Raw genomic sequence first — 56,803 nt, 5'->3', positions numbered from 1 at the left:
AGGAAGAAGTTCTCGCCGGAGCCTTCCGACACGTAGCCGTCGACGTCGAGCAGCAGCGCTTCGTCGTAGCCGTCGGCCGTCGCTTCCTGGTTCGCCAGGATCGAGTTCACGTACCAGCCCGACGCCTTCGCGCGCACCATCGACACGTTCACATGGTGGCGCGTGAACGACGACGTCTTCACGCGGATACCCTTCGCGAGGCCTTCCTCGCCGAGGTACGCGCCCCACGGCCATGCGGCGATCGCGACGTGGATCGTGTTGCCCTTCGCCGACACGCCGAGCTTTTCCGAGCCGACCCAGATGATCGGGCGCAGGTAGCACGATTCGAGCTTGTTCTCGCGCACGACTTCGAGTTGCGCGGCTTCGAGCGTTTCCCGGTCGAACGGCACGTCCATCTGGAAGATCTTCGCCGAATTCAGCAGACGTTTCGTGTGCTCGCGCAGGCGGAAGATCGCGGTGCTGCCGTCGGCCGTCTGGTACGCGCGCACGCCCTCGAAGACGCCCATGCCGTAGTGCAGCGTATGGGTCAGGACGTGGATCTTGGCGTCGCGCCAGTCGATCAGCTTGCCGTCCATCCAGATCTTGCCGTCGCGGTCGGCCATTGACATAGGATTCTCCTGGGATGCGGTTGTATGCAGCGTTGAGCCGGAAAGACGCTTATTTTAGCGTCATTTGGCGACGATCCGGTCGGCCGGCGCCGGGCCGGCGCTATAATCGTCCGGCACCGATTCCAATAACGACGGGTCGTGCCGGCAGGAGGCGCCGGCGTCCCGACGAACCGCCCGCTGCGGCCCGCTTTCCCATGCTCGCTCGATTGTCCGCCACCGACCGCTTCGCGCTGATCCAGGGCGCGCGCGACTATTCCCCGACACTGATGGCGATCCTGTCCTGGGGGCTCGTCACCGGCATCGCGATGAGCAAGTCGGTGATGACGCTCGGGCAGGCGAGCGCGATGTCGCTGCTCGTCTACGCGGGCTCGTCGCAGCTCGCGGTACTGCCGCTCCTCGCCGCGAAGCTGCCGATCTGGACCGTGCTGCTCACGGCCGCGATGGTCAACACGCGCTTCGTGATCTTCAGCGCCGGGCTTGCTCCCCATTTTTCCTACCTGCCGCTGTGGCGGCGCCTCGCGATCGGCTATTTCAACGGCGACGTGATCTACCTGCTGTTCCAGAAACAGGGTTTCGCGAACGGCCACGTGCCGGGCAAGGAAGCGTATTTCTGGGGGATGGCGCTCGCGAGCTGGGCATCGTGGCAGGTGTCGTCGCTGGCGGGCATCCTGCTGGCGAGCTTCTTTCCCGCGAGCTGGGGGCTGGAACTGGCCGGCACGCTCGCGCTGATCCCGATCATGGTGTCGGCGGTCGCGAACCGCTCGACGCTCGCGGCCGTCGCGGTCGCGGGCATCGTGTCGCTCGTCGCGTTCGACCTGCCGTACCGGCTCGCGCTGCCGCTCGCGGTGCTCGCCGCGCTCGCGGCCGGCAGCACGGCCGATTTCTTCGTCGAGCGGGCCGACTGGCGGCGCATCCGCACCGAAACCGTGCGCGAGAAGGAGGTCGAATGAGCGCGACCGAGATCTGGATCGTCATCGTCGGGATGACGATCGTCACGGCCGTCACGCGTGCGCTGTTCCTGATCGGCGGCGAGCGCACCGTGTTGCCCGAACGCGTGCAGCGCGCGCTGCGCTACGCGCCGGCCGCCGCGCTCGTCGCCGTCGTGCTGCCCGACGTGCTCGAAACGCCGGCCGGGCTGTCGTTCGCGCTGTCCAACCATCCGTTCTACGCGGCGCTCGCCGGCCTCGGCTGGTTCTTGTGGCGGCGCAGCATGCTCGGCACGATCGTCGTCGGGATGCTCGTATTCACCGCGCTGCGCGTGATTTTCTGATGGCCCGCCGTTCCGGCCCGCCGGGCGTCGGCCACTCGCGCGCGTGAATTGCTGCGCTGCGGCAATGGAGCCGTTGCCGCGCGCGATCCCAAATAGGCGGAATTCGCCGCCGCACGGGTCAGTCTGCCGGGTGGATCGGCTAGAATGCCCGTTCGAGATTTCTTACCCGTGCGCGTCATGCGAACCGCCAGCCACGGCCGCATCCGGCGCCCTTTCGCGGCAGCCCGCGCACGTCCAGCGTGAACCCCCTTTCCCCATCCACTACTTCAATCTGTTCAACATGAGCCAAGTCAAGCGTCTTACCGACCTGATCGCCGCCGGCCAGCTCGCCGGCAAGCGGGTGTTCATCCGCGCCGACCTGAACGTCCCGCAGGACGATCACGGCAACATCACCGAGGACACGCGCGTGCGCGCGTCCGTGCCGGCCATCCAGGCCGCGCTCGACGCCGGCGCGGCCGTGATGGTCACGTCGCACCTCGGCCGTCCGACCGAAGGCGAATTCAAGCCGGAAGACTCGCTCGCGCCGGTCGCGAAGCGCCTCGCCGAGCTGCTCGGCCGCGACGTGCCGCTCGTGTCGAACTGGGTCGAGAACGGCGTGAACGTCGCGCCGGGCCAGGTCGTGCTGCTCGAGAACTGCCGCGTGAACAAGGGCGAGAAGAAGAATTCGGACGAGCTCGCGCAAAAGATGGCGAAGCTCTGCGACGTGTACGTGAACGACGCGTTCGGCACCGCGCACCGCGCGGAAGCGACCACGCACGGGATCGCGAAGTACGCGCCGGTCGCGTGCGCGGGCCCGCTGCTGGCCGCCGAACTCGACGCGCTCGGCAAGGCGCTCGGCAACCCGGCCCGCCCGCTGGTGGCGATCGTCGCCGGCTCGAAGGTATCGACCAAGCTGACGATCCTGAAGTCGCTGGCCGGCAAGGTCGATCAGCTGATCGTCGGCGGCGGCATCGCGAACACGTTCATGCTCGCGGCCGGTCTGCCGATCGGCAAGTCGCTCGCGGAAGCCGACCTCGTCAACGAGGCGAAGGCGATCATCGATGAAGCGCGCGAGCGCGGCGCATCGGTGCCGATCCCGACCGACGTCGTGACGGCCAAGGAATTCTCGCCGACGGCCGCGGCCACGGTGAAGCAGGTCGCCGACATCGAAGCGGACGACATGATCCTCGACATCGGCCCCGATACGGCCAAGGCGCTCGCGAGCCAGCTCGAGAAGGCCGGCACGATCGTGTGGAACGGCCCGGTCGGCGTGTTCGAGTTCGACCAGTTCGGCAACGGCACCAAGACGCTCGCCGAAGCGATCGCCAAATCGTCCGCGTTCTCGATCGCGGGCGGCGGCGACACGCTCGCGGCCATCGCGAAGTACGGCATCCACGACCAGGTCAGCTACATCTCGACGGGCGGCGGCGCCTTCCTCGAGTTCCTCGAGGGGAAGAAGCTGCCGGCGGTGGAAGTGCTCGAAACGCGGGCGGCCTGAGCGTGGCGGCGCGCGCAGGGGTGACGAAGGCCGCGCGCTCCGCGAAAGCGGAGCAGCCGGCCGGCGCGGGCAAGCGCAAACGCGCGCCCGCGCGGGCGAACACCGCCCCGCGCGCACCGGCGGCCGCTGGCGACGCGGCCATGCAGCACCACGAGATTCAGAACAAAGCGATGCCGGGCGCAAGCACCGGCACGCCCTCCGGAACGGTCGCCGCTGGGCCCGCCGTGTCCGGCTCTCGCAGCGTTTCACCCAGCGCATCCACCTTGATCCAGATGAGGAGTTTCATGCAGCGCGCCACCAAGATAGTCGCCACGATCGGCCCGGCTTCCAGTTCGCCGGAGATTCTGCTGCAGATGATGCAGGCGGGCCTCGACGTCGTGCGGCTCAATTTTTCGCACGGCACGGCCGACGATCACCGCCAGCGCGCCGAGATGGTGCGCGAGGCCGCCCGCAAGGTTGGCCGCGAGATTGCGATCATGGCCGACCTCCAGGGCCCGAAGATCCGCGTCGGCAAGTTCGAGAACGGCAAGACGACGCTCTCGCCCGGCCAGCCGTTCATCCTCGACGCGGCCTGCGAGCTCGGCAACGACGAGCGGGTCGGCCTCGACTACAAGGAACTGCCGCGCGACCTGAAGCCGGGCGACCTGCTGCTGCTGAACGACGGCCTGATCGTGCTGACCGTCGAGCGCGTGCTCGGCGACGAGATCCACACGATCGTCAAGGTGGGCGGCGAGCTGTCGAACAACAAGGGGATCAACCGCCAGGGCGGCGGGCTGTCGGCACCCGCGCTGACCGCGAAGGACATGGAAGACATCCGCACCGCGATGTCGCTCGGCGCGGACCTGGTGGCGGTGTCGTTCCCGAAGAACGCGACCGACATGGAAATGGCGCGCCAGCTCGCGAACATCGCGGGCGCGCCGTACGGCATCAAGCCGAAGATGATCGCGAAGATCGAGCGCGCGGAGGCGATTCCGGCGCTGCAGAGCATCCTCGACGCGTCCGACGGCATCATGGTCGCGCGCGGCGACCTCGCGGTGGAAGTGGGCAACGCGGCCGTTCCGGCGCTGCAGAAGCGGATGATCCGGATGGCGCGCGAGTCGAACAAGCTCGTGATCACCGCGACGCAGATGATGGAATCGATGATCTACGCGCCGGTGCCGACCCGCGCGGAAGTGTCGGACGTCGCGAACGCGGTGCTCGACGGCACCGACGCGGTGATGCTGTCGGCCGAGACGGCCGCCGGCAAGTACCCGGTCGTCACGATCGAGACGATGGCGGCCGTGTGCGTCGAGGCGGAAAAGTCGGAACACGTCGAGCTGGACAAGGATTTCCTCGACCGCACGTTCACGCGGATCGACCAGTCGATCGCGATGGGCGCGCTGTTCACCGCATACCACCTGGGCGCGAAGGCGATCATCGCGCTGACCGAATCGGGCGCGACCGCGCTGTGGATGTCGCGTCACTACACGCACGTGCCGATCTTCGCGCTGACGCCGCGCGTCGGCAGCGAGCGCACGATGGCGCTGTACCGCAACGTCACGCCGCTGCACGTCGACTTCAACAGCGACCGCGACTCGGCGCTGCAGGCGGCGCTCGAGCTCGTCGTCAAGCAGGGCTACATACAGCATGGCGACATGGTCGTGCTGACCGTCGGCGAACCGATGGGGCAGGCGGGCGGCACCAACACGCTGAAGATCGTGCGCGTCGGCGAGCACTATTGAGTCGGGCGTTCGCCGGGCACCTTGCCGGCGACCCGGGTCGATCGAATTCGATCCGGCACCGTTTTTCGCGCGAAAGCCGCGCGGGGTCCGAAGCCCCGCGCGGCTTTTTTTCTCTTTTTTGCCCGCATTGTGCCGTGCGAACGTAACAAATTGCGAGCGGGTGCCACCGGGCGGTCGGAATCGGAGGCGCTTCGCGATAAAATGCGGCTATTCGACGCTCAGCCGCGCCGCGCCGCCCCGGTTTGAACGAGGGCGGGTGCCGCGCCGGCGTCAGGGCGCACCGGTTTTCATTCAAGGAGTTCCACAATGCCTCTCGTATCAATGCGTCAATTGCTGGATCACGCGGCAGAGCACGGTTACGGCCTGCCGGCCTTCAACGTGAACAACCTGGAGCAGGTCCAGGCGATCATGGCGGCAGCGGATCAGGTCGGCGCGCCCGTGATCATGCAGGCATCGGCCGGCGCGCGTAAGTACGCGGGCGAGCCGTTCCTGCGCCACCTGATCGAAGCGGCGGTCGAGTCGTATCCGCACATCCCGGTCGTGATGCACCAGGATCACGGCCAGTCGCCGGCGGTTTGCATGGGCGCGATCCGCAGCGGCTTCACGAGCGTGATGATGGACGGTTCGCTCGAAGCCGACGGCAAGACGGTCGCGTCGTACGAGTACAACGTCGACGTGTCGCGCAAGGTCGTCGAGATGGCGCACTCGATCGGCGTGACGGTCGAAGCCGAACTCGGCGTGCTCGGCTCGCTCGAGACGATGAAGGGCGACAAGGAAGACGGCCACGGCGCGGAAGGCACGATGACCCGCGAGCAGCTGCTGACCGATCCGGAGCAGGCGGCCGATTTCGTGAAGCTCACGCAGTGCGATGCGCTCGCGATCGCGATCGGCACGTCGCACGGCGCGTACAAGTTCTCGAAGAAGCCGACGGGCGACATCCTGTCGATCCAGCGCATCAAGGAAATCCACGCGCGCATCCCGAACACGCACCTCGTGATGCACGGTTCGTCGTCGGTGCCGCAGGAGCTGCTGGAAGAAATCCGCCAGTTCGGCGGCGACATGAAGGAAACCTACGGCGTGCCGGTCGAGGAAATCCAGGAAGGCATCAAGCACGGCGTGCGCAAGATCAACATCGACACCGACCTGCGTCTCGCGATCACCGGCGCGATCCGTCGCTACCTGTTCGAGAACCCGGGCAAGTTCGATCCGCGCGACTACCTGAAGCCCGCGCGCGAAGCGGCGAAGCAGGTTTGTGTCGACCGCTACCTCGCGTTCGGCTGCGAAGGCCAGGCCGCGAAGATCAAGCCGGTGTCGCTCGACAAGATCGCCGAGCAGTACAAGTCCGGCGCGCTCGCGCAGGTCGTGCGCTGAGACTGTAGTACGATTGCCCCGCCCGATTCTTCTGCAAGGCAGGGGCGGGCAGCCAGGCCGGATGTGATCCGGCCCCAGGCAGCCGTTCCGTCCGGCCGAACGAGGGCCGGCCGGCAACCGCCCGGGCACCGCCCGGCCGGTTCGCCGACGTATTGCAAGACCGCCGTTCCCGCCTGCCGCGGGGAACGGCGTTTCCCTTTTTGTTTGGCTCCTTATCTGCGAAAAGACGATGTCTACCCTTTACGAATCCACGCTCCGCTCGCTGCCGCTCCTCGGTCGCGGCAAGGTCCGCGATAACTACGCGGTCGGCAACGACAAGCTCCTGATCGTCACGACCGACCGCCTGTCGGCATTCGACGTGGTGATGGGCGAGCCGATTCCGAACAAGGGCCGCGTGCTGAATCAGATGGCGAACTTCTGGTTCGACAAGCTCGCGCACATCGTGCCGAACCACCTGACGGGCGACGCGCCGGAAGCGGTCGTCGCGGCCGACGAGGTCGAGCAGGTGACGGGCCGCGGCGTGGTCGTCAAGCGCCTCGAGCCGATCATGATCGAAGCGGTCGTGCGCGGCTACCTGGCCGGCAGCGGCTGGAAGGAATACCAGGCGTCGGGCGCCGTGTGCGGCGTGCAGCTGCCGGAAGGCCTGCAGAACGCGCAGAAGCTGCCCGAGCCGATCTTCACGCCGGCCGCGAAGGCCGAGATGGGCGAGCACGACGAGAACATCACGTTCGAGGAAACCGAGCGCCGCATCGGCACCGAGCTGGCCGCGACGATCCGCGACATCTCGATCCGCCTGTACAAGGAAGCGGCCGACTACGCGGCGACGCGCGGCATCATCATCGCCGATACGAAGTTCGAATTCGGCCTCGACAACCACGGCAAGCTGTACCTGATGGACGAAGTGCTGACGGCCGATTCGTCGCGCTTCTGGCCGGCCGACCAGTACCAGGTCGGCACGAACCCGCCGTCGTTCGACAAGCAGTTCGTGCGCGACTGGCTCGAGGCGCAGCCGTGGGGCAAGACGGCGCCGGCGCCGGCGCTGCCGGCCGACGTCGTCGAAAAGACGGCCGCGAAGTACCAGGAAGCGCTCGAGCGCATCACCGGACAGTCGCTCGCCTGAGCAAGGAAACGACAAATGAGCGAAGTCCAAACCGCCCACACGCACAGCGCGCCGCTCGTCGGCGTGCTGATGGGTTCGAGTTCCGACTGGGACGTGATGAAGCACGCGGTAGCGATCCTGCAGGAATTCGGCGTACCGTACGAAGCGAAGGTCGTATCCGCGCACCGGATGCCCGACGAGATGTTCGACTATGCGGAGAAGGCGCGCGAGCGCGGGCTGCGCGCGATCATCGCGGGCGCCGGCGGCGCCGCGCACCTGCCCGGCATGCTGGCCGCGAAAACCACGGTGCCGGTGCTCGGCGTGCCGGTCGCGAGCAAGTACCTGAAGGGTGTCGATTCGCTGCACTCGATCGTGCAGATGCCGAAGGGCGTGCCCGTCGCGACGTTCGCGATCGGCGAGGCCGGTGCCGCGAATGCCGCGCTGTTCGCGGTGTCGATCCTGTCCGGCACGTCGGCCGATTACGCGAACCGGCTCGCCGCGTTCCGTGTGCGCCAGAACGAAGCCGCGCACGCGATGGTGCTGCCGCCGCTGGAATGACGGCGCACCGGCGGCCGCGCGTCGCGGCTGCCTGACTCTTCCCACTGCGGCGGGCAGCGCCCGCCGCGACCGACCACTGACATGACCGCAACTCCTGATTCCGTTTCCCCGATCCTGCCCGGCGCGTGGCTGGGCATGGTCGGCGGTGGCCAGCTCGGCCGCATGTTCTGCTTTGCCGCCCAGTCGATGGGCTATCGCGTCGCCGTGCTCGATCCCGATCCGACGAGCCCTGCCGGCGCGGTCGCCGACCGCCACCTGCGCGCGGCCTACGACGACGAAGCCGCGCTCGCCGAATTGGCCGAACTGTGCGACGCGGTGTCGACGGAGTTCGAGAACGTGCCGGCCGCGAGCCTCGACTTCCTCGCGCGCACGACGTTCGTCGCGCCGGCCGGCCGCTGCGTCGCGGTCGCGCAGGACCGGATCGCGGAGAAGCGCTTCATCGAGGCGTCGGGCGTACCCGTTGCGCCGCACGTCGTGATCGAATCGTCGGCGGCGCTCGTCGCGCTCGACGATGCCGCGCTCGACGCGGTGCTGCCGGGCATCCTGAAGACGGCACGCCTCGGCTACGACGGCAAGGGCCAGGTGCGCGTGCGCACCGCGCAGGAAGCGCGCGACGCGCATGCGGCGCTCGGCGGCGTGCCGTGCGTGCTAGAGAAGCGCCTGCCGCTGAAATACGAAGTGTCGGCGCTGATCGCGCGCGGCGCGGACGGCCGCTCGGCCGCGTTCCCGCTCGCGCAGAACACGCACCACAACGGCATCCTCGCGCTGACGGTGGTGCCCGCGCCGGCCGCCGATGCCGCGCGTGTCGAAGAGGCGCAGCAGGCGGCCGTGCGGATCGCCGATACGCTCGGCTACGTCGGCGTGCTGTGCGTCGAATTCTTCGTGCTGGAAGACGGCTCGTTCGTCGCGAACGAGATGGCGCCGCGCCCGCACAACTCCGGTCACTACACGGTCGATGCGTGCGCAACGAGCCAGTTCGAGCAGCAGGTGCGCGCGATGACGCGCATGCCGCTCGGCAACCCGCGCCAGCATTCGCCGGCCGCGATGCTGAACATCCTCGGCGACGTGTGGTTCCCGAACGGTGCGGCGGCCGATGCCGTCACGCCGCCGTGGGACACGGTCGCGGCGATGCCGGCTGCGCACCTGCACCTGTACGGCAAGGAAGACGCGCGCGTCGGTCGCAAGATGGGGCACGTGAACTTCACGGCCCCGACGCGCGACGAAGCCGTCGCCGCGGCCACTGCGTGCGCACAGTTGCTGCGCGTGCCGCTCGACTGAGGCGCCAGCCGATGTCCATCGATCTCCCGAACTCCGTGACGCCCGCGCAGATCGACGCGGCCGCTGCGCTGCTCGACGCGGGGCAACTCGTCGCGTTCCCGACCGAAACCGTCTACGGGCTCGGCGGCGACGCGGCGAATCCCGAGGCCGTCGCGCGCATCTACGCGGCGAAAGGGCGGCCGGCGAACCATCCGGTGATCGTGCACCTGCCGCCGGGCGGCGATCCGGGCTACTGGGTCGAAGACCTGCCCGACGATGCGCGGAAGCTGATCGATGCGTTCTGGCCCGGCCCGCTGACGCTGATCCTGAAGCGCCATGCGCGCATTCCGGACGCCGTGAGCGGCGGCCAGGATTCGGTCGGGCTGCGCTGCCCGTCGCATCCGGTCGCGCAGGCGCTGCTGGCCGCGTTCAGCACGCGGCGCGGCGGGCACGGCGGCGTTGCCGCGCCGTCCGCGAACCGGTTCGGCCATGTGAGCCCGACGACCGCGCAGCACGTGCGCGATGAATTCGGCGACACCGTGCACGTGCTCGATGGCGGCCCGTCCGAAGTCGGCATCGAATCGACGATCCTCGATCTGTCGCGCGGCTTCCCGGCGCTGCTGCGCCCGGGCCACGTGACGCCGCAGCAGATCGCCGACGTGCTCGGCCGCGCGCCGCGGCTGCCGGACGGCAGCGACGCGACCGCGCCGCGTGCGTCCGGCACGCTGAAGGCGCATTACGCGCCGCGCACGCCGCTCGCGCTGCTGCCGTTCGATGCGCTCGAGCCGCTGCTCGCGGCCGCGCAAACCGACGGCGAGCGGGTCGCGCTCGTCGCTCGCGCGTCGCGCGCGGGACGCTGGGCGCAGGCCGACGGCGTGCATTTCATCGCCGCTCCGGAAGATCCGCAGGCCTACGCGCGCGACCTGTACGGGATGCTGCGTGCGCTCGACCGGGCGCAGGTCGCGCGCATTCTCGTCGAGAAGCTGCCCGAGACCGTCGAATGGATTGCCGTCAACGATCGTCTTGGTCGTGCGGCGGCTGCGTTCGAAGCGCGCGACTGACGACTCGGGCAAGCCACGGCCCGCGAATGAAAAACGCCCGACCGGCGAACCGGTCGGGCGTTTTTTTTCGGGGAGAGCGCGCCGGCCGCGCGACGCGCGTGCCGGCCGGCGTCGGTCCGTTTGTGTGCCGCTTACTTGCCGACGCCCGAAGCCGCGATCTGCTTCTCCACGAACTGTGCGAACAGCGCGTGCAGGCGCGTCGTCGGGTGGACCATATCGGCGAACATGTAGGTCTGGTCCGCGTTCGGGACCGTGTAGGTTTGCGGCGAGCAGAACAGCGACGAGCCGAATGCGGTTGCGTTCGCGACGCCATATTGCGTTGCGGCCTGGACCATCGCCTTCAGGTTGCAGCCGGTGTCGGTGTTCGACACGCTGAAGCCGTTCGCCTGGTAGTTGGCCGCGATGCCGTCCTGCCATGTGAACGTGTCGAGCAGCGCGACCTTCGTCGTGTCGACCTTCAGCGCGGCCAGCGTGCCGGCGAGCGTCTTGTTGAACAGCCCCGACAGTTGCGTGAACGCGGCCTGCGTGCCGCCCTGCAGCGCGAGCGGCGTGCTGCCGATGTCCGGCACGTTCGACACGAACACGTGCGTCGCGCCTGCCGCGACGATCTGCTGGACGATCCCGCCGAGCTGCTGCGCGGCCAGGCCGATCGCCTGCGCCGCCGCGAGTTGCGCGGCCGGCGTGTTGCCTTGCGCCTGCGCGACCTGCGCCTGGTAGAAGATGTCGTTCGCGCCGCCGTTGACCAGCACGATCTGGCCTGCGTTGAAGCTGCCGTGCTGCGTCAGGTACTGCTTGACCTGGTCGGCGATCGGCGTCGTGGTCGCTTGCGCGAAGTCGGCGTTCGGCACGCTCGCGTCGGCATGGCCGATGCCCGGCTGCAGCGTCACGCGCGAGCCGCCCTGCGCGTAGCCGAGGCCGCCGGTGGCCTGCAGCGGAATGCCGAAGCCGCCCTGGTTCGCGGGCTGCAGCGTGTCGCCGTAGTACTGCGCGACGTCCTGCGCCCACACCTGGCCCGGGTTGGTCGTGAAGCGGCCGCCGCCGAAGCCGAGCTTGATCTGCGAATAGGTGCCGGCGTCGGACAGGCTGTCGCCGAACGACACGATCTGCATCTTCACGCCGGAAGGCGGCGTATTCGACGCGCTGCTGTTGTTGTCGTCACCGCCGCCGCACGCGGCGAGCAGCGCGAGCGCGGCGCCCGCGATCGCGACCTGGGCGGTGCGCAGCAGGCGTTGCCGGATATGCGACGGGAATTGTTGTTGTGACTGCATCGTTCGATCTCCTCGTAGATATGGCCTGATGTGTTTCTCATCTGCCGCGTGCCTGCTCGGAACCGGGCTGCGCGGCGGCCGTTGGCTGAAACGGTTATTGGTCACGCGCGGCCGCAAGCGGCACGGTGCGCGGATCCTGGTTGGCGGCCTCGACGATCTGCGCATGATAAGCGCTCGCCCACTCGGGCGGGCCGAAAATCGCGCGCAGCTTGTTGCGCCATCCATCGACGCGCAACGCGTCGGCCGCCATCGACACCCACTCGTGGAACGTCGCGACGAGCGGGTTGTTCGAGCCGAGCCGCTCGACAATCCCGTACTGCGGCGGGTCGTCCGGTGTTTCCTCGACATAGCTGCCGAACAGGCGATCCCAGATCACCAGGACGCCTGCGTAATTGCGGTCGATGTAGCGCGGGTTGCGCGCGTGGTGCGCGCGGTGGATCGACGGCGTGTTGAGCACGTACTCGAGCCAGCCGAGCTTGCCGATCGCCTGCGTGTGCACGAAGAACTGGAACGCGAGGTTGATCAGCACGATGCCGACGACCTGTTGCGGCGGAAAGCCGGCGAACGCGAGCGGCAGCCAGAACACCCACATGCCCGCGACGGGGTACATCAGGCTCTGGCGGAACGCGGTCGAGAAATTCATCCGCTCGGACGAGTGGTGCACGACGTGCGCGGCCCACAGCCAGCGCACGCGATGGCTCGCGCGATGGAACACGTAGTAGAGGAAGTCCTGCGCGACGAACAGCACCGCGAACGACAGCCAGCCGTCGTGCCACGTGAACAGGCGATAGTGCCGGTAGCAGTACGCATAGACGGGGATCACGAAGAGCCACGCGATCTTGTCCGCGCCCTGGTGCATCAGCGCGAGCGCAGCATTGCACAGCGTGTCGCGCCACGCATAGACATGGTCCTGCGCACGTGTGCGGGCGAGGTGCCAGGCTTCCCATGCGATGCAGAGCAGGAAGACGGGCGCCAGCGCGAGCAGAAGCAATTCGACGTCGAATCGCATGGGCGTGTCTCCTCCTTTCCCCTGCAAGCCGTGAGGCCGGGCGCGTGGCCCGTTGTAGATATCGGTCAGGCCAACAGCCTACGCAATCGCCACGCGCTAGGCGAGGGGGCAGCGTAGAGGGTTCCCTCTGAGGACAGGGTTTCTACGGAAACCGTGCGGCGCGAGGCCGGGCGGTGCGGCCCCGTTTTACGCGCACGGCTGGCGTGCGATGCGTCGCGCGCCGGTGGCGGTGCCCGTTTCAAACCGCGAACGGCGGGACTCCGTATGCGAGGCGGCGGCGGGCCGCACGGGCTGCCCGCCAGGGCTGCCCGATGCGCGGTGCCGCCTCGGGGCCGTCGTACGACCGAGGGGCGGGGATGCGCCGCGTCGCGGCGCGCGAGCCGTCAGTGCGCGCCCGCGTAGATCCATTCGAGCAGCGTGTCGTGCGCGGCGCGCGCGCCTTCCGCCTGGTCGTTGTTGATGAAGCTGACGACGACGTAGCTCTGGCCGTCGGCGCCGGCGACGTAGCCGGCGATCGCGCGCACGTCGCGCAGCGTGCCGGTCTTGATGTGCGCGTTGCCGAGCACGCCGGCGTTGGTGAGGCGGTTCTTCATCGTGCCGTCGATGCCGGCGATCGGCAGCGAATCGACGAACGCCTGTGCGACCGGGCTCGCGTTCGCTGCCTGCAGCAGCGCGGCGAGCGACAGCGCGCTCACGTGCTCTTCGCGCGACAGCCCCGAGCCGTTTTCGAGCGCGAGGTCCGGCATCGCAATGCCGTTCTTCTGCAGGAACGCCTGGATCGCGCGGCTCGACTGCTCGGGCGTCGCGGGCGGCCTGCCGCTGACCGCGCCGATCGTCAGGAACAGGTTGCGCGCCATCACGTTGTTGCTGAACTTGTTGATGTCGTAGACGATGCTGCCGAGCACCGGGCTGTGATGCACGGCGACGGGCCGCGCGGTGGTCGGCACCTTGCCTTCGCTCACGGGCCCCGCGATCGTGCCGCCGTCCTGCCGCCACAGCGCGAGGAAGCCGCGCGCGAAGAACGTCGTGTGATCGAGGATCGCGAGGTTGGTGGTGCGCGCGCCGCAGCGCAGCGGATAGTCGCCGGCGAACGACGCCGTCATCATCCCGGCGCCGGCCGTCAGCGTCGGGCGCGCGGCCGCGGCGGCCGCGCTGCACGAGCCCGTGCCTTCGACCAGCTGGTTGTCGATCGACAGGTCCGCGAGCGGCGGCAGCACGTCGACGGCCACCTTGCCGTCGTCGCCCGGCGTGACCGTGAACGACACGGCCTTGAACGCATACAGCAGCGGATCGGGGCCGACGTTGTACGGCGCGCTCACGTCGTCGTCGAACGACGGCAGGTCGCGCGTCGATGCCGCGAAATAGCTCTTGTCGAGCACGAGGCCGCCGGCCACGCGCTTGATGCCGGCCTTGCGGATCTTGTCGACGAGGTCGATCAGCTCTTCGGGCACGAGCTTCGGATCGCCGGTGCCCTTGATGTACAGGTTGCCCTGCAGCGTGCCGTCGGGGTCGACCGTGCCGTCCGTGTAGGCGGTCGTGCGCCAGCGGAAGTCGGGGCCGAGGATCGACAGGCCCGAGAAGGTCGTGACGAGCTTCATCGTCGACGCCGGCAGCATCGGCCGGCTCGCGTTCCACGCGATCAGCGGTTCCGGGTCGCCGACGCGCTCGACGACGACGCTCATCGCCGACGCCGGCACCTTCGCGCGCTGCAGCGCGACGAGCACGGATGCCGGCAGGCCGGCCGCACGCGCGGCGGGCGACACGACGGCGGTCTTGCGCGCTTCCTTGTGGAATTTCTTGCGGGCTTGCGCGGGCGGCGCGAAGGCCAGCGCGGCGCAGGTGGCGATGACGGCGGCTGCGCGCAGGCAGACTTGAGCGCGGGGGGCGAACCGGGCGGAAAGGGCGGAAATCGGCATGGACGAATACGGGTAAGCAGGGGCTCGGGCGGCGCGTGCGTCGCGCGCAAGCGCACATTGTAGAGACAAGTGGGCAAATGCCCGCCGAAATCGCGTGTGGTGCCGCATTGAGGCATCACTTTGCGGCGGGCATGCCGCGCACGCGATTCGCGGCGCTACAATGATCGGCGTGTTTCACCCGACCCATGGATGCCTGTCCCGATGCGGATTCTGCTTGTCGAAGACGACCGAATGATTGCCGAGGGCGTGCGCAAGGCGCTGCGCTCGGACGGCTTTGCGGTCGACTGGGTGCAGGACGGCGACGCGGCGCTCACGGCGCTCGGCGGCGAGACGTACGACCTGCTGCTGCTCGACCTCGGCCTGCCCAAGCGCGACGGCATCAACGTGCTGCGCACGCTGCGCGCGCGCGGGCTGTCGCTGCCGGTGCTGATCGTCACCGCGCGCGACGCCATCGCCGATCGCGTGAAGGGGCTCGACGCGGGCGCCGACGATTACCTCGTCAAGCCGTTCGACCTCGACGAACTCGGCGCGCGGATGCGCGCGCTGATCCGCCGCCAGGCCGGGCGCAGCGAGTCGCTGATCCGCCACGGCGCGCTGACGCTCGATCCCGCTTCGCACCAGGTGACGCTCGACGGCGCGCCCGTCGCGCTGTCCGCGCGCGAGTTCGCGCTGCTCGAGGCGCTGCTCGCGCGGCCCGGCGCGGTGCTGTCGAAGAGCCAGCTCGAGGAAAAGATGTACGGCTGGGGCGAGGAGATCGGCAGCAACACGGTCGAGGTCTACATCCACGCACTGCGCAAGAAGCTCGGCTCGGACCTGATCCGCAACGTGCGCGGGCTCGGCTACATGGTCGTCAAGGAAAGCTGACGCGTGAGGTCGATTCGTCATCAATTGCTGATCTGGCTGCTCGCGATCGTCGTCGCGGGCGTCGGCCTCGCCGGCTGGCTGATCTACCGGCAGGCGCTCGCCGAGGCGAACGAGCTGTTCGACTACCAGCTGCAGGAAATCGCTGCGGCGCTGCCGTCCGAGCCGTTCTCGCAGGTGTTCGGCTCGCGGACCAACGGCGACGAAGGCATCGTGATCCAGATCTGGAACCGCAACGGCGTGCTGATGTACTTCTCGCATCCGCGCGCGCCGATCGCGCCGCGCGCGGAGCTCGGCTTCTCGACCGAGCGCACCGATCGCGGCGAATGGCGCGTGTACGGCGCGATCGTCGGCGACAACGTCGTGCAGCTCGCGCAGCCGCTGTCGGTGCGCAACCGGCTCGCGGCGAACGTCGCACTGCGCACGCTGTGGCCGCTGATCGTGCTGCTGCCGTTCCTCGGCGCGGCCGTGTGGGTGATCGTCGGGCGCGGGCTTGCGCCGCTCGGCCGCGTGACGCGCGCGGTCGAGGCGCGCCGGCCGGAAGCGCTCGATCCGCTGCCCGACGAGCGCCTGCCGCTCGAGGTGCAGCCGCTCGTGCGCGCGCTGAACGGGCTGCTCGCGCGGCTGTCGGCCGCGCTCGACACGCAGAAGGCGTTCGTGGCCGACGCCGCGCACGAACTGCGCACGCCGCTCGCGGCCGTGCAGATCCAGGCGCAGCTCGTCGCACGCGCGAAGGACGACGCGTCGCGCCGCGAGGCGGTCGCGGATCTCCAGGACGGCGTCACGCGCGCGACGCGCCTCGCGGAGCAGTTGCTCGCGCTCGCCCGCGCCGAGCCGGACGGCGCGACGATGCGCGAGCCGGTCGACTTGCAGGCGCTGCTGGCTGAATGCGTGGCCGCGCATGCGCCGCTCGCGCAGCGGCGCGACATCGATCTCGGCTTCGAGGAGACGCGCGCGGCGAGCGTCGTCGCGGATGTCGGCGCGTTGCGCGTGATGTTCGGCAATCTGCTCGACAATGCAGTGAAGTACACGCCGGACGGCGGCCGCATCGACGTGTCGCTGACCTCCGACGCGGCCGGCCGCGCGTGCGTCCAGATCGGCGACAGCGGGCCCGGCATCCCTGCCGACGAGCGCGAGCGCGTGTTCGACCGCTTCTACCGCGACAGCTCCGCGCGGGCGCGTGCCGACTTGTCGGGCAGCGGGCTCGGGCTCGCGATCGTCAAGCGCGTGGCGGCGCAGCAGGGCGCGACGGTGTCGCTCGGCGACGCGGCCGCGGGCGGCCTGCTCGTCAGCGTCGTGTTCCGCGACGCCGAGATGCCGGCCGAGGCGCCGCGGCAGTCCGAATCCGTGTGAAGAACGCTGTCGGACGGGCCTTGCCGGCCCGCTTAAGCTCCGCTTAAGGCTGATTAAGCCTCCTTTAAGTCAGGGTCGTTACGCTGCGTCCTAACAAAGAGGAGGTCCTACGATGAACACCCGATTCCTTGCGCGCGGCGCCGTCGCGGTCGCCGTGGCGGCTGCCCTGTCGGCCGGCTATGTCGCCGGCACCCGCCGCGCCGATCCGCAGATCATCACGCCCGCGCAGGCGGCCGCGCTGATGCCGGCCGAAGCGGCCGCGAAGACCGGCATCCCCGATTTCTCCGGGCTCGTCGAGACCTACGGTCCGGCGGTCGTGAACATCAGCGCGAAGCACGTCGTGAAGCAGGTGGCGCGGCGCGTGCCGCAGCCGCAGCTGCCGGTCGATCCGAGCGACCCGTTCTACCAGTTCTTCAAGCACTTCTACGGCCAGGTGCCGGGCATGGGCGGTGACGCGCAGCCGGACGACCAGCCGAGCGCGAGCCTCGGTTCCGGGTTCGTGATCAGCTCCGACGGGTACATCCTCACCAATGCGCACGTGATCGATGGCGCGAACGTCGTCACGGTCAGGCTGACCGACAAGCGCGAATACAAGGCGAAGGTCGTCGGCTCGGACAAGCAGTCCGACGTCGCGGTGCTGAAGATCGACGCGAGCGGGCTGCCGACCGTGAAGATCGGCGATCCGGCGCAGAGCAAGGTCGGCCAGTGGGTCGTCGCGATCGGTTCGCCGTACGGCTTCGACAACACGGTCACGTCGGGCATCATCAGCGCGAAGTCGCGCGCGCTGCCGGACGAGAACTACACGCCGTTCATCCAGACCGACGTGCCGGTGAACCCCGGCAACTCGGGCGGCCCGCTGTTCAACCTGCAGGGCGAGGTGATCGGCATCAACTCGATGATCTACTCGCAGACGGGCGGCTTCCAGGGCTTGTCGTTCGCGATCCCGATCAATGAGGCGATCAAGGTGAAGGACGAGCTCGTGAAGACGGGCCACGTGAGCCGCGGCCGCCTCGGCGTCGCCGTGCAGGGGTTGAACCAGACGCTCGCGAGCTCGTTCGGGCTGCAGAAGCCGGACGGCGCGCTCGTCAGCTCCGTCGATTCGAACGGCCCGGCCGCGAAGGCGGGCCTGCAGCCGGGCGACGTGATCCTGTCGGTCAACGGCTCGCCGGTCGCCGATTCGACGTCGCTGCCCGCGCAGATCGCGAACCTGAAGCCGGGTTCGAAGGCCGACCTGCAGATCTGGCGCGACAAGTCGAAGAAGTCGATCAGCGTGACGCTCGGCGCGATGGCCGATGCGAAACTCGCGTCGAACGACGGCGGGCCGGTCGAGCAGGGCCGCCTGGGCGTCGCGGTGCGTCCGCTGTCGCCGCAGGAGCGCAGCGCCAGCAACCTGTCGCACGGGCTGATCGTGCAGCAGGCCGGCGGGCCGGCCGCCAACGCGGGCATCCAGCCCGGCGACGTGATCCTCGCGGTCAACGGCCGCCCGGTCACGAGCCCCGAGCAGTTGCGCGACGCGGTGAAGGGCGCGGGCAACAGTCTTGCTCTGCTGATCCAGCGCGATAATGCACAGATCTTCGTGCCGGTCGACCTGAGCTGACCGGCGACGGCCGACGGCCGGCCTGGCCGGCCGCGGCGGGCGCCGCCGCCGTCCGACCCCGTGGCGTGGCGCCCCGTATGTGTTCCGACCCAAAGGAGAGAGCCATGCAATATCTACGCAACGTGTCCCGATTTGCCGTCGCCGCGGCGTTGGTCGCCGGCCTCGCAGCCGGCGCGACCGGCGCGTACGCGCAGTCGGACGGCTTGCCCGCCGCGCGCCAGCAGGGCGACGTCACCTTCGTGTCCGGCGGCATCGGGCTGGACGAATCGACGGCGTTCCAGCGCAACGAGGCGAAGTGGCCGCTGGCGCTGCGCTTCACCGGCAAGGGTGGCGAATTCCTGGCCGACGTCCATGTGCGGATCGTCGACGGCAAGGGTGCAGAAGTGCTGAAAACCGACACGCGCGGGCCGTACATGCTCGTGCAGGTGCCGCCGGGGCGCTATACGGTGCAGGCGTCGTACCAGGGTAGCGACGAATCCCGTACCGTCACGGTCGGCGCGAAGGGCGGCGCGAAAGCCGCGTTCCAGTGGAGCGCGCAGTAGCCGGCCGCACGCGGCCCCCGCCCGGGTTGCGCAATCGGACGAAGTTTCGCCCATAATGAAAGCCACGGCATTCGTGCCGTGGCTTTTTTCGTTTCCTGTCACCGGCCTGCCTGCCGGGCCGCCCGAAGGAGAAACGATGTCAGACGCCGCCGCCCCTCACCTTGAAATCGTGCCGAACCGCCATCGCGTGCGCGTGATCCATCGCGGCATCACGTATGCCGATTCGCACGGCGTGCTGACCGTGCGGGAAGCGGGGCTGCCGGACGTCCACTACCTGCCGCGCGGCGACGTCAACATGCGCAGGCTCGTGAAGTCGGGCGTGACGAGCGCCTGCCCGTTCAGGGGCGAAGCCGTGCATTTCGACTTGCAGACGGAAGACGGCGTGATCGAGAACGCCGCATGGAGTTACGAGGAACCGAAGGCGGCCGCTGCCGCGCTTGCGCACTACGTCGCCTTCGATGTCGCACGGATCGACAGTCTCGTCGAGACGTCCTGATGCGGCGCGCGTTCATCGGGGAGACATCATGGAACTGAACGACACGTTACGCGTCCCGCTCGCGCCGCCTGTCGTGCGGGAGGCCTTCGAGGATCCCGCATTGCTGCGGGCGAGCTTCGACCATTGCGAATCGTTCGTGAAGCTCGCGCACGGCGAGTTCGCGCTGACGATCACGGTGCCGCTCGGCCCGCTGCGCGCACGCTACGACGTGCGTGCGCATGCGGCCGGCGAGCAGGGCGACGCGGAAGGGCGGCCGCGCCGCGTGATCAATTTCAAGGCGCGGGCCGACGGCCTCGGCGCGCTGCGCGGCCAGGTCGAACTGGTGCTGCTGCCCGATGACGATGCGAACGCCACAAGCATCGAGTACGTGGTCTGGGCGACGGCGAGCGGGCCGCTCGCCGAGTTGCCGGCGCGGCAGATCGAGAATGCGCTGCGAGAGTGGACCGACGATTTCTTCCGCGAGTTCTGCGCGGTCGTGCAGGCGAAGCACGGCCTCGCGCCGAATCGCGCGAACCCGGCCGCACAGCGGCGCCAGCACGTGTTCCTGCGGCCGGCGTCGCTGATGGCCGCGACGAAGCGTCCGCTGCCGCCGCACGTTGGCGGCGCGCCGACCGGGCGTGCCGCCAGCGTGCTTCATCATCGCGGTGCCGGCACGGTGCCCGTGTGGGCGTGGGCGGCGATGATCGTGTTCGTCGCGCTGCTGCTTTATGCGGCGCGCTGGATCAACGGCGGCTGAGCGGCAGAGCGGCCGAGCACCGCCGGATTCGCTTCACGGCCCGCCCACCCCCGGGCGCGCGGCGGGCATTAGTGCGTCGCATCGGCACCGGCTCCGGCGCCGCGGAATTCCCTTCGATACGCAGACGGCGACGTGCCGAGCGCGCCCGCGAAATGCTGGCGCAGCGACACGCTCGACCCGTAGCCGGCCGCCTGCGCGATCGCGTCGATCGATTGTCCGGTGGTTTCCAGCAGATGCTGCGCGCGCGCGAGCCGTTCGGCCTGCAGCCACGCGGTGACGGTCGTGCCGGTCGCCTGGCGGAAGTGGCGCGTGAACGTGCGCCGGCTCATCAGCACGCGTTCGGCGAGCGAATCGACGCTGTGCGCGGCGTCGAGGTGCGCGCGCACCCAGTCGAGCAGGCCCGCGAGCCGCGCATCGCGCGGGTGCGCGGCGACGGGCTGCGGCACGTATTGGGCCTGCCCGCCCTGGCGGTGCGGCGGGATCACGAGGCGGCGCGCGATCCGGTTCGCGGCATCCGAGCCGAAGCGCCGCCGCACGACGTGCAGGCAGCAGTCGAGCCCCGCGGCCGTGCCGGCCGACGTCATCAGGTTGCCGTCGTCCACGTACAGCACGTCGGGATCGAGCTTCACGCGCGGAAAGCGTTGCGCGAAGTCGTCGGCCCACGCCCAGTGCGTGGTGGCCGGGCGGCCGTCGAGCAGGCCGGCCGCCGCGAGCACGTACGCGCCGAGGCACAGCCCGACGAGTTGCGCGCCGCGTGCGGCGACCGCGCGCACCGCGTCGAGCAGTTCGTCGGGCGGCGCTTCGTCCGGGTCGCGCCACGCCGGCACGATGACGATGTCCGCGTCGTCGAGTGCGTCGAGCCCGTACGGCGCGGTGATCGTGAAGCCGCCCGTCGTCGCGAGCGGGCCGCGCTCGGCCGAGCAGACGCGAAACTCGAACGCCGGCGACGCGGCCGCGTCGCGCTCCTTGCCGAAGACGACGGACGGCACCGACAGGTGGAACGGGCTGATGCCGTCGTATGCGATCACGGCGACGACGGTCGGGGCGGGCGAGGCAGGTGACGCGACGGCGGTCATGACGGGCTCCGGAATGGTGGTGGCCCGATTTTATCGAAGAATGGCTATCGGGCCACTATCCGCGCGGGCGACGCGGCCCGACAATGCATCGCATCGCATCGCTGGCCGTCCCGTTCCGGGGCGGGGCCGCGCGTCAGGACCAGGAGCCATCCGTGTCGAACACCGCCTCGCATACCACTTCCCGCCGCGCGCTGATCGTGATCGACGTCCAGAACGAATACGTGACGGGCAACCTGCCGATCGAGTATCCGCCGCTCGACGTGTCGCTCGCGAACATTGGCCGCGCGATCGACGCCGCGCATGCGGCCGGCGTGCCCGTGATCGTCGTCCAGCACGTCGCGCCGGCCGGCGCGCCGATCTTCGCGCCCGGCACCGACGGCGTCGCGCTGCACGCGGTCGTCGCCGGCCGCCCGTACGCGCACCTGATCGAGAAGGCGAAGGCGAGCTCGTTCGCCGGGACCGATCTTGCCGCATGGCTCGACGCACACGGGATCGACACGCTCGCGGTGGCCGGCTACATGACGCACAACTGCAATGCGTCGACGGTCTATCACGCGGCGCACGCGGGACTGAACGTCGAGTATCTCGAGGATGCGACGGGCGCGTTGCCGTACGAGAACGAAGCGGGCGCGGCGAGCGCCGAAGAGATTCACCGCGCGTACACGGTGGTGTTCCAGTCGAATTTCGCGGCCGTGATGTCGACCGACGCGTGGATCGCGGGACTGGCCGGCGCGCCGATGCCGAAGCGCGATTCGGTGGCCGCGTCGAACCGGCGGGCTCGCGCGCATCGCGCGAAGGCGGCCTGAGCCGGCCGGGGAGACGGAGGCGGGCAGCGCATTGCCGCGACTGTTGCGCGGCCCGGCCCGCCGATCGATGACAATGAAACGGCGCGCGGGCAGCCGCCGTGCCGTCAGTCGCTTTCCTTCAGCATCGCCGGGCTGTAGCGCAGCATGTCGAAGCAGCCGTCGACGAGCTTTTCCGCATGCTGCTCGGCGTCGATCTCGTCGGGCAGCATCAGCATGTCGCGCACGAAGCCGCTGACGAGCGTGTGCAGCATCAGCGTCGCGCGCCACGTATCGAGCCGCTCGGGCAGCAGCTTGAGCCGCACGGCGACCGCGAGATCGGCGTCGATCATGTGCAGCGCCTCGCTCATCCCCGCGCGGTTGCGCTGCAGCAGCGGCTCCATGTCCGCGACGTATTCGCACTTCATGAACAGGATGCTGAACACGCGCCGCAACTGCGAGTCGCGCTGCACGCCGAGCAGGCACCAGATCAGGATCTTGCGGATCTTCTCGAGCGGATTGCCGCCCGGTGCGTCGAGCGGCATCCGCTTCAGCTCGTCGATCGGCAGGAACACGCGGTCGAACATCGCGTCGAACAGCTCGCTCTTGTTCGCGAAATGCCAGTAGATCGCGCCGCGCGTGACGCCGGCGTGCTGGGCGATGTCCGCGAGCGACGTGTGCGACACGCCCTTCTCGAAGAACACGTGTTCGGCGGCATCGAGAATGCGATTGCGCGTCTCGAGCGCCTCCTCCTTGGTACGTCTGACCATGTGCAGGCCTGATTGGATCGATCGTAGGTGAATATAGGGTCCGCAACCCTCTTTGCCGTCATGCGGATTGGCTATGCTTGCGACTGGTAATAATTCGTAAGACTGGACGGTCTGCGCGACACAAACGGGCTTTTTACATACATTCGTGAATGTATATACAATACCACCCTACGATCGAATGACCCAAGTGGCAATCAGTTAATATCCCACTCTGCTGATTCCCGCCCTAGTACCAGTCCGCAGTTCGCTGCATCCCGTCGGCATGGAGGTTTCGTGCCGACGTGCCGTATCCAGCAGTCCAGTAATTCAGGTGTTCGATCTGCGCCGCGAGGCGCATCCGTGTTGCGCTCCCGTCGGGTGCTGCACTTATTCCATTGGTTACACACAGAGGTCGCTCCATGCGCGTCGAACGGGTTCCATACCGCTTGATCACTGTCGCGGCAGCCGCGGTTTTCCTGGCTGCATGCGGAAAAAAAGAATCGGCACCGCCGCCGCAAACGCCGGAAGTCGGCGTCGTCACCGTCCAGCCGCAAGCCGTACCGGTCTTCAGCGAGCTGCCGGGCCGCACCAGCGCGTTCCTCGTCGCGCAGGTCCGCGCGCGGGTCGACGGCATCGTGCTGCGCCGTGAATTCACCGAAGGCACCGACGTCAAGGCCGGCCAGCGTCTCTACAAGATCGATCCGGCGCCGTATATCGCCGCGCTGAACAGCGCGAAGGCGACGCTCGCGAAGGCGCAGGCGAACCTCGCCACGCAGAACGCGCTGGTCGCGCGCTACAAGGTGCTGGTGGCCGCGAACGCGGTCAGCAAGCAGGACTACGACAACGCGGTGGCCACGCAAGGGCAGGCCGCGGCGGACGTCGCGTCCGGCAAGGCAGCGGTCGACACCGCGCAGATCAACCTCGGCTACACCGACGTCGTGTCGCCGATCACGGGCCGCGTCGGCATTTCGCAAGTGACGCCGGGCGCGTACGTGCAGGCGAGCCAGGCGACGCTGATGTCGACGGTGCAGCAGCTCGACCCGGTGTATGTCGACCTCACGCAGTCGAGCCTCGAAGGCCTGAAGCTGCGCCAGGACGTGCAGAGCGGCCGCCTGAAGACGAGCGGCCCGGGCGCGGCGAAGGTGTCGCTGATCCTCGAGGACGGCAAGACCTATGCGGAGCCGGGCAAGCTGCAGTTCTCGGACGTGACGGTCGACCAGGCCACCGGCTCGGTGACGATCCGTGCGGTCTTCCCGAACCCGGGCAAGGTGCTGCTGCCGGGGATGTTCGTGCGCGCTCGGATCGAGCAAGGCGTGAACGAGAACGCGTTCCTGGTGCCGCAGATCGGCGTCACGCATGACCAGAAGGGCCAGGCGATCGCGATGGTGGTGAACGCCGGCAACAAGGTCGAGCCGCGTCCGCTGAAGACGACGGGCATGCAGGGCCAGAACTGGATCGTCGAAGGCGGTCTGCAAGCGGGCGATCACGTGATCGTGCAGGGCGGCGAGAAGGTACGCCCGGGTGCGACCGTGAAGTCGGTGCCGGCGCAGCTCGCACCGGCGGCCAGTGCCGCATCGGACGCCGCCGCCGCAACCGCCGCACCGGCTGCCGCCGGTTCCGGCGCCGCCGCCGCTTCCGGTGCCGCTGCATCGGGCGCCGCGCCGGCGAGTGCCGCCGCTGCTTCGAGCGCGCAATAACAGGGAGCCTGTTTCATGGCAAAGTTTTTTATCGATCGCCCGATCTTCGCGTGGGTGATCGCCATCATCCTGATGCTGGCCGGGGTTGCGGCGATCTTCACGCTGCCGATCTCGCAGTATCCGACGATCGCGCCGCCATCGATCCAGATCACCGCGAACTACCCGGGCGCTTCCGCGAAGACGGTGGAAGACACGGTGACGCAGGTGATCGAGCAGCAGATGAGCGGTCTCGACAACTTCCTGTACATGTCGTCGACGAGTGACGACTCGGGCAACGCGACGATCACGCTGACCTTCGCGCCGGGCACCAACGCCGACATCGCGCAGGTCCAGGTGCAGAACAAGCTGTCGCTCGCGACGCCGGTCCTGCCGCAGGTCGTGCAGCAGCTCGGCCTGTCGGTGACGAAGTCGAGCAGCAGCTTCCTGCTGGTGCTCGCCTTCAACTCCGAAGACGGCAGCATGAACAAGTACGACCTCGCGAACTTCGTGGCGTCGCACGTGAAGGATCCGATCAGCCGGCTGAACGGCGTCGGTACCGTCACGCTGTTCGGCTCGCAGTACGCGATGCGGATCTGGCTCGACCCGACCCGCCTGACGAACTACGGCCTCACGCCGGTCGACGTGAGCTCGGCGATCACCGCGCAGAACGTGCAGATCGCGGGCGGCCAGATCGGCGGCACGCCGGCGAAGCCGGGCACCGTGCTGCAGGCGACGATCACCGAATCGACGCTGCTGCAGACGCCCGAGCAGTTCGGCAACATCCTGCTGAAGGTCAACCAGGACGGCTCGCAGGTGCGCCTGAAGGACGTCGCGCAGATCGGCCTCGGCGGTGAAAACTACAACTTCGACACGAAGTACAACGGTCAGCCGACCGCGGCACTCGGTATCCAGCTCGCGACCAACGCGAACGCGCTCGCGACCGCGAAGGCCGTGCGCGCGAAGATCGACGAGCTGGCACCGTTCTTCCCGCACGGCCTCGTCGTGAAGTATCCGTACGACACGACCCCGTTCGTGAAGCTGTCGATCGAGGAAGTGGTCAAGACGCTGCTCGAAGGTATCGTGCTGGTGTTCCTCGTGATGTATCTGTTCCTGCAGAACCTGCGGGCGACGATCATCCCGACGATCGCGGTGCCGGTCGTGCTGCTCGGCACGTTCGCGATCATGTCGCTGGTGGGCTTCTCGATCAACACGCTGTCGATGTTCGGCCTCGTGCTCGCGATCGGCCTGCTGGTCGACGATGCGATCGTGGTGGTCGAGAACGTCGAACGCGTGATGGCGGAAGAGGGCCTGTCACCGAAGGAGGCGACCCGCAAGGCGATGGGCCAGATCACCGGCGCACTCGTCGGCGTGGCGCTCGTGCTGTCGGCGGTGTTCGTGCCGGTCGCGTTCTCCGGCGGGTCGGTCGGCGCGATCTATCGCCAGTTCTCGCTGACGATCGTGTCGGCGATGGTGCTGTCGGTGCTCGTCGCGTTGATTCTGACGCCGGCGCTGTGCGCGACGATCCTGAAGCCGATCCCGCAAGGGCATCACGAAGAGAAGAAGGGCTTCTTCGGCTGGTTCAACCGCACGTTCAACAATAGCCGCGACAAGTACCACGTCGGCGTGCACCACGTGATCAAGCGTTCGGGCCGCTGGCTCATCATCTATCTGGTCGTGATCGTCGCGGTCGGCCTGCTGTTCGTGCGCCTGCCGAAGTCGTTCCTGCCCGATGAAGACCAGGGCCTGATGTTCGTGATCGTGCAGACGCCGTCGGGTTCGACGCAGGAAACGACCGCGAAGACGCTCGCGAACATTTCCGACTACCTGCTGAAGGACGAGAAGGAAATCGTCGAATCGGCGTTCACGGTGAACGGCTTCAGCTTCGCGGGCCGCGGCCAGAACTCGGGTCTCGTGTTCGTGCGCCTGAAGGACTACTCGCAGCGTCAGCATGCGAACCAGAAGGTGCAGGCGCTGATCGGCCGGATGTTCGGGCGCTACGCGGGCTACAAGGACGCGATCGTGATCCCGTTCAACCCGCCGTCGATTCCTGAACTCGGTACGGCCGCCGGCTTCGACTTCGAGCTGACGGACAACGCCGGTCTCGGTCACGACGCGCTGATGGCCGCGCGCAACCAGCTGCTCGGGATGGCTTCGAAGGATCCGACGCTGCAGGGCGTGCGCCCGAACGGCCTGAACGACACGCCGCAGTACAAGGTCGACATCGATCGCGAGAAGGCGAATGCGCTCGGCGTGACGGCGGATGCGATCGACCAGACGTTCTCGATCGCGTGGGCGTCGAAGTACGTGAACAACTTCCTCGACACCGACGGCCGGATCAAGAAGGTCTACGTGCAGGCCGACGCACCGTTCCGGATGACGCCGGAGGACATGAACATCTGGTACGTGCGCAACGGGTCGGGCGGGATGGTGCCGTTCAGCGCGTTCGCGACCGGTCACTGGACGTACGGTTCGCCGAAGCTCGAGCGCTACAACGGTGTTTCGGCGATGGAAATCCAGGGTCAGGCCGCACCGGGCAAGTCGACCGGTCAGGCGATGACCGCGATGGAAGGGCTCGCGAAGAAGCTGCCGGTCGGTATCGGCTATTCGTGGACCGGCCTGTCGTTCCAGGAAATCCAGTCCGGTTCGCAGGCGCCGATCCTGTACGCGATCTCGATCCTCGTCGTGTTCCTGTGTCTCGCGGCACTGTATGAAAGCTGGTCGATCCCGTTCTCGGTGATCATGGTCGTGCCGCTCGGCGTGATCGGGGCACTGCTCGCGGCGACGATGCGCGGCCTCGAGAACGACGTGTTCTTCCAGGTCGGCCTGCTGACTACCGTGGGCTTGTCCGCGAAGAACGCGATCCTGATCGTGGAGTTCGCGCGCGAACTGCAGCAGTCGGAGAAGATGGGGCCGATCGAGGCCGCGCTGGAAGCGGCGCGCCTGCGGCTGCGTCCGATCCTGATGACGTCGCTCGCGTTCATTCTCGGCGTGATGCCGCTCGCGATCAGCAACGGCGCGGGTTCGGCGAGCCAGCACGCGATCGGTACGGGCGTGATCGGCGGGATGATCACGGCGACGTTCCTCGCGATCTTCATGATCCCGATGTTCTTCGTGAAGATCCGCGCGATCTTCAGCGGCGAGAAGGAAGACGTCGACGAGGCGCTGCGCCTGGCTCAGGAGCACTCGCACCACGAAGAGAAGCCGGGCAACGGCGACGAAGGCAACAAGGGACAGTGATGATGCAAAAACACGCTTTGACTGCAATCGCGGTCGCGCTCTTTGCCACGGGCTGCACGATGGCGCCGCATTACAAGCGGCCCGACGCGCCCGTCGCACAGGCGTACCCGGCCGGCGGCGTCTACGCGACGCAGCCGGGCGCTGCCGGCGCGCGCAGCGCGAACGGCCAGGCGGCGACCGCCATCGGCTGGCGCGAATTCTTCGTCGATCCGCGCCTGCAGCGGCTGATCGAGATCGCGCTGAAGAACAACCGCGACCTGCGCGTATCGGTGCTGAACATCGAGGCGGCGCGCGCGCAGTACCAGATCACGCGCGCGGGCCTGTTCCCGACGCTCGACGGCACCGGTACGGGCAGCATCCAGCGCGTACCGCAGGGCTTGTCGACGACCGGTGCGCCGTACATCTCGCGCAGCTACAACGTCGGGCTTTCGGCGTCGTGGGAACTCGACCTGTTCGGCCGCGTGCAGAGCCTGAAGGACCAGGCGCTCGCGCAGTACCTGTCGACCGCATACGCGCGGCAGGCGTCGGAAATCTCGCTGGTGTCGCAGGTGGCTGACCAGTACCTGACGCTGCTGTCGACCGACGATCTGCTGAAGGTCACGGAAAACACGCTGAAGACCGCGCAGGCGTCGTACGACCTGACGAAGCTGCAGTTCGACAACGGCACGGGCTCCGAGCTCGAGCTGCGTCAGGCGCAGACGGTGGTCGAGACGGCGCTCGCGAACCAGCAGGCGCAAGCGCGTGCGCGTGCGCAGGCGCTGAACGCGCTGGTGCTGCTGATCGGCGAGCCGCTGCCGGACGATCTGCCGCCGGGCATGCCGCTCGACGCGCAGAACCTGCTGACGGACGTGCCGGCCGGGTTGCCGTCGGACCTGCTGACGCGTCGTCCGGACGTGATGCAGGCCGAGCAGACGCTGCTGGCCGCGAACGCGAACATCGGCGCGGCACGCGCGGCGTTCTTCCCGAAGATCTCGCTGACCGCGGCATTCGGCACCGCGAGCCCGACGCTCGGCGGCCTGTTCAAGGCCGGTACGGCGGCGTGGTCGTTTGCGCCGAGTATTGCGCTGCCGATCTTCGAGGGCGGTTCGAACATCGCCAATCTCGATCTCGCGCACGTGCAGAAGCGCATCGAGATCGCGAACTACGAGAAGGCGATCCAGTCGGCATTCCGCGAAGTGTCGGACGGGCTGGCTGCACGCGGCACGTACGACCAGCAGATCGCCGCGCTCGAACGCAACGAGCACGCGCAGCAGCGCCGCTTCGACCTGTCGGACCTGCGTTACAAGAACGGCGTCGACAGCTACCTGTCGGTGCTGACCGCGCAGACGGATCTGTACTCGGCGCAGCAGACGCTCATCAGCGCGCGTCTGGCGCGCTGGACGAACCTGGTCGACCTGTACCGCGCACTGGGCGGCGGCTGGACCCAGCGCGCCGGCGAGACGCCGCGCGCGCCGGATGAGCCGGTCGACTACGACAAGGCGGCAGCGCCTGCGCCGGCTTCGACCGCAGTGGCGAAGGGCTGAGCGCCGCCGGCCGGCGCGATGCGGGCGGCCAACCGCCCATGCCCCGCAAAAGACAAACGCCACGGACGAAAGTCCGTGGCGTTTTTCTTTTGGTAGAGGTGCGAGATTCGACGTCTGGGCAAACGCACGACTACAGACTAGTTTGGGGCGGACATCGCCTTATCACGATTAGTTATCCAAATTTAGAATTCGTCTGATTGATTCTTCTCTATTGTTCGAGCAATTTTGGGTGCGTGGCACTTCTAAAAAATTGACCGAGAGAGGAAATCCGGATGAGTAACGAGCAGCAAGCACCAACGCATCTCTTTGCCACCATCGGTGCACTCACGGAACGAGGAGGTCGGGTGACTGCGGCCACCAGTGGCCTGACGGTTGCCGGGCTCGCCGTTGCCCGCGTCGGCGACATCGTGACCTACGAGGACGGCAGTGGGGCCGTTATCACAGACGGTGCGGGCGATTATACGGTCGGCGGCGACAAGCCGTTTGCGCTGGTAGGTAGCCGATTGAGCAACGGCGACCACATTGTCGAGACGCTTCAGCGTTCATGGGGGATTCATGTGTCGGTGGGCGAACCCGTCGACGGATTGTTCGACCCGGCCTATGTACCGCCGCCTGCGCCGCGACGTTACCGGCTGGCGGTGCGAGGGGCGAAGACGGCGCGGGGCGGCGTGCTGCGCGAGGTGACCGGTACGTGGGACACTGACGTCCGGCTCGGCAAGGCCGGCGTCATCGGTAATCTGATTCACTATGCAGATGGATCGACCGCCCGAATCATAAGCGGCCTCGGCCTCGTGGACAGCCGTGACTTCGAGCCGCTGGCTTTCGTCGGTAGCGCAGTGGACAACGGCGACGTCATTACGGACAGCCCGGAACGTGAGGGCATGGTATCTGCTGGCGCCTTCACCGTTATCAAGCGTGCGGCCATGACACGCTGAGGGGGGCCGCATGATCCGATATTTTCTCGCCAGAGGGGACCATGGCGGCAGCGCCACGATTACGGAAGGACTGGAGCACGTTACTTGCTCCAATCCGCCGCCGCGTGTGCATATTGCGACGCTCTACATGAAAACTTACTGCAGCGCTTGTCAGCAGGAAGGATTCATCGCGCCGAAAGGGCCGCGTTGGCCGGGCACGGGTCCGAACGGCCAGCCGTGGGCGTTGAGCGGCGACATCAACGTCTGCGGCTGCAACCCTCCGCCGATTTTCTATGCTGAGCGCGGCATGAGTATGACCTTTACCGTCGAAGAGATAGCGCAGTTGACGGGGAAGGTCAGCTCATGTGTCGAGACGGCAAGAGGTGGCACGGCAGTCTATGATCAGCAGTTTGTCATTCGCGACAGGCAGTCCAGGCAACCGGTTGCAGGTGTGCGATATTGGATTACAAATCGCCGTGGTGACGTACTGGCGTCAGGTATTACCGGCGCACAGGGCCATACCGCGCGAGTGGCTACGCAGGGATCGGAATCGGTAAAGCTTGAAATCAGCGAGGAGGGCGAGTGAGAGTCGACAATCGTGTTGAAATTGCTGAAGCCGTGACGGACACGATAGAGGGGTCCATGATCGAGGCATTAATCTCGAACGGGCCACCGATCTGTCCTAACATGACAGACGCAGAGTTTCGCCGTACGGTTCTAACGTTGCGTGACAGTGCTGTAAAAATGATTGACGTCCGGCTCGCGGATTTGAGCAAGTGGGGGACGGTCGAACGTGAACGCGTCGTAATGTGGTTCGGCTCAAGCGATGAAGCGATTCGCCAACGTCTGTCAGTCGGTCTTTCAGCAGTAAGTCGCGTGATGCATGATCTCAAGCCCGGGAATTTCGTTCGTCAGTCAGAGAGGCTTGATCGATACCTTGGCTGCACGCCGAATAACAAGAATCCAGATGGCGTTGTCGCTCATGTATGTGGCCCCGATACTGCGACGCATACTATTTGCATCCACGAGAATTTTTGCGAAATGCGTGCCGTATCCAGCGCGAAAGACTCAATGCTCTCTACGTTGATTCATGAATGCACTCACTTTGTCGACACATTTGGTTCGCACGATCATCGGTACTCGATGCGCGAGTGCTTGACATTCGCCAAGACACACCCGGAGCTTGCAATTGACAATGCGGACAGCATCGCTGGGTATGTTGTCTACGAGAACTAGGCGCAACGTAAAGACACGATTCGTGTTGAATGCGATGGGACGTGAAGGTAGGGCGATATGTGGAAAAGGTCGGTGTGTATTCTGTTGACGGCTTTCACGTCTGGAGCGTTCGCTTGCTCTCCGGTACGTACATTGGATATTTCGTTTGAAAGAAATTCTGCCAAGATACCCGGAAATGAACTAGTAAAGTTGGCCAATTGGGCGATAGACCTTCAACTCAAGTACCCAAATCTCGATCGTACGTCTATCGGTGGCCTTGCCGAGGCTAACGAAAAAGAACCACGCGCGTTGGCCGAGCAACGTGCGGAAAACGTTAGGCAGATTCTATTCACATTGGGCTTTGGTAGAGCCCCGATCGACGTCGACGCAAGGCTTTACGCGGCGCATCATATCGACGGTATGACGGAAGATGGCCGGAGAGTAGAAATCGACTTCCTCCCTGGCTGCCCGCATGAATGCCCTTGTCAGGTGAAGTAGAGCTGACGATTGGCGCGACGGCGCCGCTTGCCATGATCCGGCGAAGCAGCGCCGTAAGCGTGTGCCGCACGGCACCTTGCGCGTCACCATCGGACGCGCGTGCCGCCAATCCGTCAGTGCAGGTCCACCGGCCGCCCGTCGAAGTCGTGCCCTGCGCGGCGGATGTCGCACTTCGCATCCTTTTCGCCTTTCACGCCGTTGAACACGATGTTCAGGATCACGGCCGTGGCCGATGCCAGCAGGATGCCGCTGTGCAGGATCGGTGCGAGCGCGGGCGGCAGCTTCGAGAAGAAGTGCGGCGACACGACCGGCACGAGGCCCATGCCGACGCTCACGGCGACGATGAACAGGTTGTGGCTGTTGTTCACGAAATCGACCTTCGACAGCACCTTGATGCCGTTCGCGGCCACCATCCCGAACATCACGATGCCCGCGCCGCCGAGCACGAACGGCGGCACCGACGCGACGACCTGCGCCATCTTCGGGAACAGGCCGAGCAGCACGAGGATCACGCCGCCCGTCGCGCACACGAACCGGCTCTTCACGCCCGTCACGCCGATCAGGCCGACGTTCTGCGAGAACGACGTATGCGGGAACGAGTTGAAGATGCCGCCGATCAGCGTGCCGAGGCCGTCGACGCGCAGGCCGCGCACCAGGCGCTCCTGGTCGACCGGGCGATCGACCATGTCGCCGACCGCGAGGAACATGCCGGTCGATTCGATGAACGTGACGAACATCACCGTGACCATCGTCGCGATCGACAGCGGGTCGAAGTGCGGCCAGCCGAAGTGGAACGGCATCACGAAGCCGACCCACGGCGCAAGCGACACGCCTTCGGTGTTCACGCGGCCGAGGATGAACGCGATCACGAAGCCGGCGACGATGCCGAGCAGCACCGAGATGTTCGCGATGAAGCCGCGGCCGAACTTGTTGATCAGCAGGATCAGCGTCAGCACGAGCAGCGACAGGCCGAGATAGACCGGGCTGCCGTATTCGGGATTGCCGACGCCGCCGGCGGCCCAGTTGATGCCGACTTCCATCAGCGACAGCCCGATCACGGCAATCACGGTGCCGACGACCACCGGCGGGAAGAACCGCAACAGCTTGCCGATCGTCGGCGCCAGCACGATGCCGATGATGCCGGCCGCGATGGTCGAGCCGAAGATGTCGAGAATGCCGAGGCCGGGGTTCGTACCGATCGCGATCATCGGGCCGACGGCCGCGAACGTGCAGCCCATGATGACGGGCAGGCGGATCCCGAAGATCCACAGGCCCAGCGTCTGGATCAGCGTGGCGATGCCGCACGAAAACAGATCGGCGCTGATCAGGAACGCGATCTGGTCTTTCGGCAGCTTGAGCGCGCCGCCGACGATAAGCGGCACGGCGACGGCGCCGGCGTACATGACGAGGACGTGTTGCAGACCAAGCGTTACCAGCTTGCCGGTCGGCAGCACCTCATCGCACGGATGGACCGTGTTCGATTGCATCTGTCTCACTCCATGATCTTGTTTTCGGGGTGATACGAAGTTATGCGGAATGAATCCGTGCAACAAGAGCACTGGGTACTATTCCGTTCTTTGCTGGTTCGATATGCCATTTCGGCATGAAACAGGGTGTCGATCATCGGGAAACTGCCGCAGGAGTGAGGTTCCCCGGTTTTATAGCCCTTCAAAATAGCGCCGGCCCCCATGTCAAATATCGGCCGCTTTATGGTGTGTATCGGTGCGGCCGCATAGTGGCAAAAAGGGGTGTCGGAAAACCGCGCCGGGTTAACCCGCGAACGGCCGCTTTTGCACGCAAGGTGCAGCGCGGCGAAACCCGGCTGCCACCGCGGCTTCCGTGCATCGCATTGCGCTGCGGTGGCCGCAAAAGCCGGGGCGAGTATCGCGATCCCGTTATCATCGACATCCGTTCATTCGAATTCACCGTCACGTCATGCGCCTGCTCGGAATCGACCTCGGCACCGGCTCCATCAAACTCGTCACGCTCGATGCCGATGGCGTCGAGCGCGCGGTCGCGAGCGAACCCTATGCGTTGTCGTCGCCGCAGCCCGGCTGGGCCGAAATCGCGCCCGACACGTGGTGGCAGGCGCTCGTGCGCGCGGCCGCGCGGCTGCCGGCCGGCGAGCGCGCGCAGGTTGCGGCGATCGGCTTCTCGGGCCAGATGCATGGCGTCGTGCTGATCGATGCGGCCGGGCAGCCGGTGCGGCCCGCTCTGCTGTGGCCAGATACGCGCGCGGCGCGCGAAGCGGACGCAGCCGGCTGGCCCGTCGCCGGAGCGTCCGCCGCGGGAATGCCCGCCGCTCCGAATCCCGTCGCGCCGGGCATGGCGGGCCCGCTGTTGCGCTGGCTGGCCGCGCACGAGCCCGATGCGCTGCGCGCCGCGCGCTGGGCCGTGCAGCCGAAGGACTGGTTGCGCATCGCGCTCGGCGGCGACGTCGCGGCCGATCCGAGCGATGCGTGTGCGACCGCGCTCGCGACGCCCGACGGCGCATGGGATACGGCCTTGATCGACGCGCTTGGCCTGCCGGCCGACCGGTTCGCGCCGGTCCATGCGTCGACTGCGCGCGGCGGCGTGCTCGGCGCGCAGGCGGCCGCGGCGCTCGGTCTGCCGGCCGGCGTGCCGCTGGCGACGGGCGCGGCCGATACCGCATGCGCGGCGCTCGGCAGCGGGCTCGCCGCGGCCGGCGACGCGCTGCTGACGACGGGCAGCGGCGGCCAGATCGTCGTGCTCGCGGATGCGCTGCCGCCCGCGCGGCGCGGGCTGCATCGCTATCGCGCGGCAGCCGGCGGCGGTTATTACACGATGGCCGCGATGCAGAACGTCGGGCTCGCGCTCGAAGCCGTGCGCGGCTGGCTCGGTTATTCGGGATGGGTGGACGCGTATGACGATGCGTTCGCGCAGCCGGCGTCGGAACGGCTGTGCTTCCTGCCCTACCTGACCGGCGAGCGTTCGCCGTGGATGAATCCCGATGCGCGCGGCGGCTGGCTCGGCCTCGGGCTCGGCGACACGCGCGGCGCGATGATGCGTGCCGCGTTCGAAGGCGTCGCGTTCGCGTTGCGCGCGGGGCTCGATGCGATCCGCGATGCCGATCGTCGCGACCCGGTGAAGACGCTGCGTCTCGCGGGCGGCGGCTCGGTCGATCCGCGCTGGCGCCAGTTGCTCGCCGACGCGCTCGGCGCGTCGCTGCACGCGATCGATTGCCCGAATGCCGCGACGCGCGGCGCCGCACTGCTCGCGGGCGTTGCGATCGGACACTGGCGCGAAGATGCGCTGCACACACTGGCGCCGGCCGCGTCGCCGGTCGCCGCGCCGCGCGACGACCGCCTGCTGGCCGCGCGCCACGCCCGCTTCGTCGATCTGTACGCGCGCACGGATGCATGGTTCACGACGGGCGTTTAAACTCGGACACTTGTTCTTTTGCGTCAGCGATGACGCATCGTGGCAAGCCGGCGACCGATTCCCGCTCGCGGTGCGCGGCGGGACCGGCGATCATGGCGAGCACGAGATGCTTTTGCCGTGTCGCGCGCGATGTCGCGCGGCATGGTTTCGACCGCTTTGAACGGGGCCCGCTGCGAAGCATGGGACCGGTAAGCGCCGAAGCGCCGCCCCGGGGCAACCTAATTGACAGACAGGAGTGACACGATGAAAACGAAAGCCGCGATTGCATGGAAGGCGGGTGCGCCGCTGACGATCGAGGAAGTCGATCTCGAAGGGCCGCGCGCAGGCGAAGTGCTGATCGAAGTGAAGGCGACCGGCATCTGCCACACCGACTACTACACGCTGTCGGGCGCCGATCCGGAAGGGATCTTCCCGGCGATCCTCGGCCATGAAGGCGCGGGCGTGGTGGTCGACGTCGGCCCCGGCGTCGGCACCGTGCGCAAGGGCGACCACGTGATTCCGCTCTACACGCCGGAATGCCGCGAGTGCAAGTTCTGCCTGTCGCGCAAGACCAACCTGTGCCAGAAGATCCGCGCGACGCAGGGCAAGGGCCTGATGCCCGACGCGACGTCGCGCTTCTCGCTCGACGGCAAGCCGCTGTTCCACTACATGGGCACGTCGACGTTCTCGAACTACATCGTCGTGCCGGAAATCGCGGTCGCGAAGGTGCGCGAGGACGCGCCGTTCGACAAGATCTGCTACATCGGCTGCGGCGTGACGACCGGCGTCGGCGCGGTCGTCTACTCGGCGAAGGTCGAGGCGGGCGCGAACGTCGTCGTGTTCGGCCTCGGCGGGATCGGCCTGAACGTGATCCAGGGCGCGAAGATGGTCGGCGCGGACAAGATCATCGGCGTCGACATCAACCCGAAGCGCGTCGAGCTCGCGAAGAAGTTCGGGATGACGCACTTCATCAACCCGAACGAAGTCGAGAACGTCGTCGACCACATCGTGCAGCTGACCGACGGCGGCGCCGACTACTCGTTCGAATGCGTCGGCAACGTGAAGCTGATGCGCCAGGCGCTCGAGTGCACGCACAAGGGCTGGGGCCAGTCGTTCATCATCGGCGTGGCCGCGGCCGGCGAGGAAATCAGCACGCGTCCGTTCCAGCTCGTGACGGGCCGCGAATGGAAGGGTTCGGCGTTCGGCGGCGCGCGCGGCCGCACCGACGTGCCGAAGATCGTCGACTGGTACATGGAAGGCAAGATCAACATCGACGACCTGATCACGCACACGCTGCCGCTCGAGCGGATCAACGAAGGCTTCGACCTGATGAAGGCCGGCGAGTCGATCCGCTCGGTCGTGCTGTACTGACCGGGAGCGCACCGCGATGCTCGAACTCGTTTCCTCGCATGCGTGCCACGGCGGCGAGCAGCGCTTCTATCGCCACGATTCGACGGCGATCGGCCTGCCGATGAAGTTCTCGGTGTACCTGCCGCCGCAGGCCGCGCACGGCCGCGTGCCGGCGCTGTTCTACCTCGCGGGGCTGACCTGCACCGACGAGACGTTCGCGATCAAGGCCGGCGCGCAGCAATACGCGGCGCAGCACGGCGTCGCGCTCGTGATGCCCGACACGAGCCCGCGCGGCGCGGGCGTGCCGGGCGAGACCGATGCGTGGGACTTCGGCGTCGGCGCGGGTTTCTACGTCGATGCGACCGAAGCGCCGTGGTCCACGCATTACCGGATGGAGTCGTACGTGACGGGCGAGCTGCGCGAGCTCGTCGCGGCCGAGCTGCCGATCGACGGCGCGCGGCTCGGGATCTTCGGGCACTCGATGGGCGGGCACGGCGCGCTGACGCTCGCGCTGCGTCATCCCGGCCTCTACCGGTCGGTGTCGGCGTTCGCGCCGATCGCCGCGCCGACGCGCTGCCCGTGGGGCGAGAAGGCATTCTCGGGTTATCTCGGCGACGATCGCGACGCGTGGAAGGCACACGACGCGAGCGAACTCGTCGCGCGCGCCGATGCGCCGAAGTTCGCGGACGGCATCCTGGTCGACCAGGGCCTCGCCGATCAATTCCTCGCGAACCAGCTGAACCCCGACGTGTTCGAAGCCGCGTGCGCGAAGGCCGGCCAGCCGCTGACGCTGCGCCGCCATCCGGGATACGACCACGGGTACTACTTCATCTCGACGTTCATCGCCGATCACATCGCGCATCACGCGCGCGTGCTCGCACGATGAACGGGGAGCGCAGCAGGTAAAGCACGCATCGCCGCACGCGATTGCGGGCGCATAAAAAAACGCCGGCGCTGCCCTCGGGCACGCCGGCGTTTTCATTGGCATCGGGCGGCGATCCGTCGGGCGGCGATCCGTCGAGCGGCGATCAGTGGCGCCGCAACAGGCTCGCGCCGTACACGAGCGCCGACAGCGCGGTAATCCAGAAGCTCGTCGGCCAGTCGGTGTGATAGGCGAGCGTGATACCGGCCCACGCTTCGAACAGCGCGAACAGCGCGGCGAGCAGCACGCCCGTCGACAGCCGCGTCGACACGTTCTGCGCGGCCGCGGCCGGCCCGACCAGCAGCGTGAACACGAGCAGCACGCCGACGATCTGCGTCGCGGCGGCCACCGCGAGCGCGCACACCGCGAGGAACAGCATCGACACCGTGCGCAGCGACACGCCCTTGGCTTCGGCCAGTTCGGGCTGCAGCGACGCGAACAGCAGCGGCCGCGCGATCAGCGCGAGCGCGATCAGGCTCACCGCGCCGATGCCGGCCAGCACCGCGAGCGTGTCGTGGCTGACCGCGAGCACGTTGCCGAACAGCAGTGCGGTCACCTGCGTCGCGAACGACGTATAGAAATGCAGGAACAGCAGGCCGAAGCCGAGCGCGCCCGACAGGATCACGCCGATCGCGACGTCGCGGCCCGCGAGCCGTTCGCCGAGCGCGCCCATCCCGATCCCGGCTGCGAGCGTGAAGCCGACCATCCCCCAGATCGGCGAGATGCCGAGCAGCACCGCTCCCGTCGCGCCGGTGAAGCCGACGTGCGACAGCGCATGGCCGGCGAAGGTCTGCCCGCGCAGCACCAGGAAGTAGCCGACGATGCCCGCGAGCACCGCGACGACGCCCGACGCCGCGAAGGCGTTGATCATGAAGTCGTATTCAAACATCGTGCGAATGCCCGGGATGAGCGTGTCCGTGGTGGTGATGGCCGTGTCCGCCGCCGCCGTGCGAGTGGCCGTCGTCGTCCTCGTGTTCGTGGTCGTGCTTCTCGATCTCGACGTCGCCCGACATCACGAAGATCTTGCCGTTCACGCGCATCACGTCGATCGGCGATCCGTAGAGCCGCGACAGCACGGGCTTCGTGATCACCTCGTCGACGGTGCCGAGCGCCGCGACGCCGTTGCCGAGATACAGCACGCGGTCGAGCGCGTTCAGCAGCGGATTCAGTTCGTGCGCGGAGAACAGCACGGTGATGCCGAGCTCGCGCTGCACGTTGCGCACGAGTTCGACCACGCCGCGCTGGTGGTTCGGGTCGAGGCTGATCAGCGGCTCGTCGAGCAGCAGCAGCTTCGGATTGCCGAGCAGGCATTGCGCGAGCAGCAGGCGCTGCCGCTCGCCGCCCGACAGCTCAGACAGCGGCCGGCGCGCGAGCGCCGGGCCGCCGACGAGGTCGAGCACGCGGTCGACGTCCCGGCGCGTTGCCGCGTTCGTGTGCGGCAGCCCCCAGCGGTGGCCGTCGGCGGCCATCGCGACGAAGTCGTAGCCGCGCATCCGGCGGTTCGCGAGGCCGCTCCTGATCTGCGGCATGTAGCCGATCGACGCGTTGCCGCGCACGACCGGTACGCCGCCGACCGACAGTGTGCCGGCCGAGACGGGCACGAGGCCGAGCACCGCGCGCATCAGCGTCGTCTTGCCCGCGCCGTTCGGCCCGAGCACGCCGACGAATTCGCCGGGTTCGATCGAGAAGCTGACGTCGCGCAGGATCGTGCGTCCGCCCAGTTCGAGCGTGACGCGATCGACTGCGAGTGCGTGGGGAGTGGCGGTCATGTCGTTGCAGTCGCTTATTTCTTGCCGGCCGAAAGCGCGCTGGAGAGCGCATCGAGCTGGCCGGCCATCCATTGCTGGAAGGTCTTGCCGGCCGGCTGCGTCTCGGTGACGCTGACAGCCGGCACGCCGCCGTCGCGCGCGATCTTCAGCATGCGCTTGGTCATCGGCGCTTCGGCCTGGCTGTTGTAGATCAGCACGCGCACCTGCTTCTTGCGCAGGTCGTTCTCGAACGCGGCGACGTCCTGCGCGCTCGCCTCGGTGTCGTTCATCGTCGCGAGCTGGAAGCGCTGGTTGCGCATGTCGAGCCCGATCGCGTCGGACATGTAGCCGAATACGGGCTCGGTGGCCGTCACCGGCACGCCCTTGTACTGCGCGCGCAGCGCGGCGACCTTGTCGTCGACGGGCTTCAGCGACGCGACGAACTTCTGCAGGTTCGCGTCGTAGTCGGCCTTGTTCGCCGGGTCGGCGCGGCCGAGCTCGGCCGCGATCGCGCGCGCGGCGGCCGGCATCGTCGCCGGGTCGTACCACAGGTGCGGGTTGTCGCCGGCCTTCTTGCCGACGAGATCGGCGACGACGATCGTCGCGCGCTTCGCCTGCTTCGATGCGCCGAGCAGCTTGCCCATCCACGGATCGTAGTCGGCGCCGTTGTAGATCACGACCTGCGCGTGCTGGAGCGCGCGGGCGGTCTTCGGGCTCGCTTCGAACAGGTGCGGATCCTGTTCGGGATTGCTGAGGATGCTGGTTACCGCGACGTGGCGGCCGCCGATCTGTGACGCGACATCGCCGTAGAAATTCTCGGCGGCGACGACGTTGACGGTCGCGGCCTGCGCGAACGCGGACGTCGCGAGCGACAGCGCGGCGGCAGCGGCGGCGAGCCAGCGGACAGGCGACAGGGCGCGCCGCGGCGCGCGCTTCAAGGCAATGGACATGAAACTCCTCGTTGGAAAGGCGGCGCATGCGCCGCGCGATGCGGCGTCAGCGTTGTGCGGGCTTGCGCTTGCAGTGCCCGCACAGGCCGCTCAGCTCGACGACCTGGTGGTGGACTTCGAAACCGTGCGCCGGCTCGCTCGCGGACAACTGCTTCGCGAGGTCGCCGCCGGGAATCTCGACGGTGTCGCCGCACGAATCGCAGATCAGGAACTGGCCTTCGTGCGGTACGCCGATCTCGCAGCACGCGAAGAACGCGTTCTTCGATTCGATCCGGTGGATGAAACCGTGCTCGACGAGGAAATCCAGCGCGCGATAGACGGTCGTGGGCGGCACGCGGCCGCGCTGCGGTTCGAGTTCGGTGAGCAGGTCGTACGCGCCAATCGGACGTTGCGCGGCCAGCACGCGTTCGTAGACCTGGCGGCGCAGCGGCGTCCACGCGAGCCCGTGCTCGGCGGCGAATGCGTCGGCCCGGGACAGCCGGGCGTCAATGGACGATGAGGTGGCCATGGCGTGAAGCAGGCAGTGAAACGGAGTACGGCGATGATATAACGTATCGCCGCGCCGTGCAGCGCGAATTCCCCATTCCGTCCACGCTCCGTCCCCTTCATTGCCTATCCGGCCGCACCGCACCGCGCGCGCCGCGCCTTGCCGGGCGTGCGCCACGGGCCGGCGCGATGCGCCGTCGTGCCGCAGCGCGTCATAGAAAGCCGTCACGTTGCCTTGACAGCGCGAATCGCGTATCCGATCATTCGATCAATAACAGAGCAATTGATCGGTCTGCGAGCGTTCGCTCACCTCGCGACCGTCGTACAGCAGAACGAACCGGAGACAGCCAGTGAGACTGGAAGACAAGGTCGCGATCCTGACGGGCGCCGCAAGCGGCATCGGCGAGGCGGTCGCGCAACGCTATCTGGACGAGGGCGCGCGTTGCGTGCTCGTCGACGTGAAGCCGGCAGGCGGCTCGCTTGCGAGGCTCATCGAAGCGAACCCCGGCCGCGCGGTGGCCGTCACCGCGGACGTCACGCGCCGCGACGACATCGAGCGGATCGTCGCCACCGCCGTCGAGCGTTTCGGCGGCGTCGACATCCTGTTCAACAACGCGGCGCTGTTCGACATGCGCCCGATCCTCGACGAATCGTGGGACGTGTTCGACCGGCTGTTCGCGGTCAACGTGAAAGGGCTGTTCTTCCTGATGCAGGCCGTCGCGCAGCGGATGGTCGAGCAGGGGCGCGGCGGCAAGATCGTCAACATGTCGTCGCAGGCCGGCCGTCGCGGCGAGGCGCTCGTTTCGCACTACTGTGCGACCAAGGCCGCGGTGATCAGCTATACGCAGTCGGCCGCGCTCGCGCTCGCACCGCACCGGATCAACGTGAACGGGATCGCGCCGGGCGTCGTCGACACGCCGATGTGGGAGCAGGTCGACGCGCTGTTCGCGCGCTACGAAAACCGGCCGCTCGGCGAGAAGAAGCGGCTGGTCGGCGAAGCCGTGCCGCTTGGCCGCATGGGCGTGCCGGGCGACCTGACGGGTGCCGCGCTGTTCCTCGCGTCGGCCGACGCCGATTACATCACCGCCCAGACGTTGAACGTCGACGGCGGCAACTGGATGAGCTGACGTGGCGACGCTCGCACGCGCAACCTGCCTGCCGGCCTTCGACGACGCGGCAATGCCGCACGCCGCGGCCGCCTTCGGACGAGGAGGGCACGCCTGATGGCCGCGATCGTCGTCGCCGGCGAACTGCTCGCCGAATTCGTCGCCGCCGAGCGCGGCCAGGGTTTCGATACACCGGGCCTGTTCGCCGGACCGTTTCCGAGCGGCGCGCCCGCGATCTTTGCCGATCAGGCCGCACGGCTCGGCGCGCGCGTCGCGTATGCGGGCTGCGTCGGCCGCGACGCGTTCGGCGACGCGATCGTCGCGCGGCTCGAACGCGACGGTGTCGATGTCGCGCGCATCCGCCGCGTCGCGCGCCCGACCGGCACCGCGTTCGTCGCGTATTGCGACGACGGTTCGCGCAGCTTCGTCTTCAGTCTTTCCACCAGCGCGGCCGCGTGTGTCGATGCATCCGACGTCGATACGGCGATGTTCGACGGCTGCCGCTACTTCCACGTGATGGGCTCGTCGCTGACGAGCGAATCGGCGATCGCGGCGGTCCAGCGCGGCGTGATCGAGGCCGTGCGCGCCGGCGCGAAGGTATCGTTCGATCCGAACGTGCGCCCCGAGATGCTGAGCTTCCGCCCGATGCGCGCGGCGCTCGACGAGATGCTCGCCGCCTGCCACCTGTTCCTGCCGAGCGAAGCCGACCTGCCGTTCTTCTGCGGGCCGCAGCCGGCCGAGCGCGCGATTGCGGGCCTGCTCGCGACGCATCCGCTGCTCGAGCGCGTCGTGCTGAAGCGCGGCGCCGCGGGCAGCGTCGCGTTCGACCGCGCGAGCCGTGCCGAAGCGCCGGCGTTTCCGGTCGACGAAATCGACCCGACCGGCGCCGGCGACTGCTTCGGCGGCACGCTGGTCGCGAGCCTTGTCGCGGGCGTGCCGATCGAGGTCGCGCTGCGCCGCGCGAACGCGGCAGGCGCGATCGCGGTCACGCGGCGCGGCCCGATGGAAGGCAACAGCAGCGCGGCCGAGATCGACCGCTTCCTGACCGAACGAGGTGTGGCATGCCCGGCCTGACGACCGTCGCGGAACGCCCGCGCACCGCGCATGCAGGCGCGGTGCTGCGGATGATCTTCGACGCGAACCGCGCGGACGCGCAGCGCGGCATCTATTCGATCTGCAGCGCGCACCGGCTGGTGCTGGAGGCCGCGTGCGAAGCCGCGCGCGCGGACGGCTCGCCGCTTTTGATCGAGGCGACCTGCAACCAGGTGAATCATCTCGGCGGCTATACGGGCATGACGCCCGCCGATTTCCGCCGCGACGTCGATGCGATCGCCGCGCGCTGCGGGCTCGCGCCGTCGGCGCTCGTGCTCGGCGGCGACCATCTCGGCCCGAACCCGTGGCGGCATCGTCGCGCGGCCGACGCGATGCGCGAGGCCGGCGCGATGGTCGCCGCGTATGTCGAAGCCGGTTTCGAAAAGATCCACCTCGATGCGAGCATGGCGTGCGCGGACGATCCGGCGCGGCTCGACGACCGCACGATCGCCGCGCGCGCGGCCGAGCTGTGCCGCGTGGCGGAGCACGCGGCGGCGCGCGCCGGTGTCGCGCCCGTCTACGTGATCGGCACCGAGGTGCCGACGCCGGGCGGCGAAGTCAGCGGCAATCCGGGCGATGCGAACGGCGCGGCGATCGCGCGGATCTCGGTCACGCGCAGCGACAGCATCGCGGCGACGCTCGACGCGCACCGCAGCGCATTCGCGGCGGCCGGGCTCGACGACGCGTGGACGCGCGTCGTCGCGATCGTCGCGCAGCCGGGTGTCGACTTCGACGATCGCCACGTGCTCGACTACGACAGTGCCAAGGCAGCGTCACTCGGCGCGAGTATCCTGCATACACCGCGCCTCGTGTTCGAGGCGCATTCGACCGATTACCAGACCGAGGGCGCGCTCGCCGCGCTCGTGCGCGACCACTTCGCGGTGCTGAAGGTCGGCCCCGCGCTGACGTTCGCGCTGCGCGAGGCGCTGTTCGCATTGACGTTCATCGAGGATGCGCTGATCGACGACGTCGCGCAGCGCTCGCGGTTGCGCGACGTCGTTGATGCCGCGATGCGCGCGCAGCCCGAGCACTGGGCGCCGTACTACCGCGGCGACGAAACCGAGCAGCGGCTCGCGCGGCAGTTCAGCTACAGCGACCGGATTCGCTACTACTGGCTGCAGCCGGCCGTCGCGGCCGCGGTCGAGCAGCTGTTCGGCAATCTCGCGCGGCAGCCGGTGCCCGAGACGCTCGTCGCGCAGTGGCTGCCGGATGTCTACGCGGCGTGCCGCGCGGGCGGGCTCGCGAAGGAGCCGCGCGCGTGGGTGCGCCACCGGATACGCGACGTGATCGCGCACTATGCGCGCGCGTGCGGAATGCAGCGGCCGGCGTGACGGGCCGCGAAGGAAACGCAAGACCGACGACACATCGAACAATCACAGGAGACATGCCATGCAACGAAAGATGCTCGACGCCGCCGCACGCTGCTTCGCCGGAGCCGCGCTCGCGACGGCCGCCTGCGCCGCGTCCGCCGGCACGCTGACGATCGCGACGCTGAACAACCCCGACATGATCGAGCTGAAGAAGCTGTCGCCGGCATTCGAGAAGGCGAACCCCGACATCAAGCTGAACTGGGTGATCCTCGAGGAAAACGTGCTGCGCCAGCGCGCGACGACCGACATCACGACCGGCAGCGGCCAGTTCGACGTGATGGCGATCGGCACCTACGAGACGCCGCAATGGGGCAAGCGCGGCTGGCTCGCGCCGATCACGGGCCTGCCCGCCGACTACGACCTGAACGACATCGTGAAGACCGCGCGCGACAGCCTGTCGTACAACGGCCAGCTCTATGCGCTGCCGTTCTACGTCGAAAGCTCGATGACGTTCTACCGCAAGGACCTGTTCGCGGCGAAGGGGCTGAAGATGCCCGACCAGCCGACCTACGACCAGATCGCCGAGTTCGCGGACAAGCTCACCGACAAGTCGAAGGGCACCTACGGGATCTGCCTGCGCGGCAAGGCCGGCTGGGGCGAGAACATGGCGTTCGTGTCGACGGTCGTGAACACGTTCGGCGGGCGCTGGTTCGACGAGAACTGGAACGCGCAGCTCACGTCGCCCGAATGGAAGAAGGCGATCACGTTCTACGTGAACCTGCTGAAGAAGGACGGCCCGCCGGGAGCGAGCTCGAACGGCTTCAACGAGAACCTGACGCTGACCGCGTCGGGCAAGTGCGCGATGTGGATCGACGCGACGGTCGCGGCCGGGATGCTCTATAACAAGCAGCAGTCGCAGGTGGCCGACAAGATCGGCTTCGCGGCCGCGCCGGTCGCCGCCACGCCGAAGGGCTCGCACTGGCTGTGGGCGTGGGCGCTGGCCGTGCCGAAGACGTCGAAGCAGCAGGACGCCGCGCGCAAGTTCATCGCGTGGGCGACGTCGAAGCAGTACATCGAGATGGTCGGCAAGGACGAGGGCTGGGCGTCGGTGCCGCCGGGCACGCGCGCGTCAACCTATCAGCGCCCCGAGTACAAGGCCGCCGCGCCGTTCTCGGACTTCGTGCTGAAGGCGATCGAGACGGCCGACCCGAACGATCCGTCGCTGAAGAAGGTGCCGTACACGGGCGTGCAGTACGTCGGGATTCCTGAATTCCAGTCGTTCGGCACGGTGGTTGGCCAGTCGATCGCGGGCGCGGTTGCAGGGCAGATGACGGTCGACCAGGCGCTCGCCGCCGGGCAGTCCGCTGCCGACCGCGCGGTGCGGCAGGCCGGCTACAAGAAGTAACGCGCAAGCAGTCGCGTGGCCCGCGCCGTGCGCCGTCGCGCGAGGTGCGGGCCGGCGAAGCCGAAAGGCGGGCACGCCGTTTGCGCCCGCGCATCAACCGGAGGGACCCCGATCATGCGTCACCTGCGTCTTCCCCTGAGCCACGCGCCGTCGGTCGGCGACGCGTCGTTGCCGCCAGGCGCGCCGCGCCGCGCGCGCGGCGGCGCGAGCTGGCTCGTGTCGCCGTCCGTCGCGGTGCTGCTGCTGTGGATGTCGATTCCGCTCGCGATGACGATCTGGTATTCGTTCTCGCGCTACAACCTGCTGAACCCGGACGTGAAGGGTTTCGCGGGGCTCGACAACTACCGCTTCCTCGCGACCGATCCGTCGTTCCTGCCGGCGATCTGGCACACGCTCGTGCTGATCGGCGCGGTGCTCGCGATCACGGTGGTCGGCGGCGTGCTGATGGCCGTGCTGTTCGACCGCAAGTTCTACGGGCAGGGCATCGCGCGGCTGCTCGCGATCGCGCCGTTCTTCGTGATGCCGACGGTATCCGCGCTGATCTGGAAGAACATGATCCTGCACCCGGTGTACGGGCTCGTCGCGAACGCGATGCGCGCGTTCGGGATGACGCCGATCGACTGGTTCGCCGATTACCCGCTCACCGCCGTGATCATCATCGTCGCATGGCAATGGCTGCCGTTCGCGTTCCTGATCCTGTTCACCGCGATCCAGTCGCTCGACCAGGAACAGAAGGAAGCCGCGCGCATCGACGGCGCGGGCCCGATCGCGATGTTCTTCTACATCACGCTGCCGCACCTGAAGCGCGCGATCGCCGTGGTCGTGATGATGGAGACGATTTTCCTGCTGTCGATCTTCGCGGAGATCTACACGACGACCGGCGGCGGCCCCGGCGACGCGACCACCAACCTGTCTTACCTGATCTACGCGCTCGGCCTGCAGCAGTTCGACGTCGGCCTCGCGTCCGCGGGCGGCATCATCGCCGTCGTGGTCGCGAACGTCGTGTCGTTCTTCCTCGTGCGGATGCTTGCGCGCAACCTGAAGGGGGAGTACGAGAAATGAGCGACCTGACCTTCGAAGGCCGGCGCGCGCCGGCCGTGTTCGACCTCGTGCGGCGCGCAATGCCCGGCGTGCTCGCGTGGCTGATCGCGCTGCTGCTGTTCTTCCCGATCTTCTGGATGGCGATCACCGCGTTCAAGACCGAGCAGCAGGCATACGCATCGTCGCTGTTCTTCATGCCGACGCTCGACAGCTTCCGCGAGGTGTTCGCGCGCAGCAACTACTTCTCGTTCGCGTGGAATTCGGTGCTGATCTCGGCGGGCGTCACGGTGATCTCGCTGCTGTTCGCGGTGCCGGCCGCCTATGCGATGGCGTTCTTCCCGAGCCGCCGCACGCAGAAAGTGCTGCTGTGGATGCTGTCGACGAAGATGATGCCGTCGGTCGGCGTGCTCGTGCCGATCTACCTGCTGTGGAAGAACGCGGGGCTGCTCGACACGGTGTCGGGCCTCGTGATCGTCTACACGCTGATCAACCTGCCGATCGCGGTGTGGATGACCTTCACGTACTTCAACGAGATCCCGAAGGACATCCTGGAGGCCGGTCGCATCGACGGCGCGTCGACGTGGCAGGAGATCGTCTACCTGCTGATGCCGATGGCGTTGCCGGGGCTTGCGTCGACCGCGCTGCTGCTCGTGATCCTGTCGTGGAACGAGGCGTTCTGGAGCATCAACCTGTCGAGCTCGAACGCGGCGCCGCTGACCGTGTTCATCGCGTCGTACTCGAGCCCCGAGGGGCTGTTCTGGGCGAAGCTGTCCGCGGCGTCGCTGCTCGCGGTCGCGCCGATCCTGATCGTCGGCTGGCTGTCGCAGAAGCAGCTCGTGCGCGGGCTCACGTTCGGAGCGGTCAAGTGAGCGCGGCCGGCGAACGTGCGAACGTGCTGATCTGCGATTGCGACGGCGTGCTGATCGACAGCGAGGCCGTCGCCGCCGACGTGATCGTGCGCGAACTCGACATGCGCTGGCCGGGCGTCGAAGCGCGTCCGGCCGTGATGCCGCTGCTCGGGCTGCGCATCGAGCGCGTGCTGGCGGGTGCGGGCGACGCCGTCGGACGCACGCTGTCGGCCGACGACGTCGACGCGATCCGCCGCGCGGTCGAGGCGGCCGCCGTCAATGCGCCGATGGTCGAAGGCATCGACGCGGCGCTCGGCGCGATTCAGTTGACGACGGCCTGCGCGAGCAACAGCTACCGCGCATACGTCGAGGCGGCGCTTGCGCGCACGGGCCTCGCGCGCTTCTTCGGCGAACGGCTGTTCTGCGCGGATTCGGTCGCGCGGCCGAAGCCGGCGCCGGACGTGTATCTCGCGGCCGCGCGCACGCTCGGCGTCGCGCCCGCGCAGTGCCTCGTCGTCGAGGACAGCGTGACCGGTATCACCGCGGCGGCCGCGGCCGGCATGACCGTGCTCGGCTTCGTCGGCGGCGGGCATGCGTCGGCCGCGCAGATCGATGCGCTGCGCGGCATCGGCGCGCGTCACGTATTCGACGACATGCACGAGCTGCCCGGCTACGTCGCGCGCTGGCAGGCGACGGGCGCGGTGCTGCCGAACTAGCAACGATTGCGCGCCGCGTACCACGCGGCGCATCACGAACGAACGGAGACAGATCATGGCAAGCGTGCTCCTGCGCAATATCGCGAAGCGCTACGACGAAACCGAAGTGCTGCGCAACGTGAACCTCGACATCGCCGACGGCGAATTTGTCGTGTTCGTCGGCCCGAGCGGCTGCGGCAAATCCACGCTGATGCGGATGATCGCGGGCCTCGAGGATATTTCGAGCGGCGACCTGCTGATCGACGGCGCGAAGGTCAACGACGTGCCGAGCGCGAAGCGCGGCATCGCGATGGTGTTCCAGTCGTATGCGCTGTACCCGCACATGACGCTGTACGACAACATGGCGTTCGGCCTCAAGCTCGCGGGCGCGAAGAAGCCGGAGATCGACCAGGCCGTGAAGCAGGCCGCGAAGATCCTGCACATCGATCATCTGCTCGATCGCAAGCCGAAGCAGCTGTCGGGCGGCCAGCGGCAGCGCGTCGCGATCGGCCGCGCGATTACGCGCAAGCCGAAGGTGTTCCTGTTCGACGAGCCGCTGTCGAACCTCGACGCTGCGCTGCGCGTGAAGATGCGGCTGGAGTTCGCGCGGCTGCACGACGAACTGAAGACGACGATGATCTACGTGACGCACGACCAGGTCGAGGCGATGACGCTCGCCGACAAGATCGTCGTGCTGTCGGGCGGCGCGGTGCAGCAGGTCGGCACGCCGAACGCGCTGTATCACGCGCCGGCGAACCAGTTCGTCGCGGGCTTCATCGGCTCGCCGAAGATGAACTTCCTGAAGGGTGCGGTCGAATCGGTCGACGCGGGCGGTGTGCTCGTGCGCTTCGACAGCGGCGAGACGCAGTACGTCGCGGTCGAAGCGGCCGGGCTGCAGCGTGGCGCCGCGGTGACGGTCGGCGTGCGGCCCGAGCATCTGCTGGTGGGCACGGCGGCTGCGGGCGTCGCCGCGCGCACGATGGCCGTCGAGTCGCTCGGCGATGCCGCGTATCTGTACGCGGAGTCGGCGGTCGCGCCGGACGGGCTGATCGCGCGGATTCCGCCGCTCGACACGTATCGCACCGGCGAGGTGCTGCACGTGCACGCGCAGGCCGAGCACTGTCATCTGTTCGACGAGCACGGGCAGGCGTTTCGCCGGCTCGGCGTGCATGCGAAGGCCGCGTGACGGCCGCGATCGGTCAGAAGCGCAGGTTTGCGGCCATGAAGTCGACGAACGCGCGCAGCTTCGGCGTCGGATGGCGGCCCGACGGCCACAGCACGTAGATCGGCGTGCAACTCGCGACGTGTTCGTCGAGCACCGCGCACAGCGTGCCGTCGTCGAGCGCGTCGCGCACGAAGAACTCGGGCAGACACGCGATGCCGAGCCCGCGCAGCGTGAAGCGCAGGCGCGCTTCCGCGCTGTTGCTGACCATCGAGACGGGCACTTCGGGCGGCGTGCCAGAGCGCGGCACGCGCAGCGGCCAGGTTTCGAGCTTGCCGCTGCTCGGAAAGCGGTAGTGCAGGCAGCGGTGCAGCGCGAGATCGACCGGTGTGCGCGGCGTGCCGTGCCGGGCGAGGTAGTCGGGCGACGCGACGAGGTGCTGGCGGAAATGGCGGAGCAGCCGCGACGACAGCCGTGAATCCGACGGCCGGCCAGTGCGCAGCACCGCGTCGAACCCTTCCTCGACGACGTCGACGAGCCGGTCGCTGAAATCGATATCGAGTTCGATCTCCGGGTACTCGGCCATGAAATCGGCGAGCACCGGCAGCAGCAGCGTGCCGATCGTCGGCAGGCTCACGCGCAGGCGTCCGCGCGGTGCTTCGGCGCTGTGCGTCAGTTCCTGTTCGGCAGCTTCTATCTCGGCGATCACGCGCCGGCACCGTTCGAGAAACCGCGTGCCTTCGGCCGTCAGCGTGATGCTGCGCGTGCTGCGGTGAAACAGCCGCACGTTCAGGCGCGCCTCGAGCCGCGCGATGCGCTTGCCGATCGCCGACGCCGACAGCCCGAGCGCGCGGCCGGCCGCGACGAAACTGCGCGTTTCCGCGACCTGAACGAACACGACGAAACCGCCGAGATTTTCCATGCAAGTTCCCGATTGCGGACGCCAGCGTCCGGATTGTCCGGAACTCTAACCCGGTTTTTCTTCTTGCGTCGGCTCCCTACGATGAACGTTCGTTCACTGTCGAGAGGTCACGCCATGTCATCCCTGCCTGTCACCGTTTCCCGTGCCGAACCGAACGCCGCGCTGCGCCGCCGGCTCGACGACGCGCTCGATCGCGCGCTTGCCGACGAGCGCATCGTCGGCGCGGTCGTGCTGGTCGCGCGCGACGGCGAGCTGCGCCATGCGCGCGCCGTCGGGCTCACCGATCGCGAAGCCGGTACGCCGATGCGGGAAGACGTGCTGTTCCGGCTCGCGTCGGTCACGAAGCCGGTCGTGACGGCCGCCGCGATGCGGCTGGTCGCGGCGGGGCGCATCGCGCTCGACGAACCCGTCTCGCGCTGGTTGCCCGAATTCCACCCGGCGCTGCCCGACGGCGCACCCGCCGCGATTACGTTGCGTCATCTGCTGTCGCATACGGCCGGCCTCGGCTACCGCTTCCTCGAAGCCGACGGCGACGGCCCGTATGCGCGCGCAGGCGTGTCCGACGGGATGGATCGTTCGGGCATTTCGCTCGCGGAGAACGTGCGGCGCATCGCCGGCGTGCCGCTGCAGTTCGCGCCCGGCACGTCGTGGGGCTATTCGCTGGCGACCGACGTGGTTGGCGCGCTGATCGAGGCGGTCGACGGCCGGCCGCTCGCCGAGGCGGTGGCCGCGCTCGTCACGGAGCCGCTCGGGATGACCGACACCGCGTTCGTCGCGCACGACGCCGCGCGCGTCGCGACGCCTTACGTGAGCACGCCGGGCGCGCCGCGCCGGATGGCGGACACCGATCTCGTGCCGGTGTACGACGGCACGATCGGCATCCGCTTCGAGCCGGCGCGCGTGTTCGATCGCGACGCGTGGCCGTCGGGCGGCGCTGGGATGGTCGGCACCGCGCGCGATTGCGTGACGCTGCTCGACGCGCTGCGCACCGGCCGCGACGGCTGGCTCGAGCGCGCATGGATCGACGAGATGGCGCGCATCCAGCCGGGCGCGCACGAACTGCCGGATGCGCCGGGTTTCGGTTTCGGGCTCGGCTTTTCGGTGCTGCGCGATCCGGCGGCCGCGCAGTCGCCGGAGTCGGTCGGCACGTGGCGCTGGGGCGGCGCGTACGGGCATGCGTGGTTCGTCGACCGCGCGGCCGGGCTGACGGTCGTCGCGCTGACCAACACGCTGTACGAGGGCATGCACGGGCGCATCGTGACCGACGTGCGCGATGCGGTCTACGGCATCGATACCGGGAGCCGGGCATGAGCGACTGCACGACGATTGAGATTGACGATGAGGTTTCCGTCGGGCCCGCGCAGGCACGCGCTCGCCTGCCGATCGCGAACCTGCTGGCGCTCGCGACGGCCGCCTTCATCACGATCCTCACCGAGGCATTGCCGGCCGGCCTGTTGCCGCTGATGAGCGCCGACCTGCGCGTGCCCGACGCGCTGATCGGCCAGCTCGTGACCGTGTATGCGCTCGGCTCGATCGTTGCGGCGATTCCGCTCGTCGCCGCGACGCGCGCGATGCGCCGGCGCAGCCTGCTGCTTGCGGCGCTGGCCGGCTTCGTCGTGTCGAATGCGCTGACCGCCGCATCGCCGTACTACGCGCTTACGCTTGCCGCGCGCTTCGTCGCGGGCATGTCGGCCGGGTTGCTGTGGGCGCTGCTGGCCGGCTATGCGAGCCGGATGGTCGACGCGTCGCTGCGCGGCCGCGCGATTGCGGTCGCGATGCTCGGCGCGCCGGTCGCGATGTCGATCGGCATTCCGGCCGGCACCGCGCTGGGCGCAGCGCTCGGCTGGCGTGTCGCGTTCGCGTCGATCACGCTCGCGGCGCTCGCGCTGATCGGCTGGATCCGCTGGCGCGTGCCCGATTACCCGGGGCAGCAGGCCGGCGCGCGCGAACCGGTGCTCGGCGTGATGACGCTGCCCGGCATGCGGCCGGTGCTGACCGTGATGTTCGCGTACGTGCTCGCGCACAACATGCTGTACACGTACGTCGCGCCGTTTCTCGCGGGCGTGCGGATGGGTGCGCAGGTCGATGTGGTGCTGTTGGTGTTCGGCATCGCGTCGCTGGTCGGCATCGCGCTGACGGGCGCGTGGATCGGTGCCGCGCAACGGCGTCTTACGCTTGCCAGTATCGCGCTGTTCGCGCTCGCGGCGGCGATGCTCGGCGCCGGATCGGGGATGGCGATCGTCTATGCCGGCGTGGCGCTGTGGGGGCTCGCGTTCGGCGGCGCGCCGACGCTGTTCCAGACGGCTGCCGCGAACGCGGCGGGGGAGTCGGCCGACGTCGCGCAGTCGATGCTCGTGACGGTGTGGAATCTCGCGATCGCCGGCGGCGGCATCGCGGGCGGGATGCTGCTCGGCGCAACCGGCGCCGGTGCGATTCCGTGGGTGCTCGTCGCGCTGCTGGCGGCCGCGTGGATCGGCGCGTGGCGCGCGCGCCGGCATGCATTTCCGGCGCCGCGCGCGGCCTGAGCGTCCGGCTGCGGCGTCAGTCCGCCTTCGCGTCGAGCGCGGCGCGCGCGCAGGTTTCGTCGGTGACGAGCCCCGACAGCCAGCCGCCGCGCAGCGCGGCGATCACCGCGTCGCGTTTCTTCGGGCCGCCCGCGAACGCGATCGTCGGGCGCTTCGGCGGCGTGGCGAGCGACACGCTCGTCACGCGCGCGCTGGTCGACACGTCGATCAGCCTGCCGTGCGCGTCGATCGGCATGCCGAGCAGTTCGGCCACCGCGCCGAGCGCGGTCATCTCGTCGAGCTCCTGTTCGGTGATGAAGCCGTCGTCGTAGAGCGGGCAGTGCGGGCCGGTGTTGCCGATCCCGATGAACGCGACGTCGGCCTTGCCCGACAGCGCCTCGACGATCCGGTACAGCCGGTGGTTGCACCACTGCGCGCGTTCCGCGGCGCTGTCGGCGAACAGCGGCGCGGGCAGCAGGAAGTGCTTGCCGCCGGTTTTCTCCGAGATGTACTGCGCGACGTCGTAGCGGTTCGACGAACCGTCGGCCGCGATCGCGCCGACCATCGATACGAGCCGGTGCTGCGGTCGGTCGATCTGCGCGATCTGCGCGACGGCGGCCTTCAGCGTCCGGCCGCTGCTGACGGCGATCACCATCGGCCGCGTCTCGCCCAGGTAGCGCTCCATCACCTGCGCGCCGGCGACCGCGAGCTTGCGGTCGATCGCGTCGGGCGCATCGGCATCGACGGGTACGACTTCGCACATCGCGAGGCCGTAGCGTTTCGACAACTGCGCGCCGAGATCGAGGCAGTCGGCGAGCTGGTGGTCGACGCGCACGCGGATCAGGTTCTTCTCGACCGCGAACGCGACGAGGCGCTGCGCGACCGGGCGCGACACCTGCAGCTTTTCGGCGATTTCGTTCTGCGTGTCGCCCGCGACGTAATAGAGCCACGCGGCACGCGTGGCGAGATCGAGTTTTTCTGAGGACTTGGACACGATAGCGATTCGGTTCGGATCTGGGGGCCGCCCCGCGGGCCGGCCGGTGGGCCGCGCGACGGCATCCACTGTACCGCATGTGTTGCGCGCGGCCGACGGCCGGTGCGCGCCGTCGCGGCGGCGCTTACGCGAGCCGCGTGCGCGACGGTTCGTACAGCGGTCGCACGTGGCGGTACAGCGCGCGGAACGCGTCGAGGCGTTCGCGCAGCAACGCATGGCGGGCCGCGTCCGGCGCGTACTCGGCGCGCACCGGCGGCTTGGTCAGCACCGTCTGCGGATCGCCGCCGACGGCCAGCCAGCCGAGCCGAGCCGCGCCGAGCGCGGCGCCCGTTTCGCCGCCGCCGATCTGGCGCGTGCGCACGTTCAGCGCATCGGCGATCAGTTGCGCCCAGAACGCGCTGCGCGCGCCGCCGCCGATCAGCGACAGCTGGTCGGTTTCGACGCCGGCCGCATGCAGCGCGTCGAGGCCGTCGGCGAGGCCGAGCGTCACGCCTTCGAGCACTGCGTAGCCGAGATGCGCGCGTTCGGTCGCGTGCGTCATCCCGAAAAACACGCCCTGCGCATACGGATCGTTGTGCGGCGTGCGTTCGCCGGACAGGTAGGGCAGGAACAGCGGCGCCGTCGCAAGCGCGTCGGCGTCGAGCGCCTCGACTTCGGCGAGCAGCGCGGGCTCGTCGGTGCCCGTCAGCTTGCAGACCCAGCGCAGGCAGCTCGCGGCCGACAGCACGACGCTCATCAATTGCCAGCGATCGGGAATCGCATGGCAGAACGCATGCACGGCCGACGCGGGATTCGGCATGAAGCGGTCGCCGACCACGCTCAGCACGCCCGACGTGCCGAGCGACACGAAGCCGTCGCCCGCGTGGATCGCGCCGATGCCGAGTGCGCTCGTCGCATTGTCGCCGCCGCCGCCCGCCACCACGACGGCCTCCGACAGCCCGAGCTCGCGCGCGACATCGGCGCGCAGCGTGCCGGACGGCGCATTGCCCTCGACGATGCGCGGCATCTGGTCGCGCGTCATCCCGCACGCGGCGAGCAGCGCGTCGGACCAGTCGCGGCGCGCGACGTCGAGCCACAGCGTGCCGGCCGCGTCCGACGGGTCGGACACCTTCGCGCCGGTCAGCCGGAACCGCAGGTAGTCCTTCGGCATCAGCACGCATGCGGTCGCCGCGAACACGTCGGGTTCGTGCTTCGCGACCCACAGCAGTTTCGGCGCGGTGAAACCCGGCATCGCGAGATTGCCGGCGAGGGCGTGGAGATCGGGCGCGCGTTCGGTGAGCAGCGCGCATTCGTCGGCGCTGCGCATGTCGTTCCACAGGATCGCGGGGCGCAGCACGCGGTCGTCGCGGCCGAGCAGCACGGCGCCGTGCATCTGGCCCGACAGGCCGATGCCGCGCACCTGCGCGAACGCGTGCGGATGCCGTTCGCGCAGCGCCGCGAGCGCGGCGAGCGTGCCTTGCCACCAGTCGTCCGGATGCTGTTCGGCCCAGCGCGGATGCGGCCGCGACACGGTGAACGGCGAGCCGGCGGTGCCGACGACCGCACCGTCCGGGGCGAGCAGCAGCACCTTCACTTCCGAGGTGCCGAGGTCGATGCCGAGATACATGAGCGATCCGTTCCGTCAGAGAGGAGCCGCTACTTTAGCCGTGCCGCACGGCATGTGCCAAGCGGGTTTGCCCGGCCGCGCGGCCGGGCGCCGGCTGGCGCGCGTCAGCGCTGCGCGAGCCATGCGTCGACGCGGGCGAGCGCGGCGCGCAGCGCCTCGAACAGCGCGGCGTTGCCCGCGAGCGAGCCCCACAGCGGGCGGCTCGCGCACAGCGCGACGGCCGGGTCGTCGGCGTCGACGATCGCCCGTGCGGCGCTTTCGTCCATCACGCCGTCCTGGTACGCGTACGGCAGCGTGCCGCGCGCCCAGCGTTCGAGAAAGCGCAGGAACAGCGCGGGCAGCACGGCGGTGGCGACCGGCGCCGCGCCGCGCGCGAACGATTCGACGAGTGTCGGCGCGATGAAGCCGGGGATCTTCGAGAAGCCGTCGGCCGCGACGCGCTGGTTCGTGTCGAGCACGTACGGGTTGCCGAAGCGCTCGAGCACGACGTCGCGATAGCGCGCGAGATCGAGCGGGCTCGGCGTGAGGCACGGGATCACGTCCTGCGTCACGTAGTCGTGCGCGAAGCGGCGGATCGCCGCGTCGTGCGTGCCTTCGTGGATATACGTGTAGCCCGCGAGCGTGCCGGCCCACGCGATGCAGCTGTGCGTCGCGTTGAGGATGCGGATCTTCGCTTCCTCGTACGGGTGCACGTCGTCGACGAGTTCCGCGCCGGCCAGCTCCCAGCGCGGCCGGCCGGCCGCGAAGCGGTCTTCGATCACCCACTGGATGAACGATTCGCCCATCACCGGGCATGCGTCGTCGATGCCGGTGGCCGCCAGCACGCGTTCGCGCACGTCGGCGGTCGGGCGCGGCGTGATGCGGTCGACCATCGCGCTCGGCGTGGCGACGTTCGCATCGAACCACGCGAGCAGGTCGGCTGCCCCGCGCCGTTCGAGGAATTCGCGCATGCCCGCGCGAAAGCGCGCGCCGTTGTTGCGCAGGTTGTCGCAGCTCTGCAGCGTGAGCGGGCCCGCGCCGCGCTGCATGCGTTCGGCGAGCAGCGCCGCGAGCGCGCCGTACAGCGTCGTGCGCGCGCCCTGCAGGTCGGCCGCGAGATCGGCGTTCGCGACGTCGAGCCGGTTGTGTTCGTCGAGGTAGTAGCCGCCTTCGGTGACGGTGAACGACACGATCCGGCAGGCCGGATCGGCGCCGGCGTCGATCAGCGCGGCGAGGTCGATCGACCAGGGCAGCACGCGCGTGATCGCGCGGATCGTCTCGTACGCGCGCTCGCCTTGCGGCGTGACGGTTTCGAGCGTGTATTCGCCGTGCTGCGCGGCGAGCGCGTCCATCGTCGCGCGCATGTCGTCGCGGATGTTGCCGACGGTCAGCGACCAGCGTTCGTCGGCCGGCACGGCCGCGTTCACGCGAT

At 68.3% G+C, this 56,803-nt stretch carries 51 protein-coding genes (2 of these 51 cut by a window edge); 35 read left to right on the top strand and 16 right to left on the bottom strand.

All coding sequences use genetic code 11. The features are described from left to right. Positions 1-608 carry the 5' portion of a branched-chain amino acid transaminase gene (locus tag BT264_RS25565; RefSeq protein WP_072442746.1) on the bottom strand. It extends 316 nt beyond the left edge of the window, so 608 of the gene's 924 nt are visible here — the first part of the coding sequence; the start codon lies at positions 606-608; its stop codon lies beyond the left edge, outside the window. Positions 609-802: 194 nt separating this feature from the next. On the opposite strand from BT264_RS25565, the gene BT264_RS25560 reads away from it, so the two are divergent. From BT264_RS25560 to BT264_RS25545, 3 genes are all read left to right on the top strand, one after another. Continuing rightward, positions 803-1,558, top strand: coding sequence for an AzlC family ABC transporter permease (locus BT264_RS25560; RefSeq protein ID WP_072442748.1), 756 nt, complete (start codon positions 803-805; stop codon positions 1,556-1,558). Continuing rightward, positions 1,555-1,878 carry an AzlD domain-containing protein gene (locus BT264_RS25555; RefSeq protein WP_072442750.1) on the top strand — a complete coding sequence of 108 codons (324 nt, stop codon included), beginning with the start codon at positions 1,555-1,557 and terminating at the stop codon, positions 1,876-1,878. Before BT264_RS25560 ends, BT264_RS25555 begins: the two co-directional genes overlap by 4 nt. Positions 1,879-2,158: 280 nt before the next feature. Then, positions 2,159-3,355 (top strand): phosphoglycerate kinase, encoded by a 1,197-nt coding sequence (locus BT264_RS25545; protein WP_072442751.1) that lies wholly within the window; start codon positions 2,159-2,161, stop codon positions 3,353-3,355. A 157-nt stretch (positions 3,356-3,512) separates the two neighbouring features. On the opposite strand, the gene BT264_RS40150 is transcribed toward BT264_RS25545, so the two are convergent. Continuing rightward, positions 3,513-3,641 (bottom strand): hypothetical protein, encoded by a 129-nt coding sequence (locus tag BT264_RS40150; RefSeq protein WP_256260710.1) that lies wholly within the window; start codon positions 3,639-3,641, stop codon positions 3,513-3,515. On the opposite strand from BT264_RS40150, the gene pyk reads away from it, so the two are divergent. The 6 genes from pyk (at position 3,640) to BT264_RS25515 (ending at position 10,422) form a co-directional block, all read left to right on the top strand. Next, positions 3,640-5,076, top strand: a complete 1,437-nt coding sequence (pyk, locus tag BT264_RS25540; RefSeq protein ID WP_072442753.1) for a pyruvate kinase — start codon at positions 3,640-3,642, stop codon at positions 5,074-5,076. The two genes, BT264_RS40150 and pyk, sit on opposite strands and share 2 nt — an antisense overlap. Positions 5,077-5,382: 306 nt before the next feature. Then, entirely contained in the window at positions 5,383-6,447 is a 1,065-nt protein-coding gene (fba, locus tag BT264_RS25535) for a class II fructose-bisphosphate aldolase (RefSeq protein ID WP_034178916.1), read from the top strand. Between the two features lie 229 nt (positions 6,448-6,676). After that, positions 6,677-7,567 (top strand): phosphoribosylaminoimidazolesuccinocarboxamide synthase, encoded by an 891-nt coding sequence (locus BT264_RS25530; RefSeq protein ID WP_034178915.1) that lies wholly within the window; start codon positions 6,677-6,679, stop codon positions 7,565-7,567. 15 nt (positions 7,568-7,582) lie between these two features. Then, complete coding sequence (gene purE / locus BT264_RS25525; protein ID WP_006763511.1) at positions 7,583-8,104, top strand: 5-(carboxyamino)imidazole ribonucleotide mutase; 522 nt, start codon at positions 7,583-7,585, stop codon at positions 8,102-8,104. An 81-nt stretch (positions 8,105-8,185) separates the two neighbouring features. Then, complete coding sequence (locus tag BT264_RS25520) at positions 8,186-9,382, top strand: 5-(carboxyamino)imidazole ribonucleotide synthase (protein WP_072442755.1); 1,197 nt, start codon at positions 8,186-8,188, stop codon at positions 9,380-9,382. 11 nt (positions 9,383-9,393) lie between these two features. Beyond that, on the top strand, positions 9,394-10,422 hold the full coding sequence (locus tag BT264_RS25515) for an L-threonylcarbamoyladenylate synthase (RefSeq protein ID WP_072442756.1): 1,029 nt from the start codon (positions 9,394-9,396) through the stop codon (positions 10,420-10,422). A gap of 131 nt (positions 10,423-10,553) precedes the next feature. Here BT264_RS25515 and BT264_RS25510 read toward each other — a convergent pair whose 3' ends face one another. The 3 genes from BT264_RS25510 to dacB form a co-directional block, all read right to left on the bottom strand. Further along, entirely contained in the window at positions 10,554-11,690 is a 1,137-nt protein-coding gene (locus BT264_RS25510; protein WP_072442758.1) for an SGNH/GDSL hydrolase family protein, read from the bottom strand. Positions 11,691-11,784: 94 nt separating this feature from the next. Continuing rightward, positions 11,785-12,699: a sterol desaturase family protein gene (locus BT264_RS25505; RefSeq protein ID WP_072442760.1), complete on the bottom strand. Its 915-nt coding sequence runs from the start codon at positions 12,697-12,699 to the stop codon at positions 11,785-11,787. A gap of 383 nt (positions 12,700-13,082) precedes the next feature. After that, a complete protein-coding gene (gene dacB, locus BT264_RS25500) occupies positions 13,083-14,615 on the bottom strand; it encodes a D-alanyl-D-alanine carboxypeptidase/D-alanyl-D-alanine endopeptidase (RefSeq protein ID WP_072442762.1) in 1,533 nt (510 codons plus the stop codon). A 201-nt stretch (positions 14,616-14,816) separates the two neighbouring features. Here dacB and BT264_RS25495 point away from each other — a divergent pair, with 201 nt between their 5' ends. From BT264_RS25495 to BT264_RS25470, 6 genes are all read left to right on the top strand, one after another. Further along, on the top strand, positions 14,817-15,479 hold the full coding sequence (locus BT264_RS25495; protein WP_072442764.1) for a response regulator: 663 nt from the start codon (positions 14,817-14,819) through the stop codon (positions 15,477-15,479). A 3-nt stretch (positions 15,480-15,482) separates the two neighbouring features. Beyond that, positions 15,483-16,829 (top strand): ATP-binding protein, encoded by a 1,347-nt coding sequence (locus BT264_RS25490; protein ID WP_072442766.1) that lies wholly within the window; start codon positions 15,483-15,485, stop codon positions 16,827-16,829. A gap of 112 nt (positions 16,830-16,941) precedes the next feature. Next, positions 16,942-18,426 carry a DegQ family serine endoprotease gene (locus BT264_RS25485; protein ID WP_072442767.1) on the top strand — a complete coding sequence of 495 codons (1,485 nt, stop codon included), beginning with the start codon at positions 16,942-16,944 and terminating at the stop codon, positions 18,424-18,426. 104 nt (positions 18,427-18,530) lie between these two features. Beyond that, positions 18,531-18,968, top strand: coding sequence for a carboxypeptidase-like regulatory domain-containing protein (locus BT264_RS25480; RefSeq protein ID WP_072442769.1), 438 nt, complete (start codon positions 18,531-18,533; stop codon positions 18,966-18,968). Positions 18,969-19,104: 136 nt separating this feature from the next. Further along, on the top strand, positions 19,105-19,464 hold the full coding sequence (locus BT264_RS25475) for a DUF427 domain-containing protein (protein ID WP_072442899.1): 360 nt from the start codon (positions 19,105-19,107) through the stop codon (positions 19,462-19,464). 28 nt (positions 19,465-19,492) lie between these two features. Next, positions 19,493-20,200 (top strand): SRPBCC family protein, encoded by a 708-nt coding sequence (locus tag BT264_RS25470; protein ID WP_072442771.1) that lies wholly within the window; start codon positions 19,493-19,495, stop codon positions 20,198-20,200. Between the two features lie 68 nt (positions 20,201-20,268). Here BT264_RS25470 and BT264_RS25465 read toward each other — a convergent pair whose 3' ends face one another. After that, positions 20,269-21,276: a helix-turn-helix domain-containing protein gene (locus BT264_RS25465; RefSeq protein WP_072442772.1), complete on the bottom strand. Its 1,008-nt coding sequence runs from the start codon at positions 21,274-21,276 to the stop codon at positions 20,269-20,271. Between the two features lie 83 nt (positions 21,277-21,359). Here BT264_RS25465 and BT264_RS25460 point away from each other — a divergent pair, with 83 nt between their 5' ends. Next, positions 21,360-22,082: a cysteine hydrolase family protein gene (locus BT264_RS25460; protein ID WP_371287117.1), complete on the top strand. Its 723-nt coding sequence runs from the start codon at positions 21,360-21,362 to the stop codon at positions 22,080-22,082. Between the two features lie 104 nt (positions 22,083-22,186). On the opposite strand, the gene BT264_RS25455 is transcribed toward BT264_RS25460, so the two are convergent. Further along, positions 22,187-22,828: a TetR family transcriptional regulator gene (locus tag BT264_RS25455; RefSeq protein WP_072442774.1), complete on the bottom strand. Its 642-nt coding sequence runs from the start codon at positions 22,826-22,828 to the stop codon at positions 22,187-22,189. 398 nt (positions 22,829-23,226) lie between these two features. Here BT264_RS25455 and BT264_RS25450 point away from each other — a divergent pair, with 398 nt between their 5' ends. The 6 genes from BT264_RS25450 to BT264_RS25425 all read left to right on the top strand — a co-directional run bounded on the left by BT264_RS25450 (position 23,227) and on the right by BT264_RS25425 (position 31,393). After that, on the top strand, positions 23,227-24,504 hold the full coding sequence (locus BT264_RS25450) for an efflux RND transporter periplasmic adaptor subunit (protein WP_072442776.1): 1,278 nt from the start codon (positions 23,227-23,229) through the stop codon (positions 24,502-24,504). Between the two features lie 15 nt (positions 24,505-24,519). Continuing rightward, positions 24,520-27,720 carry an efflux RND transporter permease BpeB gene (gene bpeB / locus BT264_RS25445; protein ID WP_072442778.1) on the top strand — a complete coding sequence of 1,067 codons (3,201 nt, stop codon included), beginning with the start codon at positions 24,520-24,522 and terminating at the stop codon, positions 27,718-27,720. Next, the gene (locus BT264_RS25440; RefSeq protein WP_072442780.1) at positions 27,720-29,243 is read left to right on the top strand and encodes an efflux transporter outer membrane subunit; all 1,524 of its coding nucleotides are present in this window, start codon (positions 27,720-27,722) and stop codon (positions 29,241-29,243) included. The genes bpeB and BT264_RS25440 overlap by 1 nt, the downstream gene beginning before the upstream one ends. A gap of 272 nt (positions 29,244-29,515) precedes the next feature. Further along, positions 29,516-30,178 (top strand): PAAR domain-containing protein, encoded by a 663-nt coding sequence (locus BT264_RS25435; protein WP_072442782.1) that lies wholly within the window; start codon positions 29,516-29,518, stop codon positions 30,176-30,178. Positions 30,179-30,188: 10 nt separating this feature from the next. Beyond that, a complete protein-coding gene (locus tag BT264_RS25430) occupies positions 30,189-30,743 on the top strand; it encodes a PAAR domain-containing protein (RefSeq protein WP_072442784.1) in 555 nt (184 codons plus the stop codon). Then, positions 30,740-31,393, top strand: coding sequence for a M35 family metalloendopeptidase (locus tag BT264_RS25425; RefSeq protein ID WP_110281386.1), 654 nt, complete (start codon positions 30,740-30,742; stop codon positions 31,391-31,393). Before BT264_RS25430 ends, BT264_RS25425 begins: the two co-directional genes overlap by 4 nt. Positions 31,394-31,983: 590 nt before the next feature. On the opposite strand, the gene BT264_RS25415 is transcribed toward BT264_RS25425, so the two are convergent. After that, complete coding sequence (locus tag BT264_RS25415; RefSeq protein ID WP_072442788.1) at positions 31,984-33,357, bottom strand: nucleobase:cation symporter-2 family protein; 1,374 nt, start codon at positions 33,355-33,357, stop codon at positions 31,984-31,986. 448 nt (positions 33,358-33,805) lie between these two features. On the opposite strand from BT264_RS25415, the gene BT264_RS25410 reads away from it, so the two are divergent. The 3 genes from BT264_RS25410 (at position 33,806) to fghA (ending at position 37,487) form a co-directional block, all read left to right on the top strand. Next, on the top strand, positions 33,806-35,272 hold the full coding sequence (locus BT264_RS25410; protein WP_072442790.1) for a xylulokinase: 1,467 nt from the start codon (positions 33,806-33,808) through the stop codon (positions 35,270-35,272). Positions 35,273-35,515: 243 nt separating this feature from the next. Next, the gene (locus tag BT264_RS25405) at positions 35,516-36,622 is read left to right on the top strand and encodes an S-(hydroxymethyl)glutathione dehydrogenase/class III alcohol dehydrogenase (RefSeq protein ID WP_006483756.1); all 1,107 of its coding nucleotides are present in this window, start codon (positions 35,516-35,518) and stop codon (positions 36,620-36,622) included. A gap of 16 nt (positions 36,623-36,638) precedes the next feature. Then, a complete protein-coding gene (gene fghA, locus BT264_RS25400) occupies positions 36,639-37,487 on the top strand; it encodes an S-formylglutathione hydrolase (RefSeq protein WP_072442792.1) in 849 nt (282 codons plus the stop codon). A 142-nt stretch (positions 37,488-37,629) separates the two neighbouring features. On the opposite strand, the gene BT264_RS25395 is transcribed toward fghA, so the two are convergent. The 4 genes from BT264_RS25395 to BT264_RS25380 are packed head-to-tail and all read right to left on the bottom strand — an operon-like array spanning position 37,630 to position 40,729. Beyond that, positions 37,630-38,412, bottom strand: coding sequence for a metal ABC transporter permease (locus BT264_RS25395; RefSeq protein WP_072442795.1), 783 nt, complete (start codon positions 38,410-38,412; stop codon positions 37,630-37,632). Further along, positions 38,405-39,292: an ABC transporter ATP-binding protein gene (locus tag BT264_RS25390; protein ID WP_072442797.1), complete on the bottom strand. Its 888-nt coding sequence runs from the start codon at positions 39,290-39,292 to the stop codon at positions 38,405-38,407. The genes BT264_RS25395 and BT264_RS25390 overlap by 8 nt, the downstream gene beginning before the upstream one ends. Positions 39,293-39,306: 14 nt before the next feature. After that, positions 39,307-40,221 (bottom strand): metal ABC transporter solute-binding protein, Zn/Mn family, encoded by a 915-nt coding sequence (locus BT264_RS25385; protein WP_072442799.1) that lies wholly within the window; start codon positions 40,219-40,221, stop codon positions 39,307-39,309. A gap of 46 nt (positions 40,222-40,267) precedes the next feature. Next, on the bottom strand, positions 40,268-40,729 hold the full coding sequence (locus tag BT264_RS25380) for a Fur family transcriptional regulator (RefSeq protein WP_072442801.1): 462 nt from the start codon (positions 40,727-40,729) through the stop codon (positions 40,268-40,270). Positions 40,730-41,057: 328 nt separating this feature from the next. Between BT264_RS25380 and BT264_RS25375 the strand changes: the two genes are divergently transcribed. The 8 genes from BT264_RS25375 to BT264_RS25340 all read left to right on the top strand — a co-directional run bounded on the left by BT264_RS25375 (position 41,058) and on the right by BT264_RS25340 (position 49,390). After that, positions 41,058-41,834 (top strand): L-iditol 2-dehydrogenase, encoded by a 777-nt coding sequence (locus BT264_RS25375; protein ID WP_034178892.1) that lies wholly within the window; start codon positions 41,058-41,060, stop codon positions 41,832-41,834. A gap of 96 nt (positions 41,835-41,930) precedes the next feature. Next, complete coding sequence (locus BT264_RS25370; protein WP_072442803.1) at positions 41,931-42,887, top strand: sugar kinase; 957 nt, start codon at positions 41,931-41,933, stop codon at positions 42,885-42,887. Next, a complete protein-coding gene (locus tag BT264_RS25365; RefSeq protein ID WP_072442805.1) occupies positions 42,875-44,236 on the top strand; it encodes a D-tagatose-bisphosphate aldolase, class II, non-catalytic subunit in 1,362 nt (453 codons plus the stop codon). Before BT264_RS25370 ends, BT264_RS25365 begins: the two co-directional genes overlap by 13 nt. Before the next feature lie 58 nt (positions 44,237-44,294). Then, positions 44,295-45,620, top strand: coding sequence for an ABC transporter substrate-binding protein (locus BT264_RS25360; RefSeq protein WP_072442807.1), 1,326 nt, complete (start codon positions 44,295-44,297; stop codon positions 45,618-45,620). 114 nt (positions 45,621-45,734) lie between these two features. After that, on the top strand, positions 45,735-46,682 hold the full coding sequence (locus BT264_RS25355; protein ID WP_072442809.1) for a carbohydrate ABC transporter permease: 948 nt from the start codon (positions 45,735-45,737) through the stop codon (positions 46,680-46,682). Then, positions 46,679-47,530, top strand: coding sequence for a carbohydrate ABC transporter permease (locus tag BT264_RS25350; protein ID WP_072442811.1), 852 nt, complete (start codon positions 46,679-46,681; stop codon positions 47,528-47,530). The genes BT264_RS25355 and BT264_RS25350 overlap by 4 nt, the downstream gene beginning before the upstream one ends. Continuing rightward, positions 47,527-48,225: an HAD family hydrolase gene (locus BT264_RS25345; protein WP_072442813.1), complete on the top strand. Its 699-nt coding sequence runs from the start codon at positions 47,527-47,529 to the stop codon at positions 48,223-48,225. The genes BT264_RS25350 and BT264_RS25345 overlap by 4 nt, the downstream gene beginning before the upstream one ends. A 55-nt stretch (positions 48,226-48,280) precedes the next feature. Beyond that, the gene (locus tag BT264_RS25340; protein WP_072442815.1) at positions 48,281-49,390 is read left to right on the top strand and encodes an ABC transporter ATP-binding protein; all 1,110 of its coding nucleotides are present in this window, start codon (positions 48,281-48,283) and stop codon (positions 49,388-49,390) included. 13 nt (positions 49,391-49,403) lie between these two features. On the opposite strand, the gene BT264_RS25335 is transcribed toward BT264_RS25340, so the two are convergent. Then, positions 49,404-50,288 (bottom strand): LysR family transcriptional regulator, encoded by an 885-nt coding sequence (locus BT264_RS25335; RefSeq protein ID WP_072442817.1) that lies wholly within the window; start codon positions 50,286-50,288, stop codon positions 49,404-49,406. A gap of 114 nt (positions 50,289-50,402) precedes the next feature. Between BT264_RS25335 and BT264_RS25330 the strand changes: the two genes are divergently transcribed. Then, positions 50,403-51,599 carry a serine hydrolase domain-containing protein gene (locus BT264_RS25330; protein WP_072442819.1) on the top strand — a complete coding sequence of 399 codons (1,197 nt, stop codon included), beginning with the start codon at positions 50,403-50,405 and terminating at the stop codon, positions 51,597-51,599. Further along, positions 51,596-52,813 carry an MFS transporter gene (locus tag BT264_RS25325; protein WP_072442821.1) on the top strand — a complete coding sequence of 406 codons (1,218 nt, stop codon included), beginning with the start codon at positions 51,596-51,598 and terminating at the stop codon, positions 52,811-52,813. The genes BT264_RS25330 and BT264_RS25325 overlap by 4 nt, the downstream gene beginning before the upstream one ends. 16 nt (positions 52,814-52,829) lie before the next feature. Here the strand turns inward: BT264_RS25325 and BT264_RS25320 are convergent, their stop codons facing one another. The 3 genes from BT264_RS25320 to dalD form a co-directional block, all read right to left on the bottom strand. Further along, entirely contained in the window at positions 52,830-53,786 is a 957-nt protein-coding gene (locus tag BT264_RS25320) for a sugar-binding transcriptional regulator (RefSeq protein WP_072442822.1), read from the bottom strand. A gap of 124 nt (positions 53,787-53,910) precedes the next feature. Then, a complete protein-coding gene (gene xylB / locus BT264_RS25315) occupies positions 53,911-55,392 on the bottom strand; it encodes a xylulokinase (RefSeq protein ID WP_072442824.1) in 1,482 nt (493 codons plus the stop codon). 104 nt (positions 55,393-55,496) lie between these two features. Continuing rightward, positions 55,497-56,803 carry the 3' portion of a D-arabinitol 4-dehydrogenase gene (gene dalD, locus BT264_RS25310; protein ID WP_072442826.1) on the bottom strand. The gene runs 88 nt beyond the window's last position, so the window shows 1,307 of its 1,395 coding nt (coding positions 89-1,395); the start codon falls outside the window, past its right edge; the stop codon is at positions 55,497-55,499.

The organism is Burkholderia sp. NFPP32 (genome assembly GCF_900119325.1).
Taxonomy (GTDB): domain Bacteria; phylum Pseudomonadota; class Gammaproteobacteria; order Burkholderiales; family Burkholderiaceae; genus Burkholderia; species Burkholderia pyrrocinia_C.
Note: the sequence above shows the minus strand (reverse complement) of the source record. Positions and strands in the feature narration are given on the sequence as shown.

Excerpts from the sequence above, each read along its gene's own strand:
- BT264_RS25560 (WP_072442748.1), top strand. The coding sequence starts at position 803 with ATGCTCGCTCGATTGTCCGCCACCGACCGCTTCGCGCTGATCCAGGGC.
- BT264_RS25555 (WP_072442750.1), top strand. The coding sequence starts at position 1,555 with ATGAGCGCGACCGAGATCTGGATCGTCATCGTCGGGATGACGATCGTC.
- BT264_RS25545 (WP_072442751.1), top strand. The coding sequence starts at position 2,159 with ATGAGCCAAGTCAAGCGTCTTACCGACCTGATCGCCGCCGGCCAGCTC.
- pyk (WP_072442753.1), top strand. The coding sequence starts at position 3,640 with ATGCAGCGCGCCACCAAGATAGTCGCCACGATCGGCCCGGCTTCCAGT.
- BT264_RS40150 (WP_256260710.1), bottom strand. The coding sequence starts at position 3,641 with ATGAAACTCCTCATCTGGATCAAGGTGGATGCGCTGGGTGAAACGCTG.
- fba (WP_034178916.1), top strand. The coding sequence starts at position 5,383 with ATGCCTCTCGTATCAATGCGTCAATTGCTGGATCACGCGGCAGAGCAC.
- BT264_RS25530 (WP_034178915.1), top strand. The coding sequence starts at position 6,677 with ATGTCTACCCTTTACGAATCCACGCTCCGCTCGCTGCCGCTCCTCGGT.
- purE (WP_006763511.1), top strand. The coding sequence starts at position 7,583 with ATGAGCGAAGTCCAAACCGCCCACACGCACAGCGCGCCGCTCGTCGGC.
- BT264_RS25520 (WP_072442755.1), top strand. The coding sequence starts at position 8,186 with ATGACCGCAACTCCTGATTCCGTTTCCCCGATCCTGCCCGGCGCGTGG.
- BT264_RS25515 (WP_072442756.1), top strand. The coding sequence starts at position 9,394 with ATGTCCATCGATCTCCCGAACTCCGTGACGCCCGCGCAGATCGACGCG.
- BT264_RS25510 (WP_072442758.1), bottom strand. The coding sequence starts at position 11,690 with ATGCAGTCACAACAACAATTCCCGTCGCATATCCGGCAACGCCTGCTG.
- BT264_RS25505 (WP_072442760.1), bottom strand. The coding sequence starts at position 12,699 with ATGCGATTCGACGTCGAATTGCTTCTGCTCGCGCTGGCGCCCGTCTTC.
- dacB (WP_072442762.1), bottom strand. The coding sequence starts at position 14,615 with ATGCCGATTTCCGCCCTTTCCGCCCGGTTCGCCCCCCGCGCTCAAGTC.
- BT264_RS25495 (WP_072442764.1), top strand. The coding sequence starts at position 14,817 with ATGCGGATTCTGCTTGTCGAAGACGACCGAATGATTGCCGAGGGCGTG.
- BT264_RS25485 (WP_072442767.1), top strand. The coding sequence starts at position 16,942 with ATGAACACCCGATTCCTTGCGCGCGGCGCCGTCGCGGTCGCCGTGGCG.
- BT264_RS25480 (WP_072442769.1), top strand. The coding sequence starts at position 18,531 with ATGCAATATCTACGCAACGTGTCCCGATTTGCCGTCGCCGCGGCGTTG.
- BT264_RS25475 (WP_072442899.1), top strand. The coding sequence starts at position 19,105 with ATGTCAGACGCCGCCGCCCCTCACCTTGAAATCGTGCCGAACCGCCAT.
- BT264_RS25470 (WP_072442771.1), top strand. The coding sequence starts at position 19,493 with ATGGAACTGAACGACACGTTACGCGTCCCGCTCGCGCCGCCTGTCGTG.
- BT264_RS25465 (WP_072442772.1), bottom strand. The coding sequence starts at position 21,276 with ATGACCGCCGTCGCGTCACCTGCCTCGCCCGCCCCGACCGTCGTCGCC.
- BT264_RS25460 (WP_371287117.1), top strand. The coding sequence starts at position 21,360 with ATGCATCGCATCGCATCGCTGGCCGTCCCGTTCCGGGGCGGGGCCGCG.
- BT264_RS25455 (WP_072442774.1), bottom strand. The coding sequence starts at position 22,828 with ATGGTCAGACGTACCAAGGAGGAGGCGCTCGAGACGCGCAATCGCATT.
- BT264_RS25450 (WP_072442776.1), top strand. The coding sequence starts at position 23,227 with ATGCGCGTCGAACGGGTTCCATACCGCTTGATCACTGTCGCGGCAGCC.
- bpeB (WP_072442778.1), top strand. The coding sequence starts at position 24,520 with ATGGCAAAGTTTTTTATCGATCGCCCGATCTTCGCGTGGGTGATCGCC.
- BT264_RS25440 (WP_072442780.1), top strand. The coding sequence starts at position 27,720 with ATGATGCAAAAACACGCTTTGACTGCAATCGCGGTCGCGCTCTTTGCC.
- BT264_RS25435 (WP_072442782.1), top strand. The coding sequence starts at position 29,516 with ATGAGTAACGAGCAGCAAGCACCAACGCATCTCTTTGCCACCATCGGT.
- BT264_RS25430 (WP_072442784.1), top strand. The coding sequence starts at position 30,189 with ATGATCCGATATTTTCTCGCCAGAGGGGACCATGGCGGCAGCGCCACG.
- BT264_RS25415 (WP_072442788.1), bottom strand. The coding sequence starts at position 33,357 with ATGCAATCGAACACGGTCCATCCGTGCGATGAGGTGCTGCCGACCGGC.
- BT264_RS25410 (WP_072442790.1), top strand. The coding sequence starts at position 33,806 with ATGCGCCTGCTCGGAATCGACCTCGGCACCGGCTCCATCAAACTCGTC.
- BT264_RS25405 (WP_006483756.1), top strand. The coding sequence starts at position 35,516 with ATGAAAACGAAAGCCGCGATTGCATGGAAGGCGGGTGCGCCGCTGACG.
- fghA (WP_072442792.1), top strand. The coding sequence starts at position 36,639 with ATGCTCGAACTCGTTTCCTCGCATGCGTGCCACGGCGGCGAGCAGCGC.
- BT264_RS25395 (WP_072442795.1), bottom strand. The coding sequence starts at position 38,412 with ATGTTTGAATACGACTTCATGATCAACGCCTTCGCGGCGTCGGGCGTC.
- BT264_RS25390 (WP_072442797.1), bottom strand. The coding sequence starts at position 39,292 with ATGACCGCCACTCCCCACGCACTCGCAGTCGATCGCGTCACGCTCGAA.
- BT264_RS25385 (WP_072442799.1), bottom strand. The coding sequence starts at position 40,221 with ATGTCCATTGCCTTGAAGCGCGCGCCGCGGCGCGCCCTGTCGCCTGTC.
- BT264_RS25380 (WP_072442801.1), bottom strand. The coding sequence starts at position 40,729 with ATGGCCACCTCATCGTCCATTGACGCCCGGCTGTCCCGGGCCGACGCA.
- BT264_RS25370 (WP_072442803.1), top strand. The coding sequence starts at position 41,931 with ATGGCCGCGATCGTCGTCGCCGGCGAACTGCTCGCCGAATTCGTCGCC.
- BT264_RS25365 (WP_072442805.1), top strand. The coding sequence starts at position 42,875 with ATGCCCGGCCTGACGACCGTCGCGGAACGCCCGCGCACCGCGCATGCA.
- BT264_RS25360 (WP_072442807.1), top strand. The coding sequence starts at position 44,295 with ATGCAACGAAAGATGCTCGACGCCGCCGCACGCTGCTTCGCCGGAGCC.
- BT264_RS25355 (WP_072442809.1), top strand. The coding sequence starts at position 45,735 with ATGCGTCACCTGCGTCTTCCCCTGAGCCACGCGCCGTCGGTCGGCGAC.
- BT264_RS25350 (WP_072442811.1), top strand. The coding sequence starts at position 46,679 with ATGAGCGACCTGACCTTCGAAGGCCGGCGCGCGCCGGCCGTGTTCGAC.
- BT264_RS25340 (WP_072442815.1), top strand. The coding sequence starts at position 48,281 with ATGGCAAGCGTGCTCCTGCGCAATATCGCGAAGCGCTACGACGAAACC.
- BT264_RS25335 (WP_072442817.1), bottom strand. The coding sequence starts at position 50,288 with ATGGAAAATCTCGGCGGTTTCGTCGTGTTCGTTCAGGTCGCGGAAACG.
- BT264_RS25330 (WP_072442819.1), top strand. The coding sequence starts at position 50,403 with ATGTCATCCCTGCCTGTCACCGTTTCCCGTGCCGAACCGAACGCCGCG.
- BT264_RS25325 (WP_072442821.1), top strand. The coding sequence starts at position 51,596 with ATGAGCGACTGCACGACGATTGAGATTGACGATGAGGTTTCCGTCGGG.
- xylB (WP_072442824.1), bottom strand. The coding sequence starts at position 55,392 with ATGTATCTCGGCATCGACCTCGGCACCTCGGAAGTGAAGGTGCTGCTG.